This is a genomic window from Streptomyces mutabilis (genome assembly GCF_014649815.1).
Lineage (GTDB): Bacteria > Actinomycetota > Actinomycetes > Streptomycetales > Streptomycetaceae > Streptomyces > Streptomyces mutabilis.
Genome location: NZ_BMTT01000012.1, coordinates 57,672 through 113,407 on the forward strand (window position 1 = coordinate 57,672; position 55,736 = coordinate 113,407).

Below are 55,736 nucleotides of genomic sequence, written 5' to 3' on the forward strand. Positions count from 1 at the left end.
CGGACTTTTTGGTGGTGGTCCTCTTCGTCGCCGCCTTCTTGGGAGCGGCGGCCTTCTGGGTGCCGGACTCCCCGCCGGTCGCCTGTCCCGCCCCGGTGATGCCGCCCAGGCAGAACTCCCAGACGTCCTCCGCGCCGATCCGGGAAGGCTGCGCCCCGACCGGAGCGGCGGGGGCCTGGGCCGTGAACATCGCCGTCTGCATGATCAGGGAGGCGGTACGGCGTGGCCTGGGCGTGACGGCCTGGCCGGCCTTCACCGCGTCTTCCACCAGCTCCGTGAAGAGGGCGAGCAGGGGGAGGTGTGCGGTGGCCACCTGGTCCGGGTGGCTGACCAGCAACTGAATGGCGAAGTCGGTGAAGAGCGGGGACTGCTGTCCCTCGCGCGGCGTGGAGGAGTCGTACAGCAGATCCACCGCGACCTTGAGCCGGTCCAGTGGACCGGTCACGGTGGAGAGCCTCTCCCGCATCTCGGTGGCCGACCTCGACAGCGCGTCCTCGAAGAGGGCGAGCAGCAGCTCGTGCTTGCCGTCGAAGTGCTGGTAGAAACTCCGCAGCGACTGGCGGGAGCGCTCCACGACTTCCTGCACCGTGAAATCCGTGGTGCCCTTGTCCGCGATCAGTTCCTGGGCCGCGTCCAGGAAACGCTGCACGCGCTGCTCGGCGCGCAGCTTCGCGGCCCGGGTGGATCGCTCGACGGCACGCTGCCGCCACGCGGGCTCAGGGGACTCGACCGGTTCGGCGGGGACGACACTCATGGGTAGAACGGTACTCCACGTATGTGAAAAGAGGAGGCACCCCCCCTACCGAATAGCCCTCCGCGCGAAGCAAGACCCTTACTTCCGTATGACGAGAATGATATTCTCGCTTCGATACCTGCCACAGAGGACGCCACCAAGACCGCAGGAGAGCGGAGGCCGGGCGTGGAGTTCGAACTCGACGAGGAGCAGCGGATGCTGCGCCGCACGGTGCGCGAGACGGTCGCGAAGGTGCGGCCGCAGCCCGAAGACCGGCAGTGGGAGACCTATCGGAGTCTGGGATGGCTGGAGGCACCCCCGCTGGAACTGGCCCTCATCCTGGAAGAGCTGGGGTACGCGGCGGACCCGACCCCGTTCCTGGCCACCGCCACCTGGTTCGCACCGCTGACCGGCCGATTGCCCGAAGGCAGTGGCACGGCCGTCTTCGACGGCGTCGGCCGCTACGTCCTGGAAGCCGACCGCGCCGACGAGGTCGCGCTGCTCACGAAGGGTGGGGTCACCGTCGTCCCGGGAGCGGACCTCGGCGCCCAGCGGGTCGGCATCCTCGACCCGCACGTGCATGTGGCCCACGTCGACGCGCAGGCCCTTTCCGCCGGCGTCCCCGACCTCGCCCTGACCGGGCTCGCGGCCACCGCCGTCGGCGCCTGCCGCCGCGTCCTCGACCTGGTCCTCGCACACGTGAAGCAGCGCACGCAGTTCGGTCAGGTACTCGGCTCCTTCCAGGCGGTCAAGCACAAAGCGGCCGACATGCACGTGGCCGTGGAGCGGGCCCGCGCCCTCACTCACTTCTCCGCGCTCACGATCGCCGAGGACGATCCGCGCCGCACCAAGGCCGCCCACATGGCGAAGGCGGCGGCGGGGGAGTGCCAGCGACTGGTCTTCCGGCACGGACTGCAGCTCTTCGGTGCCATGGGCTTCACCTGGGAGAACGAACTGCAACTGCACCTCAAGCGGGCCCAGGCCTGCGACCTGCTGCTCGGCACCGCGTCCGCTCACAGGAAGGCCCTGCTGACCGCATGAAGCTCGCCGACGACCCCGAGGTGGAGGAGTTCCGCGCCCAGTTCTCCGCCTTCCTCGACGCCCGTCTCCCGACCGAGGCCGAGGCGCGCGAACGCTCCCACTCCAGTGCGCACGTACCCGACTGGGCCCGCCGCTGGCAGCGCACCCTCTTCGAGCACGGCTGGCTGCTGCCCGGGCAACCGCCCGAGTACGGCGGCCGGGGGGCCACCCTGCCGCAGCAGCTCGCCCACCTGGAGGAGCTGGCCCGCCGCCGGATCTACCACAGCTTCAACCCCCAGGGCCTGGGCATCATCGCCGCGTCCCTGCTCACCTTCGGCACCGAGGAACAGAAGACACGCTGGGCCGTGCCGATCCTGCGCGCCGAGATCACCGCCGCGCTCGGCATGAGCGAGCCCGAGGCGGGCTCCGACCTGGCCTCGCTGCGCACCCGGGCCGTCCTCGACGGGGACACCTTCACGGTGAACGGGCAGAAGATCTGGACTTCCGGTGCCCACGACGCCGACGTGCTCCTCACCTTCGTACGCACCGACCCCGGCGCCCCCAAGCACAAGGGGATCAGCGCGCTGCTGATACCGACCGCCGCCGAGGGTGTCGTCCGCCGACCCTTCGGATCGATCGCCGCCGAGGACGACCACGACTTCAACGAGGTCTTCCTCACCGACGTACGCGTACCGCGCGAGAATCTGGTGGGCCCTCTCAACGCAGGCTGGCGGGTGGCCAACGGCTCCCTCGGCCACGAACGCACCCTGCTGTGGCTGTCGTACGCCGAACGGCTCCAGGACCTGGTCCGCGACGCCGGGGACGCCGGCGCCGGCCAGGAGTGGTACGCCACCCTTCTCATGGATCTGACGGCCCTGAGGCTGCTCGGCCATCGGCAACTGGGCCCGAACCGCAACGCCGCCGAGATCTCCGTACTCAAGCTGCTGGGCTCCGAGGCCGTCCAGTCGGCCTCCCTGCACGCCCTGGAGGCGCACGGCGCCGACGCGCTGGCGCACCCCGCGCGCACCGGCCCGTACCACCACATGCACCACGAGGACTTCGTCTCCAGCTGGTTCGAACGCTACGCGCGCAGCTTCGCCGGCACCATCGCCGGCGGCACCAGTGAGATCCAGCGCAACATCATCGCCGAGCGCATCCTCGGCCTACCGCGTTAGGACGCCGGTCATGGACCATATCCTGTACGAAGCGGAAGGCGGCGTCGCCGTCATCACGCTCAACCGGCCCGAGGCCGCCAACGCCCAGACGATGGCTCTCCTCGACGACCTGGACGCCGCCTGGACCCGCGCGGCCGGGGACGAGGAGGTCCGTGTGATCGTGTTGCGCGCCAACGGCCGGCACTTCTCCGCCGGACACGACCTGAAGGACCGCTGGCCCGACCCCGACGAGATCACCCTGGAGTGGATCTACAACACGGAGGCGCGGCGCTACCTCGAGTACTCGCTGAAGTGGCGCAACATCCCCAAGCCCACCATCGCCGCGGTACAGGGTAAATGCATCGCAGCCGGGCTGATGCTGTGCTGGCCGTGCGACCTGATCGTCGCGGCGGAGAACGCCGAGTTCTCCGACCCCGTGGTGTACATGGGCATCGGCGGGGTCGAGTACCACGGGCACACGTGGGAGCTGGGACCGCGCAAGGCCAAAGAGATCCTGTTCACCGGCAGACCCCTCACCGCCCGTGAGGCCGAGCAGGTCGGGATGGTGAATCGGGTCGTCCCGCTCGACCGGCTCGACGAATCCGCCCGCGAGCTGGCCGAAAGGATCGCGAGGATGCCGCCCTTCGGCCTGCGACAGGCCAAGCGGGCCGTCAACCAGACCCTGGACGTCCAGGGCTTCTACGCCGCGCTCCAGTCCGTCTTCGACATCCACCAGACCGGGCACGGCAACGCGCTCAGCGTAGGCGGGTACCCGATCCTGACGCGCCTGGAGGACATGAAGCAGCGCGTGAAGCAGGGGTGAGCAGAGCGTTACTGGGACGGCCCGTGTCGAAGCCGGACCGACCCGTGCACGAGCCCTGAGCACGGGGCCACGGCGAGGGCGTCTCACGCGCGTCCGCCGCCACCTGGGGCCCCGGCGTGCCCACGGGGTCTGGCGCCTCTTCGCCCAACGACTGATCGCGCTGCTCGAAGCACCGCCGCCGCCCCCGGTGCCGCCGGCACCGACCGGCAGCGTGGTCATCGGAGACGGTAACCGGCTGTGCGGCAGCAACATTTTCCTTGGGCCACTGACGATCTCGACCTCCCGGGGCGGTCCGGGCGCCTTGGCCGCGCCTGTCGCCGTCATGCTGGGGATCGTGGCACTCGCCGTGTACGGCGGCGTTCGTGCGATCGGCCGGGACGAGTCGCCAGGACAGTTGGCGCCGCGCCCTGGCAGGAGTCCACCGGAGCGGTGGGAGGGTGCGGCGCTCCGACGGACGGCGTGGGAGACCCGCTTGCCAAGGGGCAGCCACGTCCGGTTCTTGAGGACCAGGAGGTAGTCGAGTCGGTCCTTCCCGGGTTGGATGCCGTCCCCGGCGGCTGGAGGCAGGAGAACGACGCGAGCGTGCTCGAAGCCTCCACGGAGCAGTGCGGCAGCGAACAGCCCGATCTGCTGTTCTGTGGCGAAGCCGCATACCAGGACCCGGCGACGAACAACGTGGCCCGCTTCAGGGTCTACCCCTTGCAGGTGCAGGGGTGGAAGCCGCGCTCAAGCGGCCTACAGGTCACTGAGGCAGGAATCGCCGCCCTCCATGGCGCTGCCGACCCTCGGAGACGAAAGCCACGCCGTCAGCAGACATGGCAGGGACTCCAAGACCGTGGTGTCCATGGTCAGCGTCGGCAGTGTTGTGGCCGGCGTCACCTATGACATCGAGGCGCTCGACTGGACTGGAGCGTACGGCGGCGACCACCTCGAGATTCTGACACGCGCTCCCGTCGATCGGGTCCAGCAAACGCTCGGCGGTCAGGCGGCCACCGCCCGAGCTGTCCTGTGAGGGCCGACCCTCACGTTCGTCGAGCCCCGCGAGTGCGGGGCCGGTGACCACCGGCCTCAGCGAAGACCCCCTTCGTCACCGAGACCGGAATCCGGTTCCACCTGGAACGTGTTCAACGCCGCCGCCAGCGTCCCGTAGGCGCCCACCGTGAACACGAAGTCCAGCAGCTGCCGTTCGTCCAGCTCCTTGGCCAGCTCCGCGTAGGTGGCGTCGGAGAGGGTGAATGCGGTCTCCAGTTCGTCGACGGCCCGGTTCACCAGCGTGGCGGCGCCCGTCCGTACCTGCTCCAGATCCTCTTCCGTCACGCCGGCCTCACGGCCGATGAGCACGTGCTGCCCCCACTCGTACGCGCACCGGCGACGCCAGGCCACCCGCAGGACCGCCAGCTCGCGCATCCGCTCCGGCAAGGTGTTGCGGGCCAGTAGATGGGCGGAGAAGGTGAGGAACGACCTGGCGAGCGCCGGGTGGCGGAGCAGCAGGCCGAGGACGTTCGAGGGGGGCACCTCCCGTCCGCCCGTCAGCGGTCGCAGCGTCTCGGCGTCCCACTCCTCGTACGGGACGGGAGACAACCTCGTCATGTGTTGCGCCCCCCGTTCACACCGATGATCTGCCCTGTGATGTAACCCGCCTCCTCGCTCACCAGGAAGGAGCAGGTCGCCGCTATGTCCTCCGGGAGACCGACCCGGCGGACCGGGGTCCGGGCGATGTGCTCCTCGATGGTGCCGCCGAGCCGCTGCCGCTGTTCGGCGGTGCGCAGCATCGGAGTGTCGATGAAACCGGGCGGCACGGCGTTGACGGTGATGCCCCGCGGGCCCAGCTCCAGGGCGAGGGACTTGGTCAGCCCGTTCACCGCGGACTTGGCGGCGACGTAGTGGGCCATGAAGGGCTGGCCGGAATGGGCGCTGGACGAGGATATGTTCACGATCCGTCCCCAGCGCCCCTCCCACATGTCCGGCAGCGCCGACTGCACGCAGTGGTACACCCCGTTGAGGTTGATGTCCACGACGCGCTGCCACTCCTCGAACGACAGCTCCGAGAACCGGGTGAAGCCGTCCTTGCCCGCCGCGTTGACCAGGACGGAGACCGGACCGTAGCGGTCGCGCACCGCTTCCATCGCCTTGTCGACCTGTGCGCGGTCGGTGATGTCCACGGTCAGCGCGCTGCCCTCCTCGGCCGGCGCGATGTCGAAGACGGCGACGTGGAGACCGTCGGCGGTGAGCCGCCGCGCGATCGCCCGACCGATGCCGGAGGCGCCACCGGTGACGACGGCCGTCCTCGCGCTGCTCACGCGAACGCCTCGTCGCCGACGACGGTCGTGCGGTGCAGCAGCCGCTCCGAGCTCTCGTCGTATGGCAGCGCGCGGTGCAGTATGCCGGTGTTGTCCCAGACCACGAGGTCGCCGACCTCCCAGTCGTGGGTGTAACGGAAGCGCTCCTGGGTGGTCCAGTCGAGCAGTTCGTCGAGCAGGGCGCGGCTCTCGTCGGGGTCCATCCCGACGATGTGATCGGCGGTGGTGCCGGTCACCAGGGAACGGCGCCCGTCCCTGCGGTGCCACACCAGGGACATCTCGTGGTTCGGCTGGGTCCGCCAGGCGGCCAGTTCCTTCTCGGTGGGGTCCGGGTTCACCAGCCGCTGGGACGCCTCGAAGCTGTGCACCACGCGCAGCGACTCGTACCGCTCGCGTTCCTTCTCCGGCAGGTTCTCGTACGCCGCGTAGGTGCTGGCGAACTCGGTGCCGCCACCGACCGTGGCGACATGGCGGGCGGTCAGCGTGGTCGCCTTGACGGGCACATCGTCGCTGGTGCCGTCCAGGTGCCAGTAGAACGCGCCCTTCAGGTACTTGGCGCTCTTGCTCTTGGCCGGGTTGATGGAGATCGGAAAGATTTCCTGGTCGCGCAGCGCGACCACCTCACCGAGCGTACGGCTGAACGCCAACTGCTGCTCGTCGTCGAGGTGCAGCCCACGCACGAGGACAACCCCGCGCCATGTGAGGGCCTCGGCCGCCCGGTGGACGAAGGCGTCGTCGAGCGGGTCCGTCACGCCGGTGAACTCCACCCCGAGCGACGAGCTCAAGGCCTTCGATGTGATCATGAAAACTCCCCTTCCGTATGTGAGAAGCATATTCTCACTCTGAGTGTGAGGGAAGTCCCGTGCCGTGCCCAGGAGTCATGGGAGTTGCCGGCATGGTCGCTCGCATGATGGGTGCGCAACAGGCTCTCTTGTCTGGCACCTTGATTCGCTGAAATGGAGAATGTAGTTTCCGACCAACCGAGCAGGGAGGCTGGGATGCGGTTCAGGGACAAGGTGGCAATCGTCACCGGAGCCGGTCAAGGCATCGGCGAGGGCTACGCGAAGGCGCTGGCCGCCGAAGGCGCGCGGGTCGTGGTCGCCGAGCTGAACGAGGAGCAGGGGCAACGTGTCGCCAAGGAGATAGGGGACGCGCTCTTCGTACGGACCGACGTCGGCGACCCGGCGTCCGCCGAGGCGCTCGCCGACACGGTGATCACCGAGTTCGGCGCGATCGACCACCTCGTCAACAATGCCGCCATCTTCCAGGGCATGCGTCGCGAGGGCATCACCAGTGTCGACTACGACTACCTCGACCGGTTCCTCAAGGTGAACCTGCTCGGCGCGCTGCACGTGACCCGGGCGGTCCTGCCGCACCTGAAGGAAGGCTCCGCCATCGTCAACCAGTCATCCACCGCGGCCTGGCAGCCCACCGGCTTCTACGGCCTCGCCAAGGCGGGCATCAACCACCTCACCGCGTCCCTCGCCGCGGAACTCGGCGACCGGGGCATCCGCGTCAACGCGATCGCGCCCGGCCCGACGGACACCGAGGGCTCCCGCGACATCATCCCGGAGCAGGTCCGCGAGGCGCTGGTGAGGTCACTCGCCCTCAAACGCATGGGGAAACCGGAGGATCAAGCCGGCCTACTCCTCTTCCTGCTGTCCGACGCCGCGAGCTGGGTCACCGGCCAGGTCGTCGCGGTGGACGGCGGGTCGGTGGTGCGGCTGTGAACAAGGCACCCACCAGCTCCCTGCTGATCGACGGCAAGCTCCTCACCACCGGCGCGACTTTCCCGTCCCACAACCCCGCCACCGGCGAACTGGTGGGGCACGCGCCCGAGGCCACCACGGCGGACGCCGAGGCGGCCGTGGCCGCCGCCCGCCGCGCCTTCGACACCACCGACTGGCCCACCGACAGGGACCTGCGGCTGCGCTCCCTGCGCCGGCTCCACCAAGCCCTCGACGAGCACCGCGAGGAGCTGCGCGAGCTGACCATCGCCGAGGTCGGCGCACCCCGCCAGCTCACCCACGGTCCGCAGCTCGACGAGCCGATCGGCATAGTGAAGTACTACGCCGACCTGCTGGAGAGCTACGAGTTCACCGAGGACCTGGGCGTGGTCGAGTCCCGCGGCCAGTGTCACCACCGCTGGGTGGAGAAGGAAGCGGCCGGCGTCGTCGCCGCGATCCTGCCGTACAACTTCCCCAACCAGCTCGCCCTGGCCAAGCTCGCCCCCGCGCTCGCCGCGGGCTGCACCGTCGTCCTCAAGGGCGCCCCGCAGACCCCGCTCACCACCCTCGCCCTCGGCGAACTGATCGCCGAGCACACCGACATCCCGCCCGGAGTCGTCAACGTACTCAGCTCCTCGACCCCCGAGGTCGGCGAGGCGCTCACCACCCACCGCGGCGTGGACGCGGTGACCTTCACCGGAGCCACCAGCACGGGCCGGCGCATCATGGCCGCCGCCTCCGGATCGGTGAAGCGGGTCTTCCTCGAACTCGGCGGAAAGTCGGCCATGATCGTTCTCGACGACGCCGACGTCACCAAGGCCGCCGTGTTCGCCGCCTTCACCATCTGCTCCCACTCGGGCCAGGGCTGCGCCCTCACCTCCCGCCTGCTCGTGCCGCGTGCCCGGCACGACGAGATCGTGCAGATGGTCGCGGCCGGGATGGACCGGGTCCGGGTCGGCGACCCCACCGATCCACGGACGAACATGGGACCGCTGATCAGCGAGGACCAGCGTGACAAGGTCGACAGCATGGTGCGCCGGGCCGTCGACGACGGCGCGGTCCTGGTCCGCGGCGGCAAACGCGTCGACCCCGGACACTTCTACGCACCCACCCTGCTCGCGGAGGTCGATCCCGACAGCGAGATCGCGCAGGAGGAGGTCTTCGGCCCCGTCCTCGCCGTGATCCCCTACGACGACGAGGACGACGCCGTCCGCATCGCCAACAACTCCAGGTACGGGCTCTCCGGCGCCGTGCACAGCGCCGACGAACAGCGGGCCATCCGCATCGCCCGGCGCATCCGAACCGGCACCTTCTCCATCAACGGCGGCAACTACTTCGCCCCCGACGTGCCCTTCGGCGGCTACAAGCAGTCCGGCATCGGCCGGGAGAGCGGCCGGTCCGGGTTCGAGGAGTTCCTGGAGGAGAAGGCCTTCGCCCGCATCGTCGCCCCCGAGGAGCAGTCATGAGACCGATGGAGGGGATCCGCGTCCTGGAAGTCGCCATGTACGGTTTCGTGCCCTCGGCGGGAGCCGTCCTCGCGGACTGGGGCGCCGACGTGGTCAAGGTCGAACACGCGGTCACCGGCGACCCGCAACGCGGGCTGCGCCAGACCGGCAGCTTCCGGGTGGAGGGCGACCCCAACCCGAACGTCGCCCACGCCAACCGCGGCAAGCGCTCCCTGGGCCTGGACATGACCACGCCGGAGGGCCGCGAGGTGCTGCACGAACTGGCCCGGGACGCGGACGTGTTCCTCACCAGCTTCCTGCCCGCCTCCCGAGCCCGGCTCGGCATCGACATCGACGACATTCGCGCCGTCAACCCGCGGATCGTCTACGCCCGAGGCAGCGCCCTCGGCCCCCGAGGCGCCGAGTCGGGCCGGGGCGGCTATGACATGACCGCTTTCTGGGCCAGGGCCGGCACGGCGGCCAGCATCACCCCGCCCGGCACGGAGGGCATGATCAGCCCGCCCGGTCCGGCCTACGGCGACACCATCTCCGGCACCAACCTGGCAGGCGGCATCGCCGCCGCGCTGCTGCGCCGCGAACGCACCGGGGAGACTGCCGTGGTCGACGTCTCCCTGCTCGGCAGCGGCCTGTGGGCACTCGGCCACTCCATCGGCCTGTCCCTGCACCTGGGCCGCGCCTGGGAGGGCGTCGCGCCCAGCACCCACGGCTCACCCACCAACCCGCTCTCCGGGCTCTACCGCACCGCTGACGACCGGTACATCACCTTCGTGATGCTCCAGCCGGCCAAGTTCTGGGCCAACGTGTGCCGATGCCTGGACCGACCCGAGCTCGCCGACGACCCCCGGTTCGCCACCACCGAGTCCATCACCCGGCACACGGGCGACGCGGTGAAGATCCTGCGCGAGGCGATCGCCACCCGCCCGCTCGCCGAGTGGACCAAGCGGTTCGCCGCACTCGACGGGCCCTGGGCGCCGGTCCAGGACACCCTCCAGGCCACCACCGACGCCCAGGTGCGCGCCAACGGCTACATCGGGCAGGCCGGCGACCTGGAACTCGTCGCCAGCCCCGTCCAGTTCGACGTCGAGGACACCGTCCTCGGCCCCGCACCGGAGTTTGCCGCGCAGACGGAGGAGATCCTCACCGAGCTCGGCTACGACTGGGACCGCATCCTCGCCCTCAAGGCGAGCGGCGCGGTCACCTGACCCGCTCATCCCGTCCCCTCCCCCGGACGACGAAGTCCGGGCGACACGAGGAGGCACCATGCGCAGGCTGCTCACAGGCGGTGTCACCGTACTCGCGGTGCTGCTGGCCGCCGGCTGCTCCACCCGCTCGGACGACGACACCGATTCCACCCGGCAGGACACTCCCGCCGCGCAGGAGACCCGTGCCGCGTCAGGTGACTTCGGCACCCTGAAGAACGTGTGCGGTCCCGGCACCGCCGGGAAGTCGTCCACGCAGGGCGTCACGGACGACAAGCTCCAGGTCGGCGTCCTGTCCGACGTCGGCTTCTCCAAGAAGTCCGAGTTCGTCGACGTGGCGAAGGTCTTCACCTCCTGGTGCAACGACGCGGGAGGCATCAACGGCCGTGACCTCGAACCGGTCACCCGGGACACCCGGCTCACAGAGGTCCGCCAGCGGACGATTGAGGCGTGCAAGGAGGACTTCGCGCTGGTCGGCGGCGGAGCGGCCCTGGACAGCCTGGGCGTCAAGGACCGGCTGACCTGCCTGCTTCCCAACTTTCCCGCGCAGTCCAGCCAGATCGGCGCCATCGGCTCCGACCTCCAGGTGATCGCGTCACAGCCCACCGCCGGGTACTTCCAGTACCCCGGCTACTACAACTGGCTGATGAAGGAGAAGTACCCCGACTCCGCACAGAAGGTCGGCGTCATCGCCGGAGACTCGCCCGTCACCAAGGTGATGTCGGCCCAGTTCGAGGAAGCGGTGGCCGGCCTCGGCGGCAAGGTCTCCTACACCGACCTGTACCCGGCGTCCGGCGTCTCCGACTGGACCCCGTACGCCCAGGCGATCAAGAAGGAGGACGTCAAGGGCCTCGTCTTCCTCGGTGACTTCGCCAGCCTCGCCAAACTGGAGCAGGCCCTCACCAGCATCGACTACGCGCCCGACTGGATCGACGCCAACTCCAACGCCTACGGCCCGGCGTTCCCGAAGCTGGCGGGCACGGCCCTGGCCAAGCAGCACAACTACGCCGAGCTGTTCGCCACCGCACCGCTGGAGAGCGCGGCCGACAACCCCGCCACCCAGCAGGCCATCGACCTGTTCGAGAAGTACGCGCCGGGAAAGGAAGTCAGCTATCCCGCGCTGCGCGCCTTCTCCGCCTGGCTGCTGTTCGCCACCGCCGCCCGTGACTGCACCACCCTCACCCGCGCCTGCGTCTACGAGAACGCGCGGAAGAACACCGACTGGACGGCAGGCGGTCTGCAGGCCCCGTTCGACCTGACCTCGAAGGAGCCGACCAGCTGCTTCGCGGTCGTGGAGGCCACCGCAGACGGCTGGCAGCCCACGGACTTCAAGCCCGACCAGGGCGCCTTCCGCTGCGACGGCCCCGTCTACAAGTACAAGGGCGACTACGGCAAACCCGCCACCCTCGCCTCCGTCGGCAAGTCCTTGTCCGACCTGACCTGACCCGACCTGAACGTGAACGGGAGCTGAGTGACGTGAAGGTACGCGTCGACCCCGAGCGCTGCCAGGGGCACACCCTGTGCGCCATGCGCGCCCCGAAGGTATTCGAACTGAGCGAGATCGACGGCCATTCCTCCCCGATCAACGAGGAGGTCCCCGACGATCAGCAGGACCAGGTGGTGGAGGCCGTCCGGTCCTGCCCCGAGCGAGCGATCAGCGTCTTCTGAGGGGGCGCGGCCGACACGAGGAGAACCCGCCATGACCGTATCCGAGCCGCACGGTGACGACATTCGCAAGCAGCCCCGCGTCCACTTCGACCGGCACGCCCCCGAGTACCGCGACCAGTTCGAGGAGCAGACCCGCGCCTTCCACGCCGGCTGCCCGCTAGCCTGGTCCGACACCTACGGCGGGCACTGGGTCGCCGCCGGCAACCGCGAGCTGCTCGCCTTCGCCCGCGCCGGACAGAAACTCTCCAACGACCACGACGTCAACGGCGAGCGCCGCGGCTACCAGGGCATCAACATCCCGGCCCCGGCCCGCGGCAAGGGCTTCCGCGGCGGGTTCCTGGAGATGGACCCGCCCGAACAGCGCGCGTACCGCAACGCCCTCAACCCCTACCTCTCCCCGGCGGCCATCGCACGCTGGATCCCGTTCATCGACGAGGTGGCCCGCGCCTGCCTCGACGAGAAGATCGAGTCCGGACGGATCGACTTCGTCGATGACCTCGCCAACATCGTCCCGGCCGTCTTCACGCTCGCCATGATGGGCGTGCCCCTGAAGAAGTGGGAGCTCTACAACGAGCCGGCCCACGCCGGTGTCTACACCCCGCCCGGCTCTCCGGAGATGGCCCGAGTGGTCGAGGCCCACATGGCCATGCTCAAGGACATCGCCGCCACCCTCCACGAGGTCCGCGCCCACCCGCGTCCCGGCCTCGCCGACGCCCTCGCCCGCCTGGAGATCGACGGCAAGCCCCCGTCCGACATCGACCTGGTCGGCGCCATGGCCCTGCTCATCGGTGGCGGCTTCGACACGACCACCGCGCTCACCGCCCACGCCCTCGAGTGGCTCTCCCAGCACCCCGACGAGCGAGCGCGGCTGGTCCGGGAGCGCGACACCCTGCTCGACACGGCCACCGAGGAGTTCCTCCGCTACTTCACCCCCGCGCCGGGCGACGGCCGGACGGTCGCGGAGAACTGCGAGATCGCGGGCAAGGAGTTCGAGGAGGGTGAACGCGTGTGGCTGTCCTGGGCGATGGCCAACCGCGACCCGGCCGTCTTCCCGGACCCGGACCGCGTCGACCTCGAACGCGGAGGCAACCGCCACACCGCCTTCGGCCTCGGCATCCACCGCTGCATCGGCTCCAACGTGGCCCGTACGGTCTTCAAGCGGATGCTGATCCAGGTCCTGGACCGCATTCCCGACTTCGTCTGCGACGCCGAGAACACCGTCCACTACGAGACCATCGGCGTCATCCAGGGCATGCGCCACCTGCCCGCCACCTTCACGCCCGGTCCGCGTCTCGGCCCCGGCCTGGAGGAGACGCTGGCATCGCTCCAGCAGGTGTGCGACGAACAGGGGCTGGCCGAGCCGGTGACGGTGCGCAAGGCGGAGGCGAAGATCCGTTGAGCGTGCCCCATGCGGGGGCCGCTCGTCCCCGGCCGCGACCGGACCAGGAGACCGAGTTCTTCTGGACCTCCGGCCGCGACGGGCGGCTCCGCTTCCGCTCCTGCACCGCCTGCTCGGCCCTGATCCACCCACCGCAGCCGGTCTGCCGCCACTGCCGCGGCCACGACACCGCGGTCCGCGAGGTCTCCGGCCGGGCCACCCTGATCGGCTTCACCGTCAACCACCGCTTCCCCCTCCCCGGCATGCCCGCTCCGTTCGTCGTCGCCCAGGTCGCCATCGAGGAGGATCCACGGGTCCGTCTCACCACCAACGTCGTCGACTGCGCGCCGGAGGACCTGCGCCTCGGCATGCTCATGGAGGTCGTCTTCGAGCAGGTGGGCGACACCTGGCTCCCGCTGTTCCGCCCGGCCGCGGCTCAGCCGGAGCCGGCCCCGCTGCCGCCCGACGACCCGTCCCCTGAACACATGCGGGACCACGTCCACAGGGCTTCCACGGCCCGCCGCTTCGAGGACGGCGCCGTCGTCAGCGGCGCCGGGGCCTCGCGCATCGGCCGCCGCCTCATGGTCCCGCCCCTCCACCTCACCGTGGAGGCGTGCGAGAAGGCCGTCGCCGACGCCGGTCTCACCCTCGACGACATCGACGGCCTGTCCACCTATCCCGGCGGCGGCGCCTACGGCGGCTTCGCCGAAGGAGGGGTCACCGCGCTGGAGTCGGCGCTCGGCATCCGCCCCGTCTGGCACAACGGCGCGGGGGAGACCTTCGGTCCCGGCGGGTCCGTGATCGCCGCCATGCTCGCGGTGGCCGGCGGCCTGGCCCGGCACGTGCTGTGCTTCCGCACGGTGTGGGAGGCGACATACGCGGAACTCGTCCGCCAAGGAAAGATCCAGCCTCCCCGCGCGGGCACCGCCGACGGCTGGTTCAAGCCGTTCGGCGCCGTCTCACCCGCCGTCATGTTGGCGATGAATGCCCAGCGGCACATGCACCGCTACGGTTCCACCCGCGAGACCCTCGGCTGGATCGCCCTCAACCAGCGCGCCGGCGCGGCCCGCCACCCGCACGCCGTCTATCGCGACCCGCTGACCATGGACGACTACCTGTCGGCGCGCACCATCACCACGCCCTTCGGCCTCTACGACTGCGACGTCCCCTGCGACGCCGCGACCGCCGTCGTCGTCTCCGCCGCCGAGACGGCGCCCGACCTCCGCAAGGCCCCGGTCCGTGTCGAGGCCGTCGGAACGCAGATCGTCGAACGCCCCGAATGGGACCAGGCCACGCTCACCCACGAACCCCAAGTGCTGGGCCAGGCGGCGCACCTGTGGACGCGCACCGACCTGCGCCCCGCCGACGTCGACGTGGTGCTGCTGTACGACGGCTTCACCTTCAACTGCCTGTCCTGGATCGAGGCGCTCGGCTTCTGCGGCATCGGCGAGGCCCGCGACTTCCTGGACGGCGGAAAGAACATCGCCCGGGACGGGATCCTCCCGCTCAACCCGCACGGCGGGCAGCTCTCCCACGGTCGCACACACGGCATGGGCCTGCTCCACGAGGCCGTCGTCCAACTGCGCGGCGAGGCCGGCGCCCGCCAGGTGGCGGGCGCGCGGACGGCCGTGGTCTCCAGCGGCGGACTCACCCCCAGCGGCGTACTCCTGCTCAGGACGGACGGATGACCTCAACCGAACCCGAACTCACCACCCGCGTCCACCGGAAGGTGGTGGACGTGCACGGCGTCCCCGCGTCCGCGCTGGTCACTGAGGCCGCTCGCCCGCGTGCCGTGATCGTGGCCGTGCACGGCGGTGCGACCACCTCCACCTACTTCGACCATCCGGGCCACCCCAGGCTCTCGCTGCTGCGCACCGCCGCCGCGGCCGGGTTCACCGTCGTCGCCCTCGATCGCCCCGGCTACGGCAGCTCGGCCGGGCACGAGGAACGTCTGCGGACACCCGAACATCGCACCGACTTCGCGTTCGCCGCCGTCGACGCCCTCCTGAGGGGACGGGACACCGGCCTCGGGGTCTTCCTCTGGGCGCACTCGGCGGGCTGCGAGCTGACCGTCCGGATGGCGAGCGACTCACGCGGCACCGCTCTGCTCGGGGTGGAACTCGCCGGAATGGGCCGTACCCACCACCCCAAGGTGATCACCGCGATGGAGGAGTGGCGGCGAGACCCGTCCCGCACCCGGCCCAATCTGCGCGACGCACTGTGGGACCCGCCGCACGCCTACCCGGACGACGTCTACGGCGGGCGCGGCATCGGTGCCGGCTCGCCCGAGTACGAGGGCCGCCGCGAGGGCTGGCAGGAGGAGTTCGCACGGCTCGCCGGGCGGGTCCCGGTGCCCGTCCACATCACGCTCGCCGAGTACGAACAGGTCTGGACGAACGGCCCTGAGGGACTGGCCGACCTCGCCTCGCTCTTCACCGCCGCGCCCCGACTGGTGCTGCACGAGCAGGCCGGCGCCGGCCACAACACCAGCGTCAGCCGCACCGCCCTCGCGTACCACCTGCACGTCCTGGCCTTCGTCGAGGAGTGCGTGCTCGGCGTGCCTGCCCTGCCGTCGGAGAGGGGACACCGCGATGGGTGAACCCGCGGACGCGGCCCTGCTCCTCGTCCGGCTCGTCTTGGGCGCGGTGATGGTGGTGCACGGCTGGAACCACTGGCGTGGTGGAGGCGGCATCACCGGCACGGCCGGCTGGTTCGCCGGCCTCGGCCTGCGCCGCCCGCGCCTGCAGGCGTGGCTGAGCGTATGGACGGAGATCGGTGCGGGAGCGCTGCTGGCCGTCGGGTTGTTCACGCCCCTGGCCTGCGCGGCCGTCCTGTCGGTGATGCTGGTCGCGGGACTGCTCGCCCACCGCCCGCACGGCTTCTTCGTTTTCAAGGAGGGCTACGAGTACGTCCTCGTGCTCGGCGTACTCGCGGTGGCGCTGGGCGCGTGGGGGCCGGGGGAGTACGCGGTCGACAGCGCCGCGGACATCGCCGTGACCGGATGGGCAGGCGCTGGCCTGGTGCTCGGAGCGGGTGTGCTGGCGACGGGCGGACTGCTCGCCACCTTCTGGCGGCCACGGGAGAAGACGTGAGAGGACGACGCGACATGCGGGTCGGTTTCATCGGACTGGGCAGCCAGGGCGCGCCGATGGCACGGCGCATCGTCGAAGCGGGATACGAGACGACGTTGTGGGCGCGCCGCTCCTCCTCTCTCGCCCCGTTCGCGGGCACCGCCGCCAGGACGGCGGGCTCACCGGCCGAGCTGGCCGCGGTCAGTGACGTGGTGTGTCTGTGCGTCGTCGACGACGCGGACGTCGAGCAGCTGACCACCGGGGGAGACGGTGTCCTCGCCGGGATGCGCCGGGGAGGCGTGCTCGTGGTGCACTCCACCGTCCATCCCGAGACCTGCCGCCGGCTGGAGGAACGCGCCCGCGTGCAGCGGGTCTCGGTCCTGGACGCGCCGGTGAGCGGCGGGGGGCGGGCCGCGGAACAGGGTTCCCTGCTCGTCATGGCGGGAGGAGACCCCCAGGTCTTCGCCTTCTGCCGTCCGCTGTTCGCCCTGTACGGGGACCCTGTCGTCCACCTCGGTCCGATCGGCGCCGGGCAGGTGGCGAAATTCCTCAACAACGTCCTCTTCACGGCCCACCTGGGGCTCGCGGCGGACGCTCTGGAACTGGGCGACCGGCTGGGGTTGGACACCGAGGGGCTCGGTCGGATCCTGCCGCGCGGCAGCGCGGCGAGTTTCGCCCTCGAACGAGTCGTCGACGCGGGCGGAACGCTGCGGCGCATCGCCGCGCACGCGGGCGGACTGCTGGCCAAGGACGTCCGGCTCCTCACGAGCATCGCCGAGACCGCCGTCGCCGACAGCGGGTCACGGCCGGGCCCGGTGCGGGAGGCCGCCCGGTCCGCCCTGGACGCCATGGGGCAGTGACGCCCGGACCGCCGCGGTGGTCGCCTCCAGGTTCCTCGCCCCGGCCGGCCGGGGATGCGTAGTGTGTGCGGTCACTGTCCAACGGTGGAAGGACACGACGACGTGGATTCTGCACGGCGACAGGACATCCTGGAGGCGGCCTTGCAGGTCTTCGCCGAACGCGGCTTCAAGCACGCCTCGATCGACGCGGTGGCCGAGCGGGCGGGGCTGACCCGACAGGGCGTGCTCCACTACTTCCCGAGCAAGAAGAAGCTGCTTTTGGAGATGCTGAGTATCCGTGAGCAGCTCAACCGCGCGCATCTGGCGGAGCATCCCGTCGGGGAGGATCTGCCCGCCCACTTCGCCGCGGCCGTGGCCTTCGAGCAGGGACACCCGTCGTTCGCCACCGTGCACAGCGTGGTGATGGCCGAGGCGGTCACGGGTCAGGAGCCCGCGAGCGGTTACGTGGGAGACCGCCTGCGTTCCCTGCAGATCCACCTCACCGCCCGACTGACCGAGCGCTACGGCGAGCGCATGCCCAGCGGCCTGAGCGCGTCGACGGCCGCCACCGCCGTGCTCGCCCTGGTCGAGGGCATTCACCAGTGGTGGCTGATGGACCCCGACCCGGACGCGGACCACTACCCGGAGATCGTGCGGGAAACGCTTTCGGTCGTGTTGGGTCCGACGGGAGACGGGCCTGGAGACGAGGACCGCGACGAGAAGGGCGACGGGTCGCCTCAGGCGCCCGCTGTGAACGGGTAGACCCGGGTGAAGTCGGCGTCCGGTTCGGCGGCAGTGAACGCCTCCCACACCGCCTGGACGACCGGGGCCACCGCGGCCGCGCCACCCAGAGCCTCGGTCTCCCGCAGGTACAGGCCGACGTCCTTGGCCATCAGCGTGTTGCTGAACCCGGAGGCGTAACGGCCGGTGAGCACCTCTTGGGGGAACTTGTCGGCGGTGGCCCCACTGCGTCCGCTGGAGGCGTTGAGGACCTCCAGCATCACGGCCATGTCCAGCCCCGCAGCCTGCCCGAAGGCGACGGCCTCGCTGGTCGCCGCGAGCGCGGTGGCGGACAGGAAGTTGTTGGCGAGCTTGAGCGCCTGGGCCTGGCCGGGCCGGTCACCGACCCGCCGCCGGCGGTCGCTGAGCCCGGCGAGCACGGGCTCGACCCGCGCACAGTCCTCGTCGGCTCCCGAGTACATGACCATCAGACTGCGCCTGCGGGCTCCCGCCACCCCTCCGGACACGGGCGCGTCCACGTACGCGGGCCCCAGTCCGGACAGTTCGCGGGCTGCCGCGACTCCGACGGTGGAGGTGTCCACGACGTGCGTGACGCGGCTGTCGCGGGCGCGAGCGAGTTCCCGCACGACCGACGTGCAGACGATGCCGTCGGGCAGACTGAGCACCACGATGTCCGCGGCGCGTGCCACCTCCGCGGGACCCGGTGCCCATCGGGCGCCGGTCGGGGTGCGGGCCGGTCCCGCGGCGTCGTGGGCCACCACCAGGAATCCGGCCGACACGAGGTTCGACGCCAGCACACCGCCCATGTTGCCCAGGCCGACGAACCCGACCGCCTCGTGACCGGCCGCCCCCCGCCCGCTCACGCCGCCTCCCGCTCGGCGCGCGCTTCACGCAGGACGGCCAGGGCAGCGCTCCCGGCGGGGGCACCGCAGTAGGCGGTGATCTGGAAGAGGAGCTCGTCCACCTCGGCGTCACTGACGCCCGCGCGGGCGGCGGCGTCCAGATGCACCCGGAACTGTCCCATGCGGCCCGTGGCGGCGGTCATCGCCAGGACCAGGAGGCTGCGGTCGCGGGTGCTCAGTGGACCGCCGCGCGCCCACACCCCCCACGCCGTCGCGGTCAGGTAGTCCCGGAAGCCCTCCGGGGCGGTGGGGTCGGTCTGCGTGGCGTCGTCGCCGATCACCTCCCGGCGTATCGCCCGTGCCGCTTCCTGCTGCTTCTGGTCGTACATCCACCGCTCCCTCGAGGTCGTGGCTGCCAAAGTCGGCTTCTTCGGGTGAGAGTTGTGCTAACGATATCCGAAAATGGCATTTCCGGAAGCTGTCGGTGCGCTCGCCGGGCGCGAGAGGCGGAGGTCGTCGTGGAGCTGGGTTTCGTCGGTGCGGGCCGGATGGGCCGCCCCATGGTGCGGCGTCTCGTCGAGGCCGGGCACCGGGTTCGTGTGTACGTCCGCGATGCCGAGGTGCGTACGTCCCTCGCCCGCGACGGCGCCGAGCCCGTCACCTCGCTCACCGCCGCGGCGCGCGGTGCGGACGCCGTCCTCCTCTGCGTGCTCACGGACGCGCAGGTCCGGGAGGTGTGCCTCGACGGGGCTCTCGTCCCGGCACTGCCCGACGGGTCGGTGCTCGCCGTGCACACCACCGGCGACCCGCGCACGGTACGGACGCTGGCCCACCGCGGCGCCGACGTCGTGGACGTGCCCGTCAGCGGCGGCCCGCACGATGTCGAGGCCGGCCGCCTGACCGTTTTCGCCGGGGGAGAGGAGCAGGCGGTGGAGCGGGTGCGTCCCGCGCTGTGCGCCTACGCCGATCCGGTGCTGCACGTCGGTGCGCTCGGTGCCGGGCAGGGCGTGAAACTGGTGAACAACACGCTGTTCGCCGCCCAGTTGGGCCTGCTCGCCCAGGCGGTGCGGCTCGGGCGGGACCTCGGAGTCGAGGAGAGTGTGCTCCTGGCGGCACTGGCGCAGGGCAGCGCGGCGGGCAACGCCTCTGCGGCGTCCGCCGCCCGGGGCGGAGTCGCTGGGTTGGTGGCCGGCGCCGGACCCTTCCTCCGCAAGGACCTCGCGGTGGCCGCCGACCTCACCGGGGCACTGGGCTTGTCACTCGGGCCGCTGTCACCCGCGGTGCGCAGTCTGCGGGGGCTGCTGCCCGAGGTCGACTGAGGGTGCGGCCTGCCGTGAGGGCCGCGGTGATCCCGATCGGCTATGGAAACACTATTCTCCATAGCAGAGATCGCTGTTATCGTCGGAGCGTCCGGCCAGGCGGAGTGGACGGGGCCCGGTCGGCGAGCACGCGGTGCCGTGGCACAGCACGCGGCACCGCGCACCACCACGTGCGGCGGTGGCGCCGGCTCGAAGCGCGTCGGCCGCAGCGTCCTGACGTCCTGAGCCGTCCAGCGAGCAGACACGGAGATTCCGACATGATCCACGTCCTGACCGCCACGTTCCCCGTGTTCGGTCCTCGCGCCGAAGCGGCCGCGTGATGCCGGCCCAGGAGAGGGCTCCGCGGCCTCCGGTGCTGCTGCGGGCGGCTCGACTGCTCGACATCACGAAGGGTGAACTCGTCGAGATGGGAGAGCTGTTGGTCGTCGGGGAGCACATCACCGAGGTGGGGCGGCCCGGCCGGCTTCCCGAGGGCACGGTGGTGCGCGACCTCGGGGACGTCACCCTGATGCCCGGTCTGATGGACATGGAGGTCAACCTCTTCCTCGGAGGTCCCGATCACCGCAGCCCGTTGATCCCGGTGCAGGAGGACCCGGCCGTGCGCACCCTGCGCGCGGCGGCCAACGCGCGCCGGACCCTGAGGCGCGGCTACACCACGGTGCGCAACCTCGGCCTGTTCGTGCAGACGGGCGGCGTCCTGCTCGACGTCGCGCTGAAGAAGGCCATCGACCTCGGATGGGTCGAGGGACCGCGCGTGGTGCCGGCCGGCCACGCGATCGCCCCGACCGGCGGGCACCTCGACCCGACCATGTTCCAGGCGTTCGCCCCCGGCGTGCTGCCGCTCACCGTGGAGGAGGGCATCGCCAATGGGGTGGCGGAGGTGCGCAAAGCGGTCCGGTACCAGATCAAGTACGGCGCACGGGTCGTCAAGGTCTGCGCGTCCAACGGGGTCATGTCGCACACCGGCCCCACCGGTGCCCAGCAGTATTCGGACGAGGAACTGCGTGCCATCGTCGACGAGGCGCACCGGGCGGGCGTGAAGGTCGCCGCGCACTGCATGGGGGACTCCGCCATCAGGGCCGCGGTCGAGGCAGGCATCGACTGCATCGAGCACGGCTTCCTGGCGAGCGACGCCACCCTGGACCTGATGGCGGAGCGCGGTACCTTCCTGGTCGCCACCACCTACCTGACCGAGGGGATGAACACCGAGCACGCCGACCCCGCCCTCAAGGCGAAGGCGGCGGACGTCTTCCCACGCGCCCGCGAGTCCACGTCCCGCGCGATCGGCCGCGGCGTCAAGGTCGCCCTCGGCACCGACGCCCCCGCCATTCCGCACGGCAAGGGGGCACTGGAGATGCGTGCTCTGGTCGACCGGGGCATGCGGCCCCTCCAGGCCCTGCGCGCCGCGACCACGGTCGCCGCCGACCTGATCGACGCGGACGACCGGGGACGGCTGGAACCAGGCCTGCTCGCGGACGTCATCGCCGTCCCCGGCGACCCGCTCACGGACGTCTCAGTCACCGGGCGGGTGTCGTTCGTCATGAAGGGCGGTCAGGTGTACCGCGACGACACGCCGGAGCCCTGACCCCCACGACCACCCGGCCGGCCGAGCCGCGGGGAGCAGGGGGACGCGCGCCGGCCGCGACCCCGTCCCACGGCGGTGAGGGCGACCGCGGGAAACGCGCCGGTGGCCGGCCGGGCAGCGCGCGTCGCGACCCGCGGACGCGAGTGCTCGCGCGACACCGGTCCGGTTCCTGCCGGGGTACGCCCGAGCCGCCGAGAAGGAGTCCTACGAGATGTACGACTACGTGATCGCGGGCGCCGGATCGGCGGGATGTGTGCTGGCCGACCGGCTCTCACGCGACCCCGGCGTCCGGGTGCTGCTCATCGAGGCCGGCGGTGTCGACCGCCACCCCTACCTGCGCATCCCCAAGGGCGTCGGAAAACTCTTCGGCGCCCCGACCTACTCCTGGCACTACCGCACCCGGCCCATGCGGCCCGGCGGGAACCCGGACATGTGGGTGCGTGGCAAGGTGCTCGGCGGTTCGAGCTCCGTCAACGGCATGGTCTACAACCGGGGCACCCGCGCCGACTGGGACGGCCTGGAGGAACTCGGCAACCCCGGATGGGGCTGGGACTCGGTCCTGGCCGCCTTCCGCGCCATCGAGAACAACGCCCTGGGCGCCTCACCCACCCGGGGCACCGGCGGCCCCCTGCACATCTCCACCGTCCGTGACCCGGACCCGCTGTGCGACGAGTTCATCGCCACCGGCGAGGCGCTCGGAGCGCGGGCGGTCCCCGACGTCAACGAGTACGACGGTGAGCGGATCGGCTACGCCATGGCCACCATCAAGGCCGGCCAGCGCTTCAGCGCCGCCCGCGCCTTCCTCCGTCCCGCACGCTCCCGGCCCAACCTCGTCGTCGCCCCGAACACCACCGCCGCCCGGGTGCTCTTCGACGGGGACAAGGCGACGGGGATACGCGTGCGCAAGGCCGACGGTACGAGTGAGGACATCCGGGCCCGGCGGGAGGTCGTCCTCAGCCTCGGCAGCCTGGCCACACCCAGACTGCTCCAGCTGTCCGGCATCGGCCCCGCCGAGACACTGCGGGCCGCAGGCGTCGACGTACGCGTCGACCGCTCACTGGTGGGGGCACGGCTGCGCGAGCACCGCTGCCTGGCGCTGCGGTTCCGCCTCAACGCACCCCTCGGCGCCAACCGGCAACTGGCCGGTTCCCTCGCCCAGGCACGCACCGGCGCCGCCTACCTGCTCACCCGCAAGGGACCGCTGGCCCGGCCCGCCTACGACGTGATGGCGTTCCTCAAGTCCCGCCCGGATGCGGCCCGGCCCGACACCGAGGTGTTGCTGGCGCCCTGGTCGCTGGGCGCGCTGACGCCGGGCAGGCCGGCGGAGGTGGAGCGGGAGCCGGGGGTGTCGGCCTGCGCGATGGTGCTGCGGCCGACCTCGGAGGGCTCGCTGGCCATCACCTCGGCCGACCCCGACGCCGGCCTCGACATCGATCCCGGGTACTTCTCCACGGCTCACGACCGGGAGGTCGCCACCGACCTGTTCCGGCGGCTGCGCGACTACTTCGCCACCGATCCCATCGCCTCCCGCATCCAGCGCGAGACCTTCCCCGGTCCGGCCGTCGCGTCCGATGCGGAGGAGGACGTCGTCCGGTCGGCCCTCGACGGGGGCTATTGCGGCTTCCACGCCATCGGCACCTGCGCCATGGGCTCCGGACCGGAGGATGTCACCGATCCCGAACTCCGCGTACGCGGTGTGGACAACCTCCGGGTGGTCGACGCCTCCGTCCTGCCCGTGATGGTGGCGGGCAACCTCAACGGGCCGGTGATGGCGATGGCCTGGCGGGCGGCGGAGTCCTTCCTCGCGGACAGGTGAGGACCGGCGGGGGCGAGCGGGCCCCCGCCGGCCGCTCTCGCCGTCGCCTCAGACGTCCGAGGAACTGAGCGACACCGACCGGTGCCACGCGTTGAGGAACCCCGCCATGGCACCGAGTTGTCGCAGCCCTTGTGCCGACAGGTCCTCGTAGACACGCAGGTCCACGGCGACACCGGAGTGCGCGGCCCGGGTGGCGAACGACAGGGTGTCGTCCAGCAGCACCTCGGTGCCCGCCGCGTGGAGCTGTACGGGCGGCAGACCGTGCAGGTTGCCGTGGAGCGGGCTGAGCAGGGGGTGGTCGCGCGGGGTGGGCCCCGCGTAGGCCGCCGCCCGCACGGGCAGCGCCTCGGCGTCCACCGTGCGATCGGCGACCGCGTTGAGGAACAGGCTCGGCGCGTCGAGGGTGAAGTCCAGCACCGGCGACGTCAGCACCGCGCAGGTGGGCAGCGGTGCGCCCGCGTCCCGCAGCCGTAGCAGCAGACCTGCGGCCAGAGCCCCGCCGAGCCGCTTGCCGGCCACCGCCACCGGCCCCCGGTCATGGCAGTACTCCCAGGCGGCGTAGACGTCCTCCAGAGCCTGCGGGAAGTGCGGGCGATAGCGTGCGCACACGACCGCCTGGCCGGTGAGTCGCGTCAGTTCCCGGGCGGTGGGCAAGGCGTCCTGCGGGGTGCCCGCCAATCGGGGATCACCGTGGACGTACAGCACGGTTTGACCGGCGGCAGTGCCCTCCGGCCGGGTCTCGGGGCCGAACTGACTCTCCTCCACGCGGACTTCACTTGCCACGGGACATCACCTTCTCCGCCGCTTGCCAGTGTTCCTGCGACACCCACAGCCGGGCGAAGGCCGCTGCGGCCTCCTGCGGCGAGCGGGTGCGTGTGGTCAGACTCTTGACCTCGCGGGCCTGACGCGTCGCGAGAGAGCGCGCCAGGTCGCGCCAATGCCGGTCGAACTCCGCGCGCGGCAGCACCAGATCGACCAGGCCCAGGCGCTCCGCCTCCGAGGCGTCCAGCACCCGGCCGGTACCCGCCAGCAGCAGGGCGCGCCCCGGGCCCACCAGCCGGGCCAGACGCTCGGCCCCGCCCCAGGCGGGAACGATCGCCAGCCGGGTCTGGTTGAAGCCGATACGGGTGTCGTCCGCCGCCACCCGGATGTCCGCGGCGACCGCTACCTCCGCCCCACCGCCCAGAGCGTGCCCGTTGAGCGCGGCCATGACCGGGCCGGGGAAGGCGGCGATCCGGTCGCACAACGCCCGCATCCGCAGCGCCATCCCCGATGCCTCCGACTCCGTACGCAGCCGGGACAACTCCTTGAGGTCTCCGCCGGACACGAAGGCCCGGTCGCCCGCCCCCGTCACCGCGAGTGCCGACGCCCCCTCGGCCGCGTCCAGCGCCTTCTCCAGTTCGCCCATGGTGTCGAGGTCGAGCGCGTTGCGGGCGTGCGGTCGGTCGATCGTGACGACGGCCAGGCCGTCCTGAAACTCCAGCTCAACCATGTGCGGCCTTCCGGTCGTCGGGCGGAACGGATCAGTCCTCGTACACCACGGTCACCTCGGGGGAGGTCGGCTCGGCCTGGCAGGTGAGCACCCATCCCTGGGCCACCTCGTCGGCGTCGAGGGCGTTGTTCACGCGCATCTTGACCTCTCCCGTCGTCAGCTGTGCCATGCAGGTGGCGCAGTCCCCGGACTCACAGGAGAACGGCGGGGAGAAGCCCGCCCGGCGGGCGGTCTGCAGCAGGGTCTCGCCCTGCCGCTGCGGGACCGTACGACGCTGCCCGCGCGCACCGACCGTGACGGTGCCGACGTCGGTGACCGGCTCGTCGGCCGCCGTCGGCACCGTCACGGCGGGCTCCGCCACCGGCGTGAAACGCTCGACGACGATGCGCTCGGACGGCACCCCCGCGCCGGACAGCGTCCGCTCCACCAAATCCATGAAGGGTGTCGGCCCGCACACGTAGAAGTCGGTGTCCTGCGGCTCGTCCCCCGTCACGGCGCGGATCTCGTCCTCGGTGACCAGCCCGTCCCGGTCGTCTAGGTGATGCCGTACGTCGAAGCGCGCGGGGTGCTGGACGACGAGTGTGTCCAGGGCGGTGGAGAAGATCGCGGCCCGGTGGTTCTGATGCGCTGTCAGCAGGCGGATCGGTCGAGTCGTGGTGGCCAGGGCGCTCTTGACGAGCGAGAACACGGGCGTGATCCCGCTGCCGCCGGCGAAGGCGACGAGCGGACGTCCGACCCTTCCCTCGCGCAGACAGAAGGAACCGGCGGGCCGGGACACGTGCAGCGTGTCACCCGCCCGGAGTTCCTGGTGCATCCACTGCGAGACGAGACCGCCGGGCACGCGCTTGACGGTCACGCACACCTCGCCGTCGGTGTCGGGAGAGCTCGACATCGAGTAGCTGCGCAGAGCCCCGCGGGCCCGGAACGTGAGGAACTGCCCGGCGCGGTAAGGGAAGGAAACGTCGAGGGCGAAGGTGCGGACGTCCGGTGCCTCTTCGATGACCCGGGTGATCCTCGCTGGATGGAAGCCGTGGTCGCGTGCCATGTATGGAACTTACCTTCTCTCCGTGGGAGAGTGCAATTCTCATACACCCATCACGCGTGAGAGAGGTGCCCGAGACATGTCGACGTTTTCCCCCGCCGCGCTGCGGACCGTTCCGGCCGAACTGGTCGCCCGCTATGAGGAGTCGGGTTGGTGGACTCGTGAGACCCTCGGGGACCTGCTGGCGAGCGGCTTGACCAAGTCGCGGGGAGTGGAGTTCCGCGTGCACTCGGACGTCCGGCCGTGGGCCGGGACGTTCGCCGACGTGGAGCTGGTCGCCCGCCGCCTGGCCGAGGGGCTGCGTGAACGCGGAGTCGGGCCGGGCGACGTGGTGGTCATGCAGCTGCCCAACTGGATGGAGGCCGCCGCCGTCTTCTGGGCCTCGGCCCTCCTCGGTGCCGTGGTGGTCCCCGTCGTGCACTTCTACGGGCCGAAGGAAGTCGCGTACATACTCGAGGTCACCCGCCCGAAGGCGTTTTTCGCGGCCGAGTGCTTCGGCAGGCAGCGGTTCCGCCCGGACCTGTGCGCGTCGGTCCCGATCGTCGGCGTGGTGGGCCGCGACTTCGACGAGCTGCTGGCCGAGGAGCCGATGCCCGGCGTGATCCCGGTGGACGCGGGCGCGCCCGCGCTGATCGCCTTCACCTCCGGCACCACCCGCGATCCCAAGGGCGTCATCCACAGTCATCAGACCCTCGGTTACGAGACGCGGCAGCTGGCCGCCTCCTATCCGCCCGATCGGGGCCGGCAGTTCACCGTCGCTCCGGTCGGTCACTTCATCGGCATGGTGAACGCCTTCCTCATCCCCGTTCTCGACGGAACCCCCGTCAACCTGGGCGACACCTGGAATCCCGGCCAGGCGCTCGCTCTGATCCGCTGCGAGGGGCTGGTCGTCGGGGGAGGGGCGGCTTACTACATGACGAGCCTCGTCGACCACCCCGACTGTACGCCGGCGCACATCGCGGGACTCAAGTATGCGGGCCTCGGCGGCGCGGCCGTGCCCTCGGCGGTGACGACCCGGCTGGAGACCCTCGGAATCACGGTGTTCCGCGCGTACGGCTCCACCGAGCACCCGTCCGTCACCTGCACCCCGTACGACGGCCCGGCCGGCAAACGTCTGCACACCGACGGCGTGGCGTTGCCCGGTGTCGAACTGCGCCTGGCCGCGGACGGTGAGATCCTCACCCGCGGTCCCGACCTCTGTCTCGGCTACACCGACTCCGGCCTGACCCGTGCGGCGTTCGACGCGGAGGGCTGGTACCGCACCGGTGACATCGGGTCCCTCGACGAGGACGGCTGGCTCTCCGTCACCGACCGCAAGGCGGACATCATCATCCGGGGAGGGGAGAACATCAGCGCCCTAGAGGTCGAGGAGATACTGCTCGGCCTGCCCGGGGTGTCGGAAGCCGCCGTGGTCGGCGTGCCCGATCCGCGCCTCGGGGAACGCGCCGCCGCCGTACTGCGCATGCGGTCGGGGTGGCAGGCCCCCGGCCTGGCCGAACTGCGGCTGCACCTCGAACGGGCCGGCCTGGCACGGCAGAAGTGGCCCGAGCAGATCCATGACGTGGACGACTTCCCGCGTACGCCCAGCGGCAAGGTGAAGAAGTTCGTCCTTCGCAACCGCATTGCCACTCCCGCTAGATGAGAATACGATTCTCGCAATCGGTGAAGGAGGATCTCATGCCGTCTCGCGAGCTCACGTATCCGCTCTTCGACGCGGACAACCACCTCTACGAGACCCAGGAGGCACTGACCAAGTACCTTCCGAAGGAGTACGACGGGGCCATCCAGTACGTGAACGTCCGCGGCCGCACCAAGATCGCGATACGCGGGCAGATCAGCGAGTACATCCCCAACCCGACCTTCGACGTCGTGGCCCGCCCCGGTGCCATGGAGGATTACTTCAAGGTCGGCAACCCCGACGGCAAGACCCGCCGGGAGATCTTCGGTGAGCCGATGCGCTCCGTCCCCGCGTTCCGCGAACCGGGCCCGCGCCTGGAACTGATGGACCAGCTCGGTGTGGACCGCAGCCTGATGTTCCCGACGCTGGCGAGCCTCATCGAGGAACGCATGAAGGACGACCCGGAGCTCATCCACGCGGTCATCCACTCCCTGAACCAGTGGCTGCACGAGACGTGGGGCTTCACCTACAGGGACCGCATCTTCACCGTCCCCGTCATCACGCTCCCGGTCGTCGAGAAGGCCATCGAGGAGCTGAACTGGGTGGTGGAGCGGGGCGCCCGGGCCATCCTGGTCCGGCCTGCCCCCGTTCCCGGCTACGGCGGCACACGGTCCTTCGCCCTGCCGGAGTTCGACCCCTTCTGGAAGCGGGTCGTCGATACCGGCGTCCTGGTCGCGCTGCACTCCTCCGACTCCGGTTATGCGAACTACGCCAACGACTGGGAGGGCCAGCGGCGCGAGTTCCTGCCGTTCAAGCCCAACGCCTTCCGCCAGGTCAACGAGTGGCGGCCCATCGAGGACGCGGTCACCTCCCTGATCTGCCACGGGGCGCTCTCCCGATTCCCCGAGCTGAAGATCGCGGTGATCGAGAACGGTGCCTCGTGGGTGGAGCCGGTACTCAACCGGCTCGCCGACGTGCACAAGAAGATGCCGCACGAGTTCCAGGAGGACCCGGTCCAGGTCTTCCGGCGCAACATACACATCAGCCCCTTCTGGGAGGAGGACATGGCGCAGCTCGGCGGACTCATCGGCATCGAGCGCGTCCTGTTCGGCTCCGACTACCCCCACCCGGAGGGCCTCGCCGACCCCGTCACCTATGTCGACCACCTCACCAAGCTCAGCGAGGAGGACAAGGCCAAGGTGATGGGCGGCAACCTGGCCCGGCTGATCGACGCATGACACCGACGACGACGCGGTGGCGCAGCATCCCCGAGCTGGTACGGAGCGCGGCCGACCGCTTCGGTGACGCCGAGGCCGTGGTAGACGGTGAGCAGCGCCTGACCTTCACGGAGCTGGCCGACCGGGCCCGGCGCACCGCGGGGGCGTTCGCCTCGGCGGGCGTCGGCCCGGGGGACCGGGTCGCCCTGTGGGCACCCAACTCGGCCGAGTGGATCGTCGCCGCCTTCGGACTGCTGACCGCCGGCGGGGTACTCGTGCCGGTGAACACACGATTCCTCGAGGACGAGGCGCACGACATCGTCGTACGCAGCGGTGCCAAGGCGCTGCTGGTCCAGAACGGCTTCCTGGACCGGACGTTCACCGGCCCGCCCGGCGTGCCCGTCATCGACCTGAGGAACGACGGCTTCCTCGCCTCCGGCCGGCCGCTGGAGCGCGAGGTCGGCGAGAACGACCTGGCCGACATCGTCTTCACCTCCGGCACGACGGGCCGCCCCAAGGGGGTGATGACCACCCATGGGCAGACCCTGCGGCTCTACTCGGAGTGGTGCGACCTCGCACAGCTCCGCCAGGGCGACCGGTACCTGATGGTCAACCCGTTCTTCCACATCTTCGGCTACAAGGCGGGACTGGTCGCCTCCCTGATCCGGGGCGCGACCGCGCTGCCCCTCGCGGTCTTCGACGTCGGCCGCGTGCTGGAGCTGGTGGAGAAGGAACGGGTGACCGTCCTGCCCGGCCCGCCCACCCTCTACCACTCCCTCCTGGAGGCGGACGGCGGACGGGACCTGTCCTCACTGCGGGTGGCGGTCACCGGCTCCGCCGACATCCCCGTCGGACTGGTGCGCCGGATCACCACGGAGCTGCCCTTCAGCCACCTCATGACCGGCTACGGGCTCACCGAGGCCGGTACCGTCACCGCCTCCCGCCCGGGCGACCCGTACGAGGCCGTCGCGACGACCGTCGGCAAACCCTGCCGGGGCTTCGAGGTGCGCGTCGCCGAGGACAAGGAAGTCCTGGTCCGCGGCTACTCGGTGATGCGCGGCTATCTCGACGACCCGGAGGCCACCGCCGAGGCGATCGACGCGGACGGCTGGTTGCACACCGGGGACCTGGGGGAACTGGACGAGGAGGGCCGGCTCAGAATCGTCGGCCGCAAGAAGGACATGTTCATCGTCGGGGGCTTCAACGCCTACCCGGCCGAGATTGAGGGCTTCCTGCTGGAGCACCCCGCCGTCGCCCAGGTCGCCGTCGTCGGCGTGCCCGACGCACGCATGGGACAGGTCGGCCAGGCGTTCGTGGTGAGGCGCGGCGAGGTGACCGAGCCCGAGCTGATCGCGTGGGCCAAGGAACGGATGGCCGGGTTCAAGGTGCCACGCCACGTCGAGTTCCGCACCTCGCTGCCGCTCACAGCGACCGGCAAGGTGCTCAAGGACCAACTGCGCTGACCACGGGCAAGCCCGGCCACGCCCCACCTCACACAAGGACGACGCCCCGTCATGACCGACGACGCCCGCACCGCCTCCGGCATTCCGCTGAAACCCCTGTACGGCCCGGAGGACCGGCTCGCCGATCCTCCGCCCCCCGGTGCCTTCCCCTTCACCCGAGGCAACTACCCCACGGGCTACCGGGGTCGCACCTGGACCCTGCGCCAGTACTCCGGCTTCGGCACCGCCGAGGAGTCCAACCGCCGCTACCGCTACCTCCTGGACCAGGGAGGCACCGGACTGTCGGTCGCGCTCGACCTGCCCACGCAGTGCGGGTACGACTCCGACGACCCCGAGTACACGGACGAGGTCGGACGCGTCGGCGTGGCCCTCGACACCCTCGCCGACGCCGAGATCCTCTTCGACTCCATCCCCCTGGACCGCATCAGCACCAGCTTCACCATCAACGGCACCGCCGCCATCCTGCTCGCCTTCTACGTCGCCGCCGCCGAGAGGCGCGGCATCCCGCGCGAGAGGCTGACCGGCACCATCCAGAACGACGTGCTCAAGGAGTACGCCTCCCGCGGCACCTGGATATGGCCGCCCGAGCCGTCGCTGCGGCTCATCGCGGACACCATCGAGTTCTGCGCCGCCGAGGTGCCCCGCTTCAACGCCATCTCGGTCGCCGGTGCGCACTTCCGGGACGCGGGCGCCAACGCCGTGCAGGAGATGGCGTTCACCCTCGCCGACGGAGTGACGTACTGCGAGACCGTGCTCGCACGCGGCCGCATGACCATCGACCAGTTCGCCCCGCAGATCTCCTTCTTCTTCTACACCCACGGCGACTTCTTCGAAGAGGTTGCCAAGTACCGCGCAGGGCGGCGGCGTTGGGCCACCCTGGTCCGGGAGCGGTTCGGGGCGAAGACCGACAAGGCGTGCATGTTCCGCTTCGGCTGCGTGGCCGGCGGCGCCTCGCTGTACGCGCCGCAGGCCCGCAACAACACCGTCCGCGTCGCCTACGAGGCGCTCGCCTCCGTCCTCGGCGGCGTCCAGTCGATGTTCACCGCCGCCTGGGACGAACCGTTCGCCCTGCCCAGCGAGGAGTCGGCCACCCTCGCCCTGCGCACCCAGCAGATCCTGGCGCACGAGACGGGCGTGACAAGCGTCGCCGACCCGCTGGGCGGCTCGTACTTCGTCGAGGCACTGACCGACGCGACCGAGGAGCGCATCGAACGGATCATGGCCGACCTGGAGGCGCACGGCGGCATGGTGCGCTGTATCGAGGACGGCTATCTGCAGACCCTGATCGCCGACGAGGCGTGGCGGCTGCACCAGGAGGTCGACTCCGGCGCACGGCCGGTGGTCGGCGTCAACCGCTTCACCGCCGAGGAGCCCCCGCCCGACCTCGCCACCTACGAACTGGACGCCGAGGGCCGGGATCGGCAGCTCAAGAGGCTCGCGCGGGTCAAGGCGGAACGCGGCAACGCCGACGTTCGCGCCCGACTCGACGCCCTGAAACACGCCGCCGAAGGAGACACCAACCTGATGGGCCCTTTGATCGATTGCGCCAACGCCTACTGCACCGTGGGCGAGATGGCGGGCGCCCTGCGCGAGGTGTGGGGCGAGTTCCGGCAGCCGGTGGTGTTCTGATGGCGCCGCCGGTACGCGTCCTCGTCGCCAAGCCCGGACTCGACGGGCACGACCGCGGGGCGAAACTCGTCGCCCGCGCGCTGCGGGACGCTGGGTTCGAGGTGGTGTTCACCGGCATCCGCCGCCGTGTCGACGACATCGCGGCCACCGCCGTACAGGAGGACGTGGCCCTGGTCGGCCTGTCCATCCTGTCCGGTGCCCACCTCGCGCTGACCCGCCGCACGCTGGAGGCCCTGCGCGCGGTCGGCGCGGACGACATCCCTGTCGTGGTCGGCGGCACCATCCCCAGCGGGGACGTGGACCTGTTGTACGACGCCGGGGCCGCCGCCGTGTTCCCCACGGGAACGGCCCTGGACTCCCTCGTGGCCGAGATCCGCGCCCTGACAGCCGCCCCCGAAGCCCTTTCGACCTCTGAGGAATGACATGCGAGTCGGAGTGATGAGCGGCCCCGAACGGGGCGACGCCGCCTACAAGGCGGACCGCATGGTCGACGACGCCCGCTGGGCCGAGGAAGCCGGATTCGACACGGTGTGGGTACCGCAGGTGCCCACCGACTTCGACGCGCTGACGGCCGTGACCCTGATGGGGCGGGCCACCTCCCGCATCGAACTGGGCACGGCGGTCGTGCCGGTGCACGCCCAGCACCCCGTCGCCCTGGCCCGCCAGGCCCTGTCCGCGCACGCGGCGGCCGGTGGACGCCTGGCCCTCGGCGTAGGCGCCTCCCACCACTGGATCGTCCGCGACATGCTCGGCCTCCCCTACGAGAAGCCGGCCGCGTACACCCGCGCCTACCTGGAGGTCCTGAGCGCGGCGGTCGGCGGGGCGGCATCCGTGGACGTCGAGAACGACGTCTTCCGCGTGCACAACCCTTTTACCGTGGGTCCGGTTGCCCCGCTGCCGGTCCTGCTGGCCGCGCTGGGCCCGGTGATGCTGCGGATCGCGGGGGCGCTCACCGACGGGACCGTGCTCTGGCTGGCGGACGAGAGGACGGTGGCCGACCACGTCGTCCCGGCGATCACCAAGGCGGCGCGGGAAGCGGGACGTGCGGCACCCCGCGTCGTCGCCGGCATCCCGGTCTGCCTGTGCGCGCCGCACGAGGTCGACGCGGCCCGAGAGCGCGCCAACCGCATCCTCGGCGAGGCCGAGGTGTCACCCAACTACCAGCGCCTGATGGAACACGGCGACGCCCGTGACGTCGGCGACCTGTGCGCGGCCGGCGACGAAGCCGCCATCAGGGCCCGATTCCAGCGGTTCGCGGAGGCGGGCGTGACCGACCTGGCCGTACGCCTGCTGCCCATCGGCAGCGGACGCGAGGAATTGGTCGCCTCCAAGCTCCGCACCCGGGACGCGGTGGCGGCGATCGCCGCGGACTTCCGGTGAGCGGTCCGGGGCCCCTGTCCGGGCTGCGCGTCCTGGAGGTCGGACACATCCTGGCCGGGCCGTACGCCACCATGCTGCTGGCCGACCTGGGCGCACAGGTCACCAAGGTCGAACCGCCCGGCGGAGACCTGTCCCGTCAGGTCTCCGACGCCTACTTCGCCAGCCTCAACCGGGGCAAACGCTCCGTCCGCCTGAACCTGGCCACTCCGGAGGGCCAGGGGCGCCTGCACGAGCTGGTGCGGGGTGCTGACGCCCTCCTGGTCAACCTCAAGCCGTCGGCCGTCCACCGCTACGGCCTCACCTACGAGGCGTTGAAGCACTGGAACGAACGGCTGGTGTGCGTCGCCCTCACCGGCTGGGGCATGGACGCCGGTGACCAGCCCGCGTTCGACTACGTCATCCAGGCCGCCACCGGCATCGCGGCGCTCACCGGCGAGCCCGAGGGCCCGCCCCAGCTGCCCGGCTACTCCTCCGCGGACAACTCGGCCGGCCTCGCCGCCGCGCTCGGCCTGCTGGCACAGGTCGTCTCGGGGCGCGGCGGACAGGTCGACGTCTCCCTGCGCGACGTGATGCTCTCCCAGCTCAACTACCACGCGGCCGCCTGGCTCAACGACGGCGCACCCCCGCGCCGCCTCGGCGGTGCCCACGCCTACTACGTCCCCGCACAGCTCTTCCCGACCGCCGACGGCCACCTCGCCCTGTTCATCACCCACGACGGCTTCTGGCGCGCGTTCGCCACGGAGGCGGGTATCGAGGGCTACCCCACGATGGCCGAACGGGCCGCCCACCGCGGCGAGGTCGTCGCCGCCGTGACGAAGGCCCTGGCCGCGGACACGGCGACGAACTGGGAGGCCCGGCTGCGCCCGCTGGGGGTCCCGGCGGGCGCCGTGCGCACCCTGCCCGAGGCCCTCGCCGAGGCACCGGAGACAGTGGCCGAGTCAGGTGGTCGCCGGCTGGTGGGCAGCCCGTTCCGCATCGCCGGGTACGAGCCGGAGTACGGCCCGCCGCCGCGGCTCGGAGAGCACGGGGATCGCACCTGATCACCGCCCACCGCATTGTGTCCGGTCGGCACCCGGTCGCCCTGCTGGGTAACCGCTGTCCGCCGAGACCGGCTCCGGCACCCCGTTCGACCTGAACCTGGGATCCCTCCCCCGGAGCTGTCCGCTCCTCAGGTCCCGCGGAGCCGGGCTCCGTTCGGCGCTGGTGGCCGGCCGCCGCCACCGCCCACCACGGCATCTCCGTGCGTACGCTGCACCAAGGACGACCGTGAAAACCGCGCCGCGCTGGAACGAGCTACTTCGGAGGGAATCTCAACGCCCCGTCCAGACGGACGACTTCTCCGTTGAGGTAGTCGTTCTCGCACAGGTGCTGTACCAGCGCGGCGTACTCCTCGGGCCGTCCCATTCGCCGCGGATGCGGTACCTGGGGACCCCAGTACGCCTCCAGTTGGTCGCCGGCCTTCCCGTACGCCGGCGTGAGGACGGTACCCGGAGCGACGGAGACGACGCGGATGCCGAGGGGCGACAGGTCACGGGCGGCGACCAGTGTCATCGCGGTCACGCCGCCCTTCGCCGCGGCGTAGGACAGTTGGCCGATCTGCCCCTCGTACGCGGCGATGGACGACGTGGTGACGACGACGCCGCGTCCGCCGTCCTCGCCGAAGGGTGCCGTGCGCGCGATGGCCGCGGCGGCGAGCCGCAGTACGTTGAACACCCCGGTCAGGTAGACGTCGACGGTGGTGCGGAAGCCCTCCAGACCCAGAGGGAAGCCGTCCTTGCCGACCACGCGGCCACCGCTCGCGGGCCCCCCGTGGCAGTCCACCGCGATCCGGAGATCCCCGGCCCGTACCGCCTCTTCGACCGCCGCCCGGACGGAGTCCTCGTCGGTGGCGTCGGTGCGGACGTAGCGCACTCCGAGCTCCGCCTCCAGGGCCTTGCCCTTGTCGTCGGCGAGGTCGGCGACCACCACCCGGGCGCCCGTCGCACACAGTCGCCGGACGGTGGCCTCGCCCAGCCCGCCCGCCCCGCCTACCACCAACGCCGCACAACCGTCGATGTTCATGACGTTCCCTCCACTTGAAAGTGTGGATCTGAGTGTAGGAGAATGCCATTCTCATGAACATAGCCGTGATCCTGGAAATGGCCGCCTCGGCGGAGGATCGGCCGGCCGTCACAGAAGATGGCCGCACGCTCTCCGCCGCCGAACTCCAGCGCCTGGCGCGCCACGCGGCCGACCGCTTCCGTGGCCGCACCGCGGTCCTCTACCTGGGGCCCAACCACCTCGCCTACCCGGTCGCCCTGTTCGGCGCCGCACTGGCGGGAATTCCCTTCGTCCCCCTCAACTACCGCCTCGGCGAGCAGCAACTGGGCGCGCTGGTCGCGCGGCATCCCGGGGCTGAGGTACTGAACCCGGCCGACCTCGACGCACTGCTGGCTCCCTCAGGCGAGGCCGAGTGGCTGCCCGCCCCGCAGGACGCGGAATCCGTCGCCGTCGTCCTCTACACCAGCGGCACCACCGCAGCCCCCAAGGCCGCCCTGCTCCGCCACCGCCACCTGCTCGCCTACGTCTTCAACACCCAGGACTTCGGATCGGCGGAACCGAGCGACGCCAGCCTGGTGGCGCTGCCGCCGTACCACGTCGCCGGCCTGATGAACTTGCTCACGAACCTGTATGCGGGACGCCGCGTCGTCTACCAGGGCGTCTTCCAGCCGGCCGACTGGCTGGCCACGGTACGCCGCGAGGGCGTCACCCACGCCATGGTGGTCCCGACCATGCTGGCGCGCCTGACCGTCGAACTGGGTGAAGCGCGGGCCGAGACCCCTACCCTGCGCAACCTCGCCTACGGCGGCGCGCGCTGCCCGCGTCCGGTGGTGGAACGGGCCCTGCGTCAGTTCCCGGACACCGGCTTCGTCAACGCCTACGGGCTTACGGAGACCGCCTCGTCCGTCTGCGTTCTGGGCCCCGACGACCACCGGCGTGCGGTCGCGTCCGAGGACCCGGCGGTGCACGCGCGACTGGGCTCGGTGGGGCGGCCACTGCCCGGTGTCGAGGTCGAGATCCGTGACGAGGACGGCAAGACGCTGGAGCCGGGGGACACCGGGCTCGTCCTCGTGCGCGGCGCCCAGATATCCGGCGAGTACGAGGGCGCGGGTGACTCCGGTGACGGAGACGGATGGTTCGCCACCCGGGACCGCGGGCGGCTGGACGAGGACGGTTACCTGTTCCTCGAGGGCCGCGCGGACGACACGATCATCCGGGGCGGCGAGAACATCGCCCCCGCCGAGATCGAGGATGTCCTGCTTCAGTACCCGGGCATAGAGGAGGCCGCCGTGCTCGGCCTGCCGGACCCCGAGTGGGGCCAGCGGCTGGTCGCGGTGCTCGTCGGTGCCGGCGATCCGGAGGAGATCCGGTCCTTCGCCAAGCGCCGCCTGCGTTCCTCGAAGACCCCGGACACCGTCGTCTTCCGCTCCGAACTGCCCCGCACCGCCACGGGCAAGCTGCTGCGCCGCACCCTCGTGGCCGAGCTCGCCGAACCGGAGGAGACCACCGATGCCTGACGCCGTGCTCGTCGCCGCCCTGCGCACCCCCATCGGCACCGCCTTCAAGGGCAGCCTGCGCGACACGACAGCCCACGAACTCGCCGACCGCATCGTCGCGACGGTGGCCGAAGGCCTCGATCCCGGTCTGGTGGACGACGTGATCCTCGCCGAGTCGCACTACGGCGGCGGAGTCGTCGCCCGTCACGCCGCGCTGACCGCGGGACTGCCGCATGTACCGGGACTCGCCCTCAACCGGCACTGCGCGGCAGGGCTGGCGGCGGTGCAGACCGCCGCCGCCTCGGTACGGGCTGGCATGGACCGGCTGGTTCTCGCCGGCGGCGTCAACTCCGCGTCCACCGCGCCCAAGCTGTTCTTCCGTGGTGTCGAAGGCCCGTGGGTGCCGCCGTCCCACCCGGACCGGGCCGACGCGCCCAACCTCGACATGTCGATCACGGTGGGTTGGAACACCGCGGTGCGAGCCGGGATCAGCCGCGAGGATATGGACGCGTGGGCGCTGCGCTCGCACCGCAACGCCGTGCGCGCCCTCGACGAAGGGCGCTTCAAGGACGAGACCGTGCCCGTCGACACCGCACACGGCCCCTTCGAGGCGGACGAACACCCGCGCCGCGACACCAGCGCGGAACGCCTCGCCGCCCTCAAACCGCTCCACCCCGAGATCGAGGGCTTCTCCATCACCGCCGGAAACGCCTGCGGCGCCAACGACGCGGCGGCCGCCGTGGCGGTGGCGGACGCGGGTCTCGGGCTGCCGGCCCTGGCCACCGTGCGCGCCTGGGCCTCCGTCGCCCTCGACCCCGCCGAGACCGGCCTCACCCCCGTGCAGGCCATCCCGAAGGCACTGGGACGGGCGGGCCTCACCGTGTCCGACGTCGACCTCTTCGAGATCAACGAGGCCTTCGCTTCCGTCGCCGTCGCCGCCGTCCACCGCCTCGGCCTCGATCCGGACACCGTGAACGTCAACGGCAGCGGCTGCTCCCTCGGGCACCCGGTCGCGGCCACCGGCGCCCGTATGGTCGTCACCCTCGTCCACGAACTGCGCCGCAGGGGCGGGGGAGTGGGCGTCGCGGCCATGTGCGCGGGCGGGGGGATGGGTTCCGCGCTGGTCCTGGAGGTTCCCGCACCCTGAAAGCGCGCGCGGGGGTGCCCGGACCCCGAGGTCCGGGCACCCCCGCGCGCACGTTCAGACGAACCGCAACAGCGCCTCCTGGGCGAAGGAGGCGATCAGTGCTTCCTCCTCCGTCAGCACGTCCCCGCGTCCGAAACACCGCCCGTGTGCGGCCAGCGGACTGTGCTGGCGCAGCAGCAACCACCGTCCCGTGTCGAACGGCCGGTGAAACCACACGGTGTGCGCCGTCACGGCCGAGACGAACGCCGTACCGGAGTCCGTCTGCGTCACTCCGGGCACCGGCCGCAGCGCGGTGCCGATCGGCGTGAGGTCGGTCGCGTACGCGACGAGCGCGGGCGCGGCGGCCCTCGGTGCTCTCGGGACATGGGTCCACAGCTCGTGGACGGGCGGCTCGGCCTTCTCGGTGTCGAGGTCGGTCGCCGCTCGTGACTCCCAGGGCAGCAGGGCGAGGTCCACCCGGTGTTCCGGGCCGGGGAGTGCGGGGGGCGGGTCGGTCGTCTGGCGTTCCGGGCCCTCCTCCCACGCGTGGAGGCCGGCGTTCGCCACCGCGATCACCCCGTGCCGCTGCCGTGCGACGAGCCGCACGGTCGCGAACGTACGGCCCTGCTGCGGTACGTCGGTCTCGTAGCTCACCGGCTCGCCAGTACGGCCCTCGCGCAGGAACTGGGTGTGCAGGGACTTGAGGTCCTTGCCGGTCACGGACCGGGCCGCAGCGCGGGCGAACTGGGCCAGCAGTTGTCCGCCGAACAGCCGACGGTACTCCAGCCGCTGTGAGGGGCCCTCGTAGGTGTGCTCGTCCACGGCCGTCAGATCGAGGCAGCCGAGCAGGTCGTGCCAGAGATCGGTGGGCACCTGACGCTCCTCACAGTTCGACGAGGCGCGGGGTGCGGCCCTCGCGCAGCAGCAGCGTCCCCGCCTCGCGGGTGAGGTCGCGGGCTGAGCCCAGCAGTCCGTCCAGGACCAGAGCGCGTTTGACGTGGAGGTGCAGCTCGTGTTCGGCGGTGAAGCCGATTCCGCCGAGCGCCTGCTGGCAGTGGCGTGCGGCGGTGAGCGCGGCCCGGCCTGCCGCCGCCTTGGCGAGGAGGGGGGACGTGTCGTCGTCCCCGGCGGCCGTCAGGGCCGCCTCGGCGCCCTCCAGGGCGACGTGTGTCTCGGCCAGGCGGTGACGCAGCGCCTGGAACGAGGCGAGCGGGCGTCCGAACTGTTGCCGGTCCAGGACGTGGCGGCGGGCCAGCGCGAGCATCGTCCGCCCGGTCCCGAGCAGCCACCAGCCCAGCGCCCGGCGCCCGCCGGCCAGGGGAACGGGACCGCCCTCGGCGACGCGCCGCAGCGGCAGCCCGGGGTCCAGCGGACGGTCGCCCGCGTCGCCGTCCCGTACCCACTCCACCCACAGCCCGCCCGTGTACGGCAGCGCCGGTGTCCGGCCCGGCGGGCCTCCCGTCTCACGCAGGACCACGTCATTGAGAACGGAGGCGTGCGCGCCGGTCTCGCCGAGCAGGCGGAAGACCAGGGGGACCGCCGTGTCCGGTTCCTCGGCGAGCATCTGGGTCCAGCCGAGGTCGGCGAGGGCGGTGTCCAGGCCGGTGCCCGAGGTGCCCGTCATCGTCTTGCGCAAGGTCTGCTCCAGCAGTTCGCGTTCGTCGGCGTCCACGAGCGGTCACTCCTTTCCGAGGCCCAGCAGGCGGCGGGCGACGATGTTGCGCTGGATCTCCGCGGTGCCGCCGTAGATGGTGGCCGCACGCGAGTAGAGGTACTCGGTGCGCCACGTTCCCGCGTCCGTCAGCTCGACGGCGCCGGGCAGCAGGTCGCGCGCGGTGTCGAAGAGCCGCTGCTCGGCGGTGGCCAGGAGGATCTTGTCCACGGACGTCTCCGGCCCCAGCCTTCCCTCCTCTGCCAGTGCCCGCTGGGTGTGCGCCGAGCGGCAGCGTGCCGTGTGCAGGTCGAGCCAGGCGGCGCCGAGGGAGTCGGCGTCCGGTTCGCAGCCGTCCGCAAGCAGCCGGTCCAGGCGGCTGTGCAGATGAGCGATCCGGTGCCAGAAGCAGGTGGAGCGCTCGTGCGGCAGGAGGTCCATGGCCAGCTTCCAGCCGTCACCCGGCGCGCCGAGCAGGCGGTCGCCCGGGACGCGGACGTCGTCGAGGAAGACCTCGGCGAACTCGTCGACACCGTGAATGGTGCGCAGCGGGCGGACGGTGATGCCGGGGGAGTCCATGTCGACCAGGAAGGCGCTGATGCCGTCGTGGCCCGGTCCGCCGGTGCGGGCCAGCAGGACACAGCGGGCGGCGTACTGGGCGAGGCTCGTCCACACCTTCTGCCCGGACACCACCCAGTCGTCCGCGTCGCGCGTGGCCCGTGTGCTCAGCGAGGCCAGGTCACTGCCCGAGCCCGGCTCGGAGAAGCCCTGGCACCACTGCTCCCGGCCGCTCAGCAGCCGGGGCACCATGTCGGCGGCCAGCGCCGGCGGCGCGTAGTCGATCAACGTGGGCACCAGAACCTCGACCATCGACCAGATGCCGGGTTCGGCCAGGTCGCGCGAGGCGATCTCCTCGCCGAGCACCGCCCGCAGGACACCGGGCCCGCCCAGCCCGCCGACCTCGCGGGGCCAGCCGTGGCGCATCCACCCCGCCTCCCACAGCGCCCGGCGGACCCGGGCGAGCTGGGCCACCTGGGCGTCGAGGCCGTGATCGTCGCCGGGGGCCAGGTCGTGGGCGTCGAGCCAGACCCGCAACTCCCGCCTGAAGTCGGCAGTGTTCATGAGCGCGTGCGCTCGAAGGCGTGCGGCCGGCCCGAGTCGTGGTCGCCGCTGCGCCGGATGAAGGTCATGGCACGGGTGCGCAACCGCCACCCCTCGGCCGTCCGCACATACGTGTCGTTGTAGTAGCCGACGCGCAGGGCGTGCTCCGAGTGCTCGACGAAACACAGCGGCTGGGTGCCGGTGGCCGTGTCGCCGTCCAGCTCGATCGCCGGGGAACCCACGAGGAACAGTCCCTTGGGGGCCGCGGCGATCAACGCGGGGAACTCGTCGAGCGGATAGGTGTCGCCGAACGCGCTGTAACTGCCGCCCGAGGTGAACACGCCGAGCACCCTGTCCACGTCACCGCGGGTCATGGCGACCGCGTAGCGGGCGAGGAGTTGTTCGATCTCCACCAGGTCGTCGGTAGGGCTCACGGGGCCGCCTCTCTCGTCGTCCGTTCGGAATGAGAATGGGATTCTCGCTGATGAGTATCGTGTACGGATGGTTGATTCTCCAATAGGGAGAAGCTAGTTTCCAAGCCATGGATCAATTCCTGGCCTTCACGGTGGTGGGCCTGAGCACCGCCGCGATCTACGCCGTGATCGGCAGCGGCCTGGTACTCACCCACACCACGGCGGGCGTCTTCAACTTCGCCCACGGCGCGGCCGGCATGCTCGCGGCCTTCTCCTACTGGCAGCTCGCCGTCGGCTGGGAATGGCCGGTGCCGCTCGCCCTCGCCACCGTGCTGCTCGTCCTCGCGCCGGCCTTCGGCCTCTTCGTCGAGCGGGTGCTGATGCGCCCGGTCCAGGCCCTCGGCGAGGCCGAACGCCTCGTCATGACGGTGGCCCTGCTCACCGGATGCATCGCGCTGGCCCGCTGGGTCTGGGACCCCAACACCGCCCGGCCTCTCGCCCCGTTCTTCGCCGACCGCTCCGCCATCCGGCTCGGCCCCGCCTCCATGACCTGGCACCAGGCAGTCACCATGGCCGTCGCGGTCGCCGTGGCCGCGGCACTGTGGTTCCTGCTGCACCGCACCCGGGCCGGCACGGAGATGCGCGCCTCGGTCGACGACCGCGCCCTGGCCGGCCTGACCGGCGCCGACCCGCTGCGGGCCGGCCGCCTCGCCTGGACACTCGGCATCCAGCTAGCCGCCGTCGGCGGCATCCTCATCGCACCCACCGTCGCCCTCGACGCCCAGCAGCTCTCCCTACTGATCGTCAGCGCCTACACCGCCGCCGTCTTCGGCAGACTGCGCAGCCTGCCGCTCACCTTCCTCGGCGCGGTCGTGGTCGGCCTGCTGGAGGCCTACCTCGCCGGCTACCTGCCGCGGAACGACTTCCTGCCCGGCCTTCGCCTGGCCGCCCCCGCCCTGCTCCTCCTCCTGGCGCTGCTCGCCTTCCCGCACCGCCGGCTGCGCGGCCGCGACCGCCGACTGGTCCGCGTACCGCTGCCCACCGCACGCGGCAGCCTCGTCTTCGCGGGCAGCGTCGTGCTCCTCGCGGTCGTCCTGGTCACCGTCCTGACCGAGGACGCGATCATCTCCTACGGCGCGGTCTTCTCCCTCGGCGTCATCGCCCTGTCCTTCGTGCCGCTGGCCGGCTTCACGGGACAGATTTCGCTGTGCCAGCTGTCCATCGCGGGCATCGGCGCCGTGGTGTGGGGCCACCTCGGCGCGCACGGCGAGCTGTGGGCGCTGCCCGTCGCCGTGCTGATCGCGGCAGGCGTGGGAGCACTCGTCGCCCTTCCCGCGCTGCGCCTCTCTGGCGTCTATCTGGCGCTCGGCACTGCCGCCTTCGCCGTCATCCTCGACCGCTGGGTCTTCACCCTCCCCGCCTTCGACGTGTTCGGTGTGCGCGTCACCCTGTTCGACCAGGGCTCCGTGCCGGTCACCGGCCCCGATCTGTTCGGCTGGCACCTCACCTCCCCCACCCAACTGCTGCTGCTGGCCGCCGTCCTCCTCGCGCTCGCCTCGCTCGCCGTGGCCGCGCTGCGCCGAGGCCGCATCGGCCGCCGGCTGATCGCCCTGCGCGACAGCGAGGCCGCCTTCGCCACCCTCGGTGGGCGCCTACTCGGCGCCAAAGTGGCCGTCTTCGCCCTGTCGGCCGGGCTCGCCGGCCTCGGCGGGGCCCTCTACGGCATGCAGTTGCAGACCGTCACCGCCGAGCAGTTCAACCTCGTCGCCGGCCTGCCGATCTTCCTCATCGCTGTCATCGGAGGGCTCGGAGCCGTGGGAACGGGCCTGTTTGCCGGGCTTGCCTTCGTTGTCCCGACGCAGCTGTTCGCGGAACTCGGCAGCTGGGCCCACGACCTCTCGACGCTGCTCATCGCACTCGCCGGGATGGGCCTCGCGCACAGTCCGGCCGGAGTGGCCCCCCGGATGCACGCCGAGTGGGCGAAACTCGCCCGCGACCGGACCCTGTTCCGCGCACTGCTCGGTGTGCTCGCCCTGTGCTGGCTGCTCGCCGCCACCAACGCGGTGAACGGCGGCCTGGCCCTCGTGGCGGCCCTCGTGGCAGCCCTGTCGCTCAACGCCCGCGCCTCCGCGCGGCGACAACCGGCCCCGGACATCCCCGTGGAGTGGTGGGGCCTGCGCCGACCGTGGAAGCCCGAGGACGGGGAGGTGCTGAGCCGTGCCACTGCTGCGAGCTGAGGAGGTGAGCGTCTCCTTCGGAGGGCGCCGCGCCCTGGACACGGTGACCGTGGCCGCGGAAGCGGGCCGCGTCACCGGACTCATCGGACCCAACGGAGCGGGGAAGAGCACCCTGTTCGACGTCATCTCCGGACTGCGCCGGCCGCTCACCGGCCGGGTCCTGCTCGACGGACACGACATCACCCGGGAGAGCCCGGCCCGCCGAGCCCGACGCGGACTCTTCCGCACCTTCCAGCACCTGGAGCTGTTCGGACGCCTCACCGTCCGCGACAACCTCCTCGTCGCCGCCGAACTCGGCCCCGGCCGACTCCAGGCGGCCCGTACGGCGGACCGGGTCCTGGACCGCCTGGGACTGACGGACCAGGCCGACGCGCCCGCCGACGCCCTGCCCACCGGCGTGGCCCGGCTCGTCGAGGTCGCCCGCGCGCTCGTCCTGGAACCGAAGGTCCTGCTCCTCGACGAACCCGCCGCAGGCCAGGACACCGAGGAGACCGGCCGCTTCGCCGACCTGCTCCGCTCCCTCGCCGCGGAGGGCACCGCCGTACTCCTCGTCGAACACGACATGAGCCTGGTGATGACCGTCTGCGACGAGGTCCACGTCCTCGACCTCGGCACCGTCGTCGCCAGCGGCCCGCCCGCGCGGATCCGGCACGACAAAACGGTACTCGCGGCCTACCTGGGGGAGGAATGACCATGGGCGCCATCGGCGGACCGCTCCTCGAACTGAGCGGTGTGCGCGCCGCGTACGACGGCATCACCGTCCTGCACGGCGTGGACCTCACGGTCGACGCCGGCCAGGTCGTGGCACTGCTCGGCCCCAACGGGGCGGGCAAGACCACCACGCTGAACGTGGCCGCCGGAGTCCACCCGCCCAGCGCCGGCCGGCTGAACCTCGGCGGCCGAGACGTCTCCGGCGCCCGCGCCGGGGACCTCGCCCGCTCCGGCGTCTGCCTCATCCCCGAGGGGCGCGGAGTCTTCCCCAACCTCTCGGTGCGGGACAACCTCTGGATGATGACCTTCACGGGCCGCACCCGGGAAGAGATCGAGGACGCCGCCTACGCCCGCTTCCCCGTCCTCGGCGACCGCCGCACCCAAGCGGCCGGCACCCTGTCCGGCGGCGAGCAGCAGATGCTCGCCCTCGCCCGCGGACTGACGACCGACCCCGCCGTCCTCCTGCTCGACGAACTCTCCATGGGCCTGGCCCCATTGGTCGTGGCGGACCTGTACGAACGGGTCGCGGACATCGCCCGGGAGGGCGTCGCGGTCCTGATCGTCGAACAGTTCGCCGCTGCCGTGCTGAAGATCGCCGACCACGCCGCCGTCCTGGCCCGCGGCCGGATCCCGTGGCAGGGGCCTCCCGACAGGTCCCTGCACGCCGAACTCTCCTCCTACTACCTGGGGAGCGCCCCATGACGTCCAGCCCCGCACCGCGACCACGCGCGGAACGGTTCGCCCGCGAACTCGCCGAGCTGAAGATCCCGGACCCCGCCGCCGCGCGCGCCGCCCTGTGGCTCCGTCTCGGCGGTCTGCTGATGGCCGTGGGGCTCGTGCTCGGCGCGGTCGCCTTCCCTCTCGCCCACGGCACGGACAACTCGCTCGCCCAGGGCGACGCCCTTGCCGTCGGCCTCGGCGGGATCGCCGCCGCGGTGGTGGGCGCGGCCCTCTTCCTGCGCTACTCGCTCACCGGCTTCCTGCGCTTCTGGCTGGCCCGCCAGTCCTACGACCTGGAACTGCTGGGGGAGCGGCTCACCACGACACTCCCGACCCACCCTCTTCCGGAAGGAGATCCACGCCATGGCGTCCCCCGCACCGACCCCGCGCCCCGGTGACCAGCTCGCCTCGGCCACCGGCACCACACGGGTGATCGTCATCCGGGCCCCGCAGCAGGCCGCCGGCCCGATCGAGTGCGGCGGCAGCCCGATGGTCCCCGCCGATCAGGCACCCGTCCCCGCCCCGGCCGGGGAGGCCACGGGCACCTTGATCGGCAAACGGTACGTGGACCCGGCCGACACCCTCGAACTCCTCTGTACCGCGTCGGGCCCCGGCCACCTCGCCTACGCAGGGGAACCGCTGACCATCAAAGCGCCGAAGGCGCTGCCCGCCTCCGACTGAACCGAGACCGAGCCCCGAGGAGGGTCCTCATGGACCGCGACGACATGATCCTGATCAGCGTCGACGACCACATCATCGAGCCGCCCGACATCTTCGCCAACCATCTGCCGGCCCGCTACAAGAAGGACGCCCCGCGCCTGGTCCACCGAGACGACGGCACCGACGTCTGGCAGTTCCGGGACAACTCCGTCGGCAATGTCGCGCTCAACGCGGTCGCCGGGCGTCCCAAGGAGGAGTACGGCATGGAGCCGCAGGGCCTGGCCGAGATCAGGCCCGGCTGCTACGACGTCGACGAGCGGGTCGCCGACATGAACGCCGGCGGCGTCCTGGCCCAGATGAACTTCCCCTCCTTCCCCGGCTTCTCCGCCCGCATGTTCGCCACCGAGGACTCCGACTTCTCCCTCGCCCTGGTGCGCGCCTACAACGACTGGCACATCGACGAGTGGTGCGGCGCCCACCCCGGACGGTTCATCCCCATGGCGCTGCCGGCGATCTGGGACGCCGAGCTGTGCGCCCAGGAGATCCGGAGGGTCGCGGAAAAGGGCTGCCACGCGCTGACCTTCCCGGAGAACCCGGTCCCGCTCGGTTACCCGAGCTTCCACACGGAGTACTGGGACCCGGTGTGGCGGGCGCTGACCGACTGCGGCACGGTGATGAACCTGCACATCGGCTCCTCCGGGCGCCTCGCCATCACCGCCCCCGACGCCCCGCCGGACGTCATGATCACCCTCCAGCCGATCAACCTGGTCCAGGCGGCGGCCGACCTGATCTGGTCCCGCGTCCTGAAGGAGTACCCGAGCGTCAGGATCGCGCTGTCCGAGGGTGGCACCGGCTGGATCCCGTACTTCTTGGATCGGATCGACCGCACCTTCGAGATGCATGCCACCTGGACCCTCCAGGACTTCGGCGGCAAGCTGCCGTCGGAGGTGTTCCGCGAGCACTTCCTGACCTGCTTCATCTCCGACCCCGTCGGCGTGAAGCTCCGGCACGACATCGGCGTCGACAACATCTGCTGGGAGGCGGACTATCCGCACAGCGACTCCATGTGGCCCAACGCCCCGGAAGAGCTGCACGAGGTGCTCACGGCGAACAACGTGCCGGACGACGAGATCAACAAGATGACCCACGAGAACGCGATGCGCTGGTACTCCTTCGACCCGTTCGCGCACGTGCCGCGCGAGCAGGCCACGGTGGGTGCGCTGCGCAAGGCCGCCGAGGGACACGATGTGTCCGTCCAGCCCCGCAGCAAGCAGGCGGCCGTCGCTCCGCTGGAGAAGCTGGCCAACTACCGCAGGAAGGCGGAGGCGGCCCTGGCGGCGGCGCGCGACTGAGTTCCGAGCCGAACGGACCGGTCCGGTCCCGCGAAGGCGCCGGGCCGGTTTCGCGTGGGCTCATGGCGGAGGGCCGTGCCGGCCCGGCGGCACATGGGGAAGTCAGACCACCTCCTGCGGACGGGGCCAGGGCATCCCGTGCAGCCGCTCGATGTCGGAGTTGAACCGCTGGAGGTAGTCGGCGAACGCCGCGATGTCCTCCTCCGGCCAGTCGGCCATGATGCGGTCAAGGCTGGCGACGACGCCCGTGCGTTCCTCGTCGAGGCGCCGTTCGCCCTCCTCGGTGATGCGGAACTTGCGGGCCATGCCCCCGCCGGGGTCGGGGATGCGCTCGACAAGGCCCGCGCGCATCGCTGCGGCGGTCTGCCGGTTGAGCGTGGAGACGTCCAGTCCGAAGGCGTCGCCGAGCTGCCCGATCGACATAGGGCCCTCCACGCGGATGCGGCTGAGCAGAATGTACGCGCTGCGGTCCAGGACACCGCCGGTACGGCGGCCCTTGCCCTTGTGCAGGTGCATGTACCGGCCCAGCAGCATCTGCTCGAACTCGACCCGGTCCGTGGCCCCGCCTGCCGTGTCCACTGCCGTCTCCCTCCGTGCCGCGACTCCCGAGAGTTCGCTTCCCGTCCATCATATGCATCGCACATGAAATGTGGTGGATACACAACATGTGTATGATGCATATGGCGCCCGACGCGAGGTGCCTCCGTTGACGATTCTCAGAGGAGCTCCACCATGGACGGCCCTCAGCCGACCACCCGCTCGAACGGCGTCGTCGCTACACTCGCCCTGGCGGGCACCGTCGCCGCGATCATGCAGACCCTGGTGACCCCGCTGATCGCGGATCTGCCCCGGATACTGGACACGACGCCCTCCAACGCGGCGTGGGTGATCACGGTCACGCTCCTCGTCGCGGGCGTGTGCGTCCCGGTCTCCGGGCGCCTCGGTGACCTGGTGGGCAAGCGGCGCATGCTGCTGGTCTGCGCCGTGCCCCTGGTCATCGGCTCGGTGGTCTGCGCGCTCTCCTCGTCCGTCCTGCCGATGATCATCGGACGTGGTCTGCAGGGCATGGGCATGGGCATGGTGCCGTTGGGAATCGCCCTCCTGCGTGACGTCGTCCCGCAGGAGAAGCTGAGCGGATCCATCGCCCTGGTCAGCGCCTCCATGGGCATCGGCGGTGCCCTCGGCCTGCCCATCGCCGCCGCCGTGGCCCAGTACGCCAACTGGCGCGTGCTGTTCTGGGGCTCGGCCGGGCTCGCCCTGCTGATCGGCGCGCTGATCTACTTCGTCATCCCGGACGTGCCCGCCGCCGCCAAGGGCCAGCGCTTCGACGCCCCCGGAGCCATCGGTCTCGCCATCGGCCTGGTCTCCCTGCTCCTGGCCATCTCCAAGGGCGGCGACTGGGGTTGGACCTCGGGCACCACGCTGGGCCTGTTCGTCCTGGCGGTCGTGGCCCTGCTCGTCTGGGGCCTCTACGAGCTGCGCACCGGCGACCCGCTCGTCGACCTGCGCACCACCGCCCGCCCGCGCGTGCTGCTCACCAACGGCGCCTCCATCCTGATCGGTGTCGGGATGTACGCCTTCATGCTGATCGCGCCGCAGCTGCTCCAGTTCCCCGAGGCCACCGGCTACGGTCTGGGCGAGTCGATCCTGGCGACCGGCCTGTGGATGGCGCCCGGCGGCGTGATGATGATGATCGTCTCCCCGCTCGGCGGGAAGCTGATCAACGCGCGCGGTCCGAAGGTCGCCCTGGTCCTCGGAGCGCTGGTGATGGCCGCCGGCTACGGGCTCGCGCTCGTGCTCATGGGGTCCGCCTGGGGCCTGATGATCGTCGGCATCGTCATCAACAGCGGCGTCGGCCTCGCCTACGGCGCGATGCCCGCCCTGATCATGAGTGCCGTCCCGGTCTCCGAGACGGCGGCGGCCAACGGCTTCAACACCCTCATGCGCTCGCTCGGCACGACGATCGGCTCGGCGGTGATCGGTGTCGTCCTGGCGCAGATGACCATCACCATGGGCGGCCACACGCTCGCCTCCGAGGACGGCTTCCGCACGGGTCTGATGATCGGCTGCGGCGTGGCGCTCGTGTCGGCCGCCGTCGCGGTCATGATCCCCGCCATCCGCGGCGAGGGGAACCGTGCCGGTGAGGAGCCGGCCTCCGCGGAGGAGGCTCCGGCCCGCGTCTGAACCGTTACGGGGCCCGGTGCGCAGCGTCCGGCTGCGGCCACCGGGCCCTGACGTGTACGGGGGGTCACCCGAGACGCGGTGACAGGCCGGCGACGAGGACGGCGTTGGTGACGGCCGCGGCCTGGCGGAGCGGTATCGCCTCCTGGTAACCGGCCGACTCGTACCAGGCTCGTGCCGCCTCCACCGAGTCGAACTCGACGATGACCGTCCGGTCGCCGTGCCACTCGCCCTCCAGGATCTGGGGGCGGGGGTCGACGGCCCGGACACGGGCGCCGGCCCCGGTCATCGACGCTGCGGAGACCTTGCCGTAGGCGGCCATGCCCTCCTCGTGTCTGATGGCCTCGGTCATGATGACGTACGCCTTGGGCATCGGATCTCCTTCGCCGCGCGGGTCGTCAACCCGTCGTCGTGATGGCGCGCTCGGGGCACAGGGCGGCGGCCCTGCGCACGGACTGCTCGTGCTCGGTGGGGACCTCGGTCAGCAGCACCATGGAGTACCCGTCGTCGCTCAGGTCGAAGACCTCGGGACAGATGCCACAGCACACCCCGTGCCCGCGGCAGCGGTCGTCGTCGACCGTGACCTTCATCGCGCCTCGCTCCCGGTGCTGTCGGCGGCCCTGACGGTGTCGAACTCGAGGTGCAGTTCGGTCAGCCCGCGCAGGATGAACGTCGGGACGTAGCTGTAGCGGCGGTTGCCTGCCGGCCCGTGCGACCGCTCGGAGATCCTGATGTCCGTCGTGCGGTCCAGCAGGCGTTCGATCGCCACTCGCGCCTCGGCCCGGGCCAGCGGCGCGCCCGGACAGTTGTGGATGCCGCGACCGAAGGCGATGTGCCGCCGGGCGTTGGCCCGCTCGAGGTCGAAGACCCCGGGATCGGTGAACTGGCGCGGATCGCGGTTCGCGGCGCTGTTGACGAGCATCACCGTGGTGCCGGCCGGAAGATCGACTCCGCCCACCGTCGTGGCCGTCCGCGCCAGTCGGAAGTCGCCTTTGACCGGGCTTTCCGTGCGCAGTGACTCCTCGATGAACGCGGGGACGCGCCGGCGTTCGGTCCGCAGCAGCCGTTGCAGCTCGGGACGCTCGGCGAGGGTCCGCAGCGCCGAGCCGAGCAGGCGGACGGTCGTCTCCTGGCCCGCCGCGAACAGGTTGGCGGCGACACGGACGACGTCGGCGACCTCGGGGATCGAGCCGTCGGGGAAGGTTGCGGTGGCCAGCCCCGTCAGGACGTCCTCGCGTGGCTCGCGGCGGCGCTGCTCGATGTACGTGGTGAACCGCCCGTAGAGGAAATCCAAGGGCGACTGCTCCAGTGCCTCCTCGCTGGTGCTGCCGATACCGGCCCGGTGCGTCTCGGGGCCCTGGAGCCTGGCCCGGAACTCAACGCGATCGTCCTCGGGCACACCGAGCAGGTCGGCGATGACGAGCATGGTGAAGGGGCCCGCGAAGCCGCGGACGAGGTCCCCCTCACCCCGGGCCAGGTAGTCGTCCAGGACTCCGTCGGCGATGCGCCACATGGCGGCCTCGTTCTCCTTGAGGCGCTTGGGCGTGATCAGGCGCATCAGCAGGGCGCGATGCGCGGTGTGCACGGGCGGGTCGAGGGTGGGCAACTGGTCGCTCATGGGCAGCTCGTCGCGGTGCCGTGCGATCAGCTCACTGACGTCGTCCCCTTCCAGGGGGACCGGGAACCCGGGGAACGGGCCGGTGACCGACGTGCACGACGAGAACGTCTCGTGGTCGTTGTAGATCTGCACCGCCTCTTCATAGCCGGTCACCATGACCACGTCGTGGTGTGGTTCGCGCTGTAGTGGACACCGCGCCCGCAGGTGATCGAAGTAGGGGTAGGGATCCGCGACGAGCGCGTCGTCCCGGAAGAAGTCGATCGCGTCATGGTCCGTCATGGAGTGAGAACGCCTCCCTCGTCTGGCCCCGGTCAACCGGGACGATAGCCCGCATCTCTCTGATGGAGAAGAGTCTTACCGAGGAACCATCCTTAGAGTCGATACAGCGTTCTTGACTGTTGCGCAAAAAAGAGAATACCGTTCTCGTAGCAAGAGACTGAAGTTACCGAGCGAGATGTGCGAGCGGCGACGTCAACTGGAGGACCCGATCCCATGGCGCATTTCAAGAAGCCCGAAGAGGGTAGTTGGACCAAGCATCTCAAGGTCGACACCGAGCCGGTCTCCTACGCCGACTCGACCTCGCCCGAGCACTACGAACTGGAGCGGGAGGCGATCTTCAAACGCACCTGGCTCAACGTCGGGCGCGTCGAGCAGCTCCCGCGCAAGGGCAGCTACTTCACCAAGGAGCTGGACGCCGCTCGCACCTCCGTCATCGTGGTGCGCGGCACCGACGGCGAGGTGCGCGCCTTCCACAACGTGTGCCGGCACCGCGGCAACAAGCTCGTCTGGAACGACTTCCCCCGCGAGGAGACCAGCGGCGTCTGCCGCCAGTTCACGTGCAAGTACCACGCCTGGCGCTACGACCTGGACGGCAAGCTCGCCTTCGTCCAGCAGGAGGGCGAGTTCTTCGACCTGGACAAGTCGGACTACGGTCTCAAGCAGGTCCGGGCCGAGGTGTGGGAAGGGTTCGTCTTCGTCAACCTCGACACCGGGAACCCCACGCCACTTCGGGAGTACCTGGGCGACCTGGCCAAGGGCATCGAGGGGTACCCGTTCCACAAGCTGACCCAGGTGCACAAGTACCGCGCCGAGATCGGCAGCAACTGGAAGCTCTTCATCGACGCGTTCGCCGAGTTCTACCACGCGCCGATCCTTCACTCCGGCCAGTACACGCCCGACCAGGCCCGCCGGATCGCCAAGTACGGATACGAAGGGCTCCACTACGACATCGACGGCCCGCACAGCATGGTGTCGTCCTGGGGCGGCATCGCCCCGCCGCACGACCGCGAGATGGTCAAGCCCATCGAGGCGGCGCTGCGCAGTGGTCTGTTCGGCCCGTGGGACGCGCCGGACATCGGAATGACCACCGAGGAACTGCCGCCGGCCATCAACCCCACGCGTGACCCGCGCTGGGGCATGGACTCCTTCGTCTTCTTCCCCAACTTCATGCTGCTCGTCTGGCGGCCGAACTGGGTTCTCACGTACCACTACTGGCCGACGTCGTACAACACGCACATCTTCGAGGGGACGTGCTACTTCGTCCCGCCCAAGAATGCCTACGAGCGACTTCAGCAGGAGCTGGCCGCCGTGTCGTTCAAGGAGTACGGCCTCCAGGACGGCAACACGCTGGAAGCGACCCAGACCATGCTCGAGTCGGGCACGGTCACCCGTTTCCCGCTGAACGACCAGGAAGTACTCCTGCGGCACCTCCACCGCTCCGCCGAGGAGCATGTCCGCGAGTACCAGCGCCGCACGTCCGGCGCCCCGGCAGCGTCCTGACCCGAGGAGGACCCCACCATGGCCAGTGCATTCCCCGAGGGCTTCGAGGCCCTGGACCCGTTCGTCGACTGGGCGATCCCGACGGAGAAGGCCCGCTACGCCAAGCGGATCTCCAGCACGATGGACGAGCTCGACGCGTTCTACGACGTCGCCTTCCCTCTCCTGAAGTCCGGCACCGCCTACCTGGAGAAGACTCCGATGGAGGGCATCTCCGAGCCCGACAAGCGCCTGCTGTGGCTGTTCTGCTCGCTGGTGACCGTCGCCTTCTCCGTGGAAGCGTGGCGCCAGCCCCGGGTGCCCGACTCGGGCGCCTCCAGCATCGACGCGATCGTCGAGCCGACGGTTTGACCGGGCTCTGCACGGTGGCGCCGAGACCCGCCCGTAGGCTCACTTGGCGGGCCGCTGGCGTCTTGCCCTCTACGCTTACCTCTACGCCAGGCGCTGCTGGGCGCTTCCCGGGGTGCGCGGAGGCCGCGGCCTTCGGCGAAGACCTATGCGGCCATCGCGCCGGGGAGGTGCCGGTTCCCGTCTCCTTGGCGCGGCGCAGGTCTGTCCCTGTCTCACGCGCTAGTGAGGTTGTGTCCAGATGCGGACAACCAGAAGGTGCCCCATCAGGCGGGGGCTGGGAGCGGCAGCGATCGCCGCACTCCTCGTCACTACGTCGGTTCAGCCCGTCGCGGCGCAGGCCGATGAGCCGCACGCGTCTTCCGCCTCAGCGAAGGTATCTGTCGATTTCGGCTCGCGGCAGGGCGAACTGCCGCGTCCGGAGCGGCTGAACAACTTCGGCAACGTCACGGCATGGCCCAAGCAACGTGCCGACGACGTGAAATTCCTGAACAAGCAGGGGCTGCACGGCGACGTCTACCGCGTGTGGGTCAGCAGTTCCAATGCCTCTGCCGCGGACAACGTCTTCAACCAGTGCGACCTCAACACCCGGACCTGCGACTTCTCCAGGCTGGACGCCTATCTCACCGAGGCGAGTACGGTGTCCGACTCGCTGCTGATCAACCTGAACCCGACGGACTTCGTCGAGGGCAAGCGGCCGATGCAGGACCTGGAGCCGATGCTCAGACTGATCCTGCAGAGGATCAAGGAGAAGTACCCCCGCGTCAAGTACGTCGAGGCGTTCAACGAGCCGGACTGGCAGTTCCACGGACAGCAGCGCCAGCAGGGACGCCCGGCGGACCAAACGACGTTGCAACCCGGCGATCTGTACCGCTTCTACGAGCCGTACTACGAGGCCGTCCATCAGGTCAACAGGCACCTCCGGCGTGCCGACCGGCTCCAGCTCGGCGGACCGGCGCTGATGCACATGGACCCTGCGTCTGGACTTCCTCTCGTATCACGCCTACCTCGCTTGGGACGACAACTACCAGGTTCCGACGATGTACAACGGTGACCTGAGAGTGGTGACGTCACAGCGGGAGACCCTACGCGGATGGCTGGAGGAGCGCCGCATCCGCCGGGACATACCGAGCTATGTCACCGAGACGGGCATCTATCCCGGTCCGGCCCACGACGACACCGATCCCGAGAAGGACTACATTCGGCAGGCGGCCGGCATGGCCACTTACGGCTACCTGTTCGCGAACCAGCCAGACACCTACATGTTCAACTGGTGTGTTCGGCACCGCGTCGAGGAACGCAAGGACCAGTTGGTGACTCGCACGCCGTACGGACCGGCCGCCAACACCTTCACTCCGTATGGGAACATGCTGCTGATGCAGTCGAGGATGAAGGACACCCGGGTGCCCGCCGTCTCGAAGGACAGCCTCGAAGGGGACAATGGCGTCTACGCGCTGGCGTCGAAGGACCGGACCGGCGCGTCCCTCATGGTCTGGAACTGGCAGCACGTGAACGACCGCAGTTACCGGGCCATCATCGACATGTCCCGGATGCCCTCGGACCTCAGGCACGGTCCGGTCCGCCGGCTTATGTACCGGATCGACCAGACGACGAGCAACTACTTCGCCGATCCGGCCAAGGCAGAGCTTCAGATGGTCGACAAGAGGATCATCAGGCCCGGCAGGACCCACACCGAGATCGTCGACTTGCCACCCAACGCGATCTATCTGATCGTCTTGGAGCGCGTGTAGACAAACCGGTGGGCGGGGCGGGCCGCTCAGCGTGGTGGAGGCGGGCGTATGCGCCGAGTTCGGCGGCGAGGCATTCGGGGTGCCCATGGTGGCCCGGTCGACTTCGACGAAGGCTCGCAGCATAGAACTGCCCCCACCACCGTCGTCGGCGTTGAGCCGGTGGTAGAGGAGGGCCCCGGGGACGACGGCCCCACACCCTCCGAGAGGGTGAACCTCGGGGACCCGGTCCAGGGGCTGGCTCGTCTCCCCGTTCGCGGGCGCCCGGGACGAACGCGAGCCCGGCCTGGGACACCGCCAGGGCATGTGCGACGCGCAGCCGGGCGGACACTGCCCGCGATGGTCGCCGGCTATGCAGTCCGGGCCAATCCGAGGCGATCTGCATCCCCTGGGGTGATCAGCAGATGCATCTCTTGCGTCGTCGCCTTTCGCCACGGCGGCAGTACGGCTTTCGCGAAGCGGTTCCCACCGCCTACGGACTCGTGCATCTTGCCTGAAAGCTCCATAGCCTCTGTCAGGCGCGCGGTGGACTTCTGCGCTCCGCCCGTGCCGCGCCAGATCGTCCTGGCCTGCAGCAACCCCGGTGCCGCGGCCGGTGGAATTCGGCCCCCTCAGGCTTCTTCACCCCAGTGGTCATCCTCAGGTAGGAGAACGACGTCGTCGTTCTGCACGAGGATGGCCCGCGCCTGCTGCGTAGCCACGAGGACCAGGTCACTGCACTGACACGATGCCCCGGCAGCACATGAAAGGAGAGCCTTGGTACCTACCTGAGAACAGACTTTGGAGAGACCTTTCTCGTGGCTACCTTCCTGTACCGACTGGGCCGAACCGCCTTCCGGCGGCGCTGGCTCGTGACCTTGCTCTGGGCGGTGATCCTCGGCGGTGTCGGTCTCGGCGCCGTCAAGGCCCCGGCCGCGGGCGATGACGGCGCCTCGTTCATGCCCGGCATCGAGGCCCAGAAGGCGTTCGACCTGATCGGGGAGCGATTCCCTGGCTCGGATGCCAAGGGTGCCAACGCTCGTATCGTGTTCATCGC

The 55,736-nt window shown here is 70.7% G+C and carries 57 protein-coding genes (2 of these 57 cut by a window edge); 39 read left to right on the top strand and 18 right to left on the bottom strand.

Going from position 1 to position 55,736, the window contains the following annotated elements:
- Positions 1–754, bottom strand: the 5' portion of a protein-coding gene (locus IE142_RS23270) for a TetR/AcrR family transcriptional regulator (protein ID WP_191887550.1). 35 nt of this gene lie to the left of the window's left edge; only the first 754 of its 789 coding nucleotides appear in the window; its start codon is at positions 752–754; its stop codon lies beyond the left edge, outside the window.
- Between the two features lie 165 nt (positions 755–919).
- Between IE142_RS23270 and IE142_RS23275 the strand changes: the two genes are divergently transcribed.
- The 4 genes from IE142_RS23275 (at position 920) to IE142_RS23290 (ending at position 4,742) form a co-directional block, all read left to right on the top strand.
- Entirely contained in the window at positions 920–1,774 is an 855-nt protein-coding gene (locus tag IE142_RS23275) for an acyl-CoA dehydrogenase family protein (RefSeq protein WP_191887551.1), read from the top strand.
- Entirely contained in the window at positions 1,771–2,928 is a 1,158-nt protein-coding gene (locus IE142_RS23280; protein WP_191887552.1) for an acyl-CoA dehydrogenase family protein, read from the top strand. The genes IE142_RS23275 and IE142_RS23280 overlap by 4 nt, the downstream gene beginning before the upstream one ends.
- A gap of 10 nt (positions 2,929–2,938) precedes the next feature.
- A complete protein-coding gene (locus IE142_RS23285; RefSeq protein ID WP_191887553.1) occupies positions 2,939–3,730 on the top strand; it encodes an enoyl-CoA hydratase in 792 nt (263 codons plus the stop codon).
- Between the two features lie 769 nt (positions 3,731–4,499).
- Positions 4,500–4,742, top strand: coding sequence for a hypothetical protein (locus tag IE142_RS23290; RefSeq protein ID WP_191887554.1), 243 nt, complete (start codon positions 4,500–4,502; stop codon positions 4,740–4,742).
- A 56-nt stretch (positions 4,743–4,798) separates the two neighbouring features.
- Here IE142_RS23290 and IE142_RS23295 read toward each other — a convergent pair whose 3' ends face one another.
- From IE142_RS23295 to IE142_RS23305, 3 genes are read right to left on the bottom strand one after another with little or no spacing between them, the layout of a single operon-like run.
- Positions 4,799–5,320 (bottom strand): carboxymuconolactone decarboxylase family protein, encoded by a 522-nt coding sequence (locus IE142_RS23295; protein WP_191887555.1) that lies wholly within the window; start codon positions 5,318–5,320, stop codon positions 4,799–4,801.
- Entirely contained in the window at positions 5,317–6,030 is a 714-nt protein-coding gene (locus IE142_RS23300) for an SDR family oxidoreductase (protein WP_191887556.1), read from the bottom strand. The genes IE142_RS23295 and IE142_RS23300 overlap by 4 nt, the downstream gene beginning before the upstream one ends.
- Positions 6,027–6,833 carry a TauD/TfdA dioxygenase family protein gene (locus IE142_RS23305; RefSeq protein ID WP_191887557.1) on the bottom strand — a complete coding sequence of 269 codons (807 nt, stop codon included), beginning with the start codon at positions 6,831–6,833 and terminating at the stop codon, positions 6,027–6,029. Before IE142_RS23305 ends, IE142_RS23300 begins: the two co-directional genes overlap by 4 nt.
- Before the next feature lie 195 nt (positions 6,834–7,028).
- On the opposite strand from IE142_RS23305, the gene IE142_RS23310 reads away from it, so the two are divergent.
- From IE142_RS23310 to IE142_RS23360, 11 genes are all read left to right on the top strand, one after another.
- The gene (locus tag IE142_RS23310; protein ID WP_191887558.1) at positions 7,029–7,760 is read left to right on the top strand and encodes an SDR family oxidoreductase; all 732 of its coding nucleotides are present in this window, start codon (positions 7,029–7,031) and stop codon (positions 7,758–7,760) included.
- Positions 7,757–9,223, top strand: a complete 1,467-nt coding sequence (locus IE142_RS23315) for an aldehyde dehydrogenase family protein (protein ID WP_229830802.1) — start codon at positions 7,757–7,759, stop codon at positions 9,221–9,223. Before IE142_RS23310 ends, IE142_RS23315 begins: the two co-directional genes overlap by 4 nt.
- Positions 9,220–10,425 carry a CaiB/BaiF CoA transferase family protein gene (locus tag IE142_RS23320; protein ID WP_191887559.1) on the top strand — a complete coding sequence of 402 codons (1,206 nt, stop codon included), beginning with the start codon at positions 9,220–9,222 and terminating at the stop codon, positions 10,423–10,425. The genes IE142_RS23315 and IE142_RS23320 overlap by 4 nt, the downstream gene beginning before the upstream one ends.
- A 58-nt stretch (positions 10,426–10,483) precedes the next feature.
- Positions 10,484–11,866 (top strand): ABC transporter substrate-binding protein, encoded by a 1,383-nt coding sequence (locus IE142_RS23325; protein WP_191887560.1) that lies wholly within the window; start codon positions 10,484–10,486, stop codon positions 11,864–11,866.
- Positions 11,867–11,898: 32 nt separating this feature from the next.
- The gene (locus IE142_RS23330; RefSeq protein ID WP_191887561.1) at positions 11,899–12,090 is read left to right on the top strand and encodes a ferredoxin; all 192 of its coding nucleotides are present in this window, start codon (positions 11,899–11,901) and stop codon (positions 12,088–12,090) included.
- 31 nt (positions 12,091–12,121) lie between these two features.
- The gene (locus tag IE142_RS23335; RefSeq protein WP_191887562.1) at positions 12,122–13,489 is read left to right on the top strand and encodes a cytochrome P450; all 1,368 of its coding nucleotides are present in this window, start codon (positions 12,122–12,124) and stop codon (positions 13,487–13,489) included.
- 2 nt (positions 13,490–13,491) lie between these two features.
- Positions 13,492–15,156, top strand: a complete 1,665-nt coding sequence (locus IE142_RS23340) for a thiolase C-terminal domain-containing protein (protein ID WP_191887690.1) — start codon at positions 13,492–13,494, stop codon at positions 15,154–15,156.
- On the top strand, positions 15,153–16,067 hold the full coding sequence (locus IE142_RS23345) for an alpha/beta hydrolase (protein ID WP_191887563.1): 915 nt from the start codon (positions 15,153–15,155) through the stop codon (positions 16,065–16,067). Before IE142_RS23340 ends, IE142_RS23345 begins: the two co-directional genes overlap by 4 nt.
- Positions 16,060–16,560, top strand: coding sequence for a DoxX family protein (locus tag IE142_RS23350; RefSeq protein ID WP_191887564.1), 501 nt, complete (start codon positions 16,060–16,062; stop codon positions 16,558–16,560). The genes IE142_RS23345 and IE142_RS23350 overlap by 8 nt, the downstream gene beginning before the upstream one ends.
- Positions 16,557–17,399 carry an NAD(P)-dependent oxidoreductase gene (locus tag IE142_RS23355; protein WP_229830805.1) on the top strand — a complete coding sequence of 281 codons (843 nt, stop codon included), beginning with the start codon at positions 16,557–16,559 and terminating at the stop codon, positions 17,397–17,399. The genes IE142_RS23350 and IE142_RS23355 overlap by 4 nt, the downstream gene beginning before the upstream one ends.
- Before the next feature lie 102 nt (positions 17,400–17,501).
- The gene (locus IE142_RS23360; RefSeq protein WP_191887565.1) at positions 17,502–18,140 is read left to right on the top strand and encodes a TetR/AcrR family transcriptional regulator; all 639 of its coding nucleotides are present in this window, start codon (positions 17,502–17,504) and stop codon (positions 18,138–18,140) included.
- On the opposite strand, the gene IE142_RS23365 is transcribed toward IE142_RS23360, so the two are convergent.
- Both IE142_RS23365 and IE142_RS23370 read right to left on the bottom strand, forming a co-directional pair.
- Positions 18,116–18,982: an NAD(P)-dependent oxidoreductase gene (locus IE142_RS23365; RefSeq protein ID WP_229830807.1), complete on the bottom strand. Its 867-nt coding sequence runs from the start codon at positions 18,980–18,982 to the stop codon at positions 18,116–18,118. The genes IE142_RS23360 and IE142_RS23365 overlap by 25 nt on opposite strands.
- The gene (locus IE142_RS23370) at positions 18,979–19,350 is read right to left on the bottom strand and encodes a carboxymuconolactone decarboxylase family protein (protein WP_191887566.1); all 372 of its coding nucleotides are present in this window, start codon (positions 19,348–19,350) and stop codon (positions 18,979–18,981) included. The genes IE142_RS23365 and IE142_RS23370 overlap by 4 nt, the downstream gene beginning before the upstream one ends.
- Positions 19,351–19,479: 129 nt before the next feature.
- Here IE142_RS23370 and IE142_RS23375 point away from each other — a divergent pair, with 129 nt between their 5' ends.
- The 3 genes from IE142_RS23375 (at position 19,480) to IE142_RS23385 (ending at position 23,681) form a co-directional block, all read left to right on the top strand.
- The gene (locus tag IE142_RS23375) at positions 19,480–20,280 is read left to right on the top strand and encodes an NAD(P)-dependent oxidoreductase (RefSeq protein WP_191887567.1); all 801 of its coding nucleotides are present in this window, start codon (positions 19,480–19,482) and stop codon (positions 20,278–20,280) included.
- 319 nt (positions 20,281–20,599) lie between these two features.
- Positions 20,600–21,865: a metal-dependent hydrolase family protein gene (locus IE142_RS23380; RefSeq protein ID WP_191887693.1), complete on the top strand. Its 1,266-nt coding sequence runs from the start codon at positions 20,600–20,602 to the stop codon at positions 21,863–21,865.
- A gap of 211 nt (positions 21,866–22,076) precedes the next feature.
- The gene (locus IE142_RS23385) at positions 22,077–23,681 is read left to right on the top strand and encodes a GMC family oxidoreductase (protein WP_191887568.1); all 1,605 of its coding nucleotides are present in this window, start codon (positions 22,077–22,079) and stop codon (positions 23,679–23,681) included.
- Positions 23,682–23,729: 48 nt separating this feature from the next.
- Here IE142_RS23385 and IE142_RS23390 read toward each other — a convergent pair whose 3' ends face one another.
- From IE142_RS23390 to IE142_RS23400, 3 genes are read right to left on the bottom strand one after another with little or no spacing between them, the layout of a single operon-like run.
- Entirely contained in the window at positions 23,730–24,464 is a 735-nt protein-coding gene (locus tag IE142_RS23390) for an alpha/beta hydrolase fold domain-containing protein (RefSeq protein ID WP_191887569.1), read from the bottom strand.
- Positions 24,454–25,173: an enoyl-CoA hydratase/isomerase family protein gene (locus IE142_RS23395; RefSeq protein ID WP_191887570.1), complete on the bottom strand. Its 720-nt coding sequence runs from the start codon at positions 25,171–25,173 to the stop codon at positions 24,454–24,456. Before IE142_RS23395 ends, IE142_RS23390 begins: the two co-directional genes overlap by 11 nt.
- Before the next feature lie 31 nt (positions 25,174–25,204).
- Positions 25,205–26,218, bottom strand: coding sequence for a ferredoxin--NADP reductase (locus IE142_RS23400; RefSeq protein WP_191887571.1), 1,014 nt, complete (start codon positions 26,216–26,218; stop codon positions 25,205–25,207).
- Between the two features lie 76 nt (positions 26,219–26,294).
- On the opposite strand from IE142_RS23400, the gene IE142_RS23405 reads away from it, so the two are divergent.
- From IE142_RS23405 to IE142_RS23435, 7 genes are read left to right on the top strand one after another with little or no spacing between them, the layout of a single operon-like run.
- Positions 26,295–27,857: an AMP-binding protein gene (locus tag IE142_RS23405; protein ID WP_229830808.1), complete on the top strand. Its 1,563-nt coding sequence runs from the start codon at positions 26,295–26,297 to the stop codon at positions 27,855–27,857.
- Positions 27,858–27,892: 35 nt separating this feature from the next.
- Positions 27,893–29,071 carry an amidohydrolase family protein gene (locus IE142_RS23410; RefSeq protein WP_191887572.1) on the top strand — a complete coding sequence of 393 codons (1,179 nt, stop codon included), beginning with the start codon at positions 27,893–27,895 and terminating at the stop codon, positions 29,069–29,071.
- On the top strand, positions 29,068–30,513 hold the full coding sequence (locus IE142_RS23415; protein ID WP_191887573.1) for a FadD3 family acyl-CoA ligase: 1,446 nt from the start codon (positions 29,068–29,070) through the stop codon (positions 30,511–30,513). The genes IE142_RS23410 and IE142_RS23415 overlap by 4 nt, the downstream gene beginning before the upstream one ends.
- 51 nt (positions 30,514–30,564) lie before the next feature.
- The gene (locus IE142_RS23420) at positions 30,565–32,142 is read left to right on the top strand and encodes a methylmalonyl-CoA mutase family protein (protein ID WP_191887574.1); all 1,578 of its coding nucleotides are present in this window, start codon (positions 30,565–30,567) and stop codon (positions 32,140–32,142) included.
- Positions 32,142–32,564 carry a cobalamin B12-binding domain-containing protein gene (locus IE142_RS23425; RefSeq protein WP_191887575.1) on the top strand — a complete coding sequence of 141 codons (423 nt, stop codon included), beginning with the start codon at positions 32,142–32,144 and terminating at the stop codon, positions 32,562–32,564. Before IE142_RS23420 ends, IE142_RS23425 begins: the two co-directional genes overlap by 1 nt.
- 1 nt (position 32,565) lies before the next feature.
- A complete protein-coding gene (locus IE142_RS23430) occupies positions 32,566–33,522 on the top strand; it encodes a TIGR03564 family F420-dependent LLM class oxidoreductase (protein WP_191887576.1) in 957 nt (318 codons plus the stop codon).
- Positions 33,519–34,562: a CaiB/BaiF CoA transferase family protein gene (locus tag IE142_RS23435; RefSeq protein ID WP_191887577.1), complete on the top strand. Its 1,044-nt coding sequence runs from the start codon at positions 33,519–33,521 to the stop codon at positions 34,560–34,562. The genes IE142_RS23430 and IE142_RS23435 overlap by 4 nt, the downstream gene beginning before the upstream one ends.
- Before the next feature lie 253 nt (positions 34,563–34,815).
- Here IE142_RS23435 and IE142_RS23440 read toward each other — a convergent pair whose 3' ends face one another.
- A complete protein-coding gene (locus tag IE142_RS23440; RefSeq protein ID WP_191887578.1) occupies positions 34,816–35,583 on the bottom strand; it encodes an SDR family oxidoreductase in 768 nt (255 codons plus the stop codon).
- A 53-nt stretch (positions 35,584–35,636) separates the two neighbouring features.
- Between IE142_RS23440 and IE142_RS23445 the strand changes: the two genes are divergently transcribed.
- Together IE142_RS23445 and IE142_RS23450 are read left to right on the top strand one after the other, a co-directional pair.
- Positions 35,637–37,079 (top strand): class I adenylate-forming enzyme family protein, encoded by a 1,443-nt coding sequence (locus tag IE142_RS23445; protein ID WP_191887579.1) that lies wholly within the window; start codon positions 35,637–35,639, stop codon positions 37,077–37,079.
- Positions 37,072–38,205: a thiolase family protein gene (locus tag IE142_RS23450; protein WP_191887580.1), complete on the top strand. Its 1,134-nt coding sequence runs from the start codon at positions 37,072–37,074 to the stop codon at positions 38,203–38,205. The genes IE142_RS23445 and IE142_RS23450 overlap by 8 nt, the downstream gene beginning before the upstream one ends.
- A gap of 54 nt (positions 38,206–38,259) precedes the next feature.
- On the opposite strand, the gene IE142_RS23455 is transcribed toward IE142_RS23450, so the two are convergent.
- The 4 genes from IE142_RS23455 to IE142_RS23470 are packed head-to-tail and all read right to left on the bottom strand — an operon-like array spanning position 38,260 to position 41,370.
- A complete protein-coding gene (locus tag IE142_RS23455) occupies positions 38,260–39,057 on the bottom strand; it encodes an acyl-CoA thioesterase (protein ID WP_191887581.1) in 798 nt (265 codons plus the stop codon).
- Between the two features lie 10 nt (positions 39,058–39,067).
- Complete coding sequence (locus IE142_RS23460; protein WP_229830809.1) at positions 39,068–39,856, bottom strand: acyl-CoA dehydrogenase family protein; 789 nt, start codon at positions 39,854–39,856, stop codon at positions 39,068–39,070.
- A gap of 6 nt (positions 39,857–39,862) precedes the next feature.
- Entirely contained in the window at positions 39,863–40,957 is a 1,095-nt protein-coding gene (locus tag IE142_RS23465) for an acyl-CoA dehydrogenase family protein (RefSeq protein WP_191887582.1), read from the bottom strand.
- Positions 40,954–41,370 (bottom strand): nuclear transport factor 2 family protein, encoded by a 417-nt coding sequence (locus IE142_RS23470; protein ID WP_191887583.1) that lies wholly within the window; start codon positions 41,368–41,370, stop codon positions 40,954–40,956. The genes IE142_RS23465 and IE142_RS23470 overlap by 4 nt, the downstream gene beginning before the upstream one ends.
- Before the next feature lie 107 nt (positions 41,371–41,477).
- On the opposite strand from IE142_RS23470, the gene IE142_RS23475 reads away from it, so the two are divergent.
- From IE142_RS23475 to IE142_RS23500, 6 genes are read left to right on the top strand one after another with little or no spacing between them, the layout of a single operon-like run.
- Positions 41,478–43,586, top strand: coding sequence for a branched-chain amino acid ABC transporter permease (locus tag IE142_RS23475; RefSeq protein ID WP_191887584.1), 2,109 nt, complete (start codon positions 41,478–41,480; stop codon positions 43,584–43,586).
- On the top strand, positions 43,567–44,277 hold the full coding sequence (locus IE142_RS23480) for an ABC transporter ATP-binding protein (protein ID WP_229830810.1): 711 nt from the start codon (positions 43,567–43,569) through the stop codon (positions 44,275–44,277). Before IE142_RS23475 ends, IE142_RS23480 begins: the two co-directional genes overlap by 20 nt.
- A gap of 2 nt (positions 44,278–44,279) precedes the next feature.
- Positions 44,280–44,999 (top strand): ABC transporter ATP-binding protein, encoded by a 720-nt coding sequence (locus IE142_RS23485; RefSeq protein ID WP_191887585.1) that lies wholly within the window; start codon positions 44,280–44,282, stop codon positions 44,997–44,999.
- Positions 44,996–45,415 (top strand): hypothetical protein, encoded by a 420-nt coding sequence (locus tag IE142_RS23490; protein WP_229830812.1) that lies wholly within the window; start codon positions 44,996–44,998, stop codon positions 45,413–45,415. The genes IE142_RS23485 and IE142_RS23490 overlap by 4 nt, the downstream gene beginning before the upstream one ends.
- Complete coding sequence (locus tag IE142_RS23495; RefSeq protein ID WP_191887586.1) at positions 45,381–45,698, top strand: hypothetical protein; 318 nt, start codon at positions 45,381–45,383, stop codon at positions 45,696–45,698. Before IE142_RS23490 ends, IE142_RS23495 begins: the two co-directional genes overlap by 35 nt.
- Before the next feature lie 29 nt (positions 45,699–45,727).
- The gene (locus tag IE142_RS23500; RefSeq protein ID WP_191887587.1) at positions 45,728–47,029 is read left to right on the top strand and encodes an amidohydrolase family protein; all 1,302 of its coding nucleotides are present in this window, start codon (positions 45,728–45,730) and stop codon (positions 47,027–47,029) included.
- A gap of 102 nt (positions 47,030–47,131) precedes the next feature.
- Here IE142_RS23500 and IE142_RS23505 read toward each other — a convergent pair whose 3' ends face one another.
- On the bottom strand, positions 47,132–47,563 hold the full coding sequence (locus IE142_RS23505; RefSeq protein WP_191887697.1) for a MarR family winged helix-turn-helix transcriptional regulator: 432 nt from the start codon (positions 47,561–47,563) through the stop codon (positions 47,132–47,134).
- Positions 47,564–47,761: 198 nt separating this feature from the next.
- Here IE142_RS23505 and IE142_RS23510 point away from each other — a divergent pair, with 198 nt between their 5' ends.
- Positions 47,762–49,213 carry an MFS transporter gene (locus IE142_RS23510; protein WP_191887588.1) on the top strand — a complete coding sequence of 484 codons (1,452 nt, stop codon included), beginning with the start codon at positions 47,762–47,764 and terminating at the stop codon, positions 49,211–49,213.
- Positions 49,214–49,277: 64 nt separating this feature from the next.
- Here the strand turns inward: IE142_RS23510 and IE142_RS23515 are convergent, their stop codons facing one another.
- From IE142_RS23515 to IE142_RS23525, 3 genes are read right to left on the bottom strand one after another with little or no spacing between them, the layout of a single operon-like run.
- Positions 49,278–49,583 carry a DUF1330 domain-containing protein gene (locus IE142_RS23515; RefSeq protein ID WP_191887589.1) on the bottom strand — a complete coding sequence of 102 codons (306 nt, stop codon included), beginning with the start codon at positions 49,581–49,583 and terminating at the stop codon, positions 49,278–49,280.
- Positions 49,584–49,608: 25 nt separating this feature from the next.
- Positions 49,609–49,800, bottom strand: coding sequence for a ferredoxin (locus IE142_RS23520; RefSeq protein WP_191887590.1), 192 nt, complete (start codon positions 49,798–49,800; stop codon positions 49,609–49,611).
- Positions 49,797–51,107 carry a cytochrome P450 gene (locus IE142_RS23525; RefSeq protein ID WP_191887591.1) on the bottom strand — a complete coding sequence of 437 codons (1,311 nt, stop codon included), beginning with the start codon at positions 51,105–51,107 and terminating at the stop codon, positions 49,797–49,799. The genes IE142_RS23520 and IE142_RS23525 overlap by 4 nt, the downstream gene beginning before the upstream one ends.
- 213 nt (positions 51,108–51,320) lie before the next feature.
- Here IE142_RS23525 and IE142_RS23530 point away from each other — a divergent pair, with 213 nt between their 5' ends.
- From IE142_RS23530 to IE142_RS23550, 5 genes are all read left to right on the top strand, one after another.
- Positions 51,321–52,607, top strand: a complete 1,287-nt coding sequence (locus IE142_RS23530) for an aromatic ring-hydroxylating oxygenase subunit alpha (RefSeq protein WP_191887592.1) — start codon at positions 51,321–51,323, stop codon at positions 52,605–52,607.
- An 18-nt stretch (positions 52,608–52,625) separates the two neighbouring features.
- Complete coding sequence (locus tag IE142_RS23535) at positions 52,626–52,955, top strand: hypothetical protein (RefSeq protein WP_191887593.1); 330 nt, start codon at positions 52,626–52,628, stop codon at positions 52,953–52,955.
- Between the two features lie 238 nt (positions 52,956–53,193).
- A complete protein-coding gene (locus IE142_RS23540; protein WP_191887594.1) occupies positions 53,194–54,006 on the top strand; it encodes a hypothetical protein in 813 nt (270 codons plus the stop codon).
- Positions 53,993–54,703 carry a hypothetical protein gene (locus IE142_RS23545; RefSeq protein ID WP_191887595.1) on the top strand — a complete coding sequence of 237 codons (711 nt, stop codon included), beginning with the start codon at positions 53,993–53,995 and terminating at the stop codon, positions 54,701–54,703. Before IE142_RS23540 ends, IE142_RS23545 begins: the two co-directional genes overlap by 14 nt.
- 794 nt (positions 54,704–55,497) lie before the next feature.
- Positions 55,498–55,736 carry the 5' end (the start) of an MMPL family transporter gene (locus IE142_RS23550; protein ID WP_191887596.1) on the top strand. Its footprint extends 1,999 nt past the window's final position, so only the first 239 of its 2,238 coding nucleotides appear in the window; the start codon lies at positions 55,498–55,500; its stop codon lies off the right edge, out of view.

Coding starts and splice junctions, on each gene's coding strand:
- IE142_RS23500 (WP_191887587.1), top strand. CDS start 45,728: ATGGACCGCGACGACATGATCCTGATCAGCGTCGACGACCACATCATC.
- IE142_RS23405 (WP_229830808.1), top strand. CDS start 26,295: ATGTCGACGTTTTCCCCCGCCGCGCTGCGGACCGTTCCGGCCGAACTG.
- IE142_RS23490 (WP_229830812.1), top strand. CDS start 44,996: ATGACGTCCAGCCCCGCACCGCGACCACGCGCGGAACGGTTCGCCCGC.
- IE142_RS23475 (WP_191887584.1), top strand. CDS start 41,478: ATGGATCAATTCCTGGCCTTCACGGTGGTGGGCCTGAGCACCGCCGCG.
- IE142_RS23450 (WP_191887580.1), top strand. CDS start 37,072: ATGCCTGACGCCGTGCTCGTCGCCGCCCTGCGCACCCCCATCGGCACC.
- IE142_RS23325 (WP_191887560.1), top strand. CDS start 10,484: ATGCGCAGGCTGCTCACAGGCGGTGTCACCGTACTCGCGGTGCTGCTG.
- IE142_RS23305 (WP_191887557.1), bottom strand. CDS start 6,833: ATGATCACATCGAAGGCCTTGAGCTCGTCGCTCGGGGTGGAGTTCACC.
- IE142_RS23505 (WP_191887697.1), bottom strand. CDS start 47,563: ATGCTGCTGGGCCGGTACATGCACCTGCACAAGGGCAAGGGCCGCCGT.
- IE142_RS23420 (WP_191887574.1), top strand. CDS start 30,565: ATGACCGACGACGCCCGCACCGCCTCCGGCATTCCGCTGAAACCCCTG.
- IE142_RS23535 (WP_191887593.1), top strand. CDS start 52,626: ATGGCCAGTGCATTCCCCGAGGGCTTCGAGGCCCTGGACCCGTTCGTC.
- IE142_RS23430 (WP_191887576.1), top strand. CDS start 32,566: ATGCGAGTCGGAGTGATGAGCGGCCCCGAACGGGGCGACGCCGCCTAC.
- IE142_RS23540 (WP_191887594.1), top strand. CDS start 53,194: ATGCGGACAACCAGAAGGTGCCCCATCAGGCGGGGGCTGGGAGCGGCA.
- IE142_RS23320 (WP_191887559.1), top strand. CDS start 9,220: ATGAGACCGATGGAGGGGATCCGCGTCCTGGAAGTCGCCATGTACGGT.
- IE142_RS23290 (WP_191887554.1), top strand. CDS start 4,500: ATGGCGCTGCCGACCCTCGGAGACGAAAGCCACGCCGTCAGCAGACAT.
- IE142_RS23520 (WP_191887590.1), bottom strand. CDS start 49,800: ATGAAGGTCACGGTCGACGACGACCGCTGCCGCGGGCACGGGGTGTGC.
- IE142_RS23370 (WP_191887566.1), bottom strand. CDS start 19,350: ATGTACGACCAGAAGCAGCAGGAAGCGGCACGGGCGATACGCCGGGAG.
- IE142_RS23280 (WP_191887552.1), top strand. CDS start 1,771: ATGAAGCTCGCCGACGACCCCGAGGTGGAGGAGTTCCGCGCCCAGTTC.
- IE142_RS23545 (WP_191887595.1), top strand. CDS start 53,993: ATGTACAACGGTGACCTGAGAGTGGTGACGTCACAGCGGGAGACCCTA.
- IE142_RS23295 (WP_191887555.1), bottom strand. CDS start 5,320: ATGACGAGGTTGTCTCCCGTCCCGTACGAGGAGTGGGACGCCGAGACG.
- IE142_RS23345 (WP_191887563.1), top strand. CDS start 15,153: ATGACCTCAACCGAACCCGAACTCACCACCCGCGTCCACCGGAAGGTG.
- IE142_RS23310 (WP_191887558.1), top strand. CDS start 7,029: ATGCGGTTCAGGGACAAGGTGGCAATCGTCACCGGAGCCGGTCAAGGC.
- IE142_RS23395 (WP_191887570.1), bottom strand. CDS start 25,173: ATGGTTGAGCTGGAGTTTCAGGACGGCCTGGCCGTCGTCACGATCGAC.
- IE142_RS23425 (WP_191887575.1), top strand. CDS start 32,142: ATGGCGCCGCCGGTACGCGTCCTCGTCGCCAAGCCCGGACTCGACGGG.
- IE142_RS23510 (WP_191887588.1), top strand. CDS start 47,762: ATGGACGGCCCTCAGCCGACCACCCGCTCGAACGGCGTCGTCGCTACA.
- IE142_RS23415 (WP_191887573.1), top strand. CDS start 29,068: ATGACACCGACGACGACGCGGTGGCGCAGCATCCCCGAGCTGGTACGG.
- IE142_RS23380 (WP_191887693.1), top strand. CDS start 20,600: ATGCCGGCCCAGGAGAGGGCTCCGCGGCCTCCGGTGCTGCTGCGGGCG.
- IE142_RS23495 (WP_191887586.1), top strand. CDS start 45,381: ATGGCGTCCCCCGCACCGACCCCGCGCCCCGGTGACCAGCTCGCCTCG.
- IE142_RS23410 (WP_191887572.1), top strand. CDS start 27,893: ATGCCGTCTCGCGAGCTCACGTATCCGCTCTTCGACGCGGACAACCAC.
- IE142_RS23350 (WP_191887564.1), top strand. CDS start 16,060: ATGGGTGAACCCGCGGACGCGGCCCTGCTCCTCGTCCGGCTCGTCTTG.
- IE142_RS23485 (WP_191887585.1), top strand. CDS start 44,280: ATGGGCGCCATCGGCGGACCGCTCCTCGAACTGAGCGGTGTGCGCGCC.
- IE142_RS23530 (WP_191887592.1), top strand. CDS start 51,321: ATGGCGCATTTCAAGAAGCCCGAAGAGGGTAGTTGGACCAAGCATCTC.
- IE142_RS23385 (WP_191887568.1), top strand. CDS start 22,077: ATGTACGACTACGTGATCGCGGGCGCCGGATCGGCGGGATGTGTGCTG.
- IE142_RS23465 (WP_191887582.1), bottom strand. CDS start 40,957: ATGAACACTGCCGACTTCAGGCGGGAGTTGCGGGTCTGGCTCGACGCC.
- IE142_RS23515 (WP_191887589.1), bottom strand. CDS start 49,583: ATGCCCAAGGCGTACGTCATCATGACCGAGGCCATCAGACACGAGGAG.
- IE142_RS23400 (WP_191887571.1), bottom strand. CDS start 26,218: ATGGCACGCGACCACGGCTTCCATCCAGCGAGGATCACCCGGGTCATC.
- IE142_RS23335 (WP_191887562.1), top strand. CDS start 12,122: ATGACCGTATCCGAGCCGCACGGTGACGACATTCGCAAGCAGCCCCGC.
- IE142_RS23285 (WP_191887553.1), top strand. CDS start 2,939: ATGGACCATATCCTGTACGAAGCGGAAGGCGGCGTCGCCGTCATCACG.
- IE142_RS23440 (WP_191887578.1), bottom strand. CDS start 35,583: ATGAACATCGACGGTTGTGCGGCGTTGGTGGTAGGCGGGGCGGGCGGG.
- IE142_RS23445 (WP_191887579.1), top strand. CDS start 35,637: ATGAACATAGCCGTGATCCTGGAAATGGCCGCCTCGGCGGAGGATCGG.
- IE142_RS23525 (WP_191887591.1), bottom strand. CDS start 51,107: ATGACGGACCATGACGCGATCGACTTCTTCCGGGACGACGCGCTCGTC.